Source organism: Streptomyces sp. NPDC002537 (assembly GCF_053594975.1).
Genome location: NZ_JBSFWT010000036.1, coordinates 1 through 57,671 on the forward strand (window position 1 = coordinate 1; position 57,671 = coordinate 57,671).

A 57,671-nucleotide genomic window follows, 5' to 3' on the forward strand; every position below is an offset into this window, starting at 1 on the left:
CCGACCTCCGCTGCGGCCCGCAGGCTGCGGACAACGCCTGCACATCCAGCCCGTCCGGCGTTTGAGGACGCGCCCGCAGGGCGCTCCCGCCGCAGGCGGCGAACCGGCCCGCACTCGACGTCACAGCCCAGGCACAACCCCCCGCAGCGCCGCACGGCACAACGCATCGGAGCGCCGCGTAGTCTCCGGCAGCCGGAAGTCGCGGGCCAGCCGCAAGGCGAACCCGCAGGCGTGGTCCAGGCTCACCCGGTGGCCGACCGAGACGAAGACCGGTTTCACGCCGTCCCGGGTGCGTACGGCCCGGCCCACCTCCTCGTCGCCGTCCAGGAGGGGGGCCGTGTCCCCGCGGCGCGGCCCCGGTTCGGTGAAGCGGAAGGCGAAGGGGTTCTTGGCGACGCCGATCGTCGGCAGGTCCGTGAGCACGCCGAGGTGGCTGGCCAGGCCGAAGCGGCGCGGGTGGGCGAGTCCGTAGCCGTCGCAGACGACCAGGCCGGGGGTGACCGACAGGCGGCCCAGCGCGGCCAGCACGGTGGGGATCTCCCGGAAGGCGAGCAGCCCGGGTACGTAGGGGAAGGCGACCCGGCCGACCGCCGTCGCCTCCTCGACGACGTCGAGGGTGCGCGCGTCGAGCGCCACGGCGGCGGCCGCGACGACGTCCCGCTCGTCGTCGTACGCGACGTCCACGCCGACGGCGATCAGGGGCGACCCCGGTGCCGGGCCCGGCTCGTCCAGCACCACCCGGCCCCGCAACTCGTCCTGGACGGCGGTCGCTTCCGCCTCGGTCGTGGGCCAGCCCGCGGGCAGCTCGTCAGGTGTGTCGCTCATGGTGGGCCACACGCTACCTCCGGGGCGCGTCGGGGTGATCCCGGGTCCCGCCGGCCGCCGCGCGAGCGTAGCCTGTGGATCATGTTCGTACTTGAGCTGACCTACATCGCGCCGATCGAGCGCATCGACGCCGCCCTCCCCGAGCACGTCGCCTGGCTCGACGCGCACTACGCCTCGGGCGTCTTCATCGCCTCGGGCCGCAAGGAGCCCCGCGACGGCGGGGTCATCATCGCCATCGGCGACGACCGCGCCAAGATCGAGGAGATCGCGAAGAGCGACCCGTTCAGCGTGGCGGGCGTGTGCGAGTACTCGATCACGCAGTTCTACGCGACGAAGACGGCCCCGCCGCTGGAGCCGTACCGGCAGGAACTGCCGTCCTGAGCCGTGCGATCCGGCCCTTCTCGCCCGCCGCCCAGCAGCCGCCGCCCGGCGCGCAGTCGACCGTGTCGTACGAGCCGGTGTCGACGCCGTGCCAGCTGCGGCCGCCGTCGGTCGTGACATCGGTGCCCGTCGGTCCCACGGCGAGCGCCGTGCCACGGCTGTGCGGCAGCCAGGCGACGCCCGAGCGGTAGGCGGGCGGAGGGGCGACGGCCGGGATCCAGTGCGCGCCGCCGTCACGGGTGACCGCCGCCGCGCGGCCCGAGGGCTGCCCGGCCCGGTAGTCGCCGCCGACGGCGATCCCGTGCGCGCGGTCGCGGAACGCGAGGCCGAAGACCCCGCGCGCGGGGTCTTCGGCCGGCACGGGCGTCCCGGTCGCGGTCCAGGTGCGGCCGCGGTCGGCGGAGTGGAGGACCCGGGAGACCGCCGCGCCGCCGGTGGCGATCCACGCGTCCCGGCCGCCCGAGCTCACCAGGCACTGCCCGCTCGCGGCGAACGCCGCCTCGCCGGGCAGCGCGGCGGGCATGCCGTCCGGCGGCAGCATCCGCCAGCTCCGTCCGCCGTCCCCGGTCGCCAGGACGCGGAACCGGCCGTCGACCGGATCGCCCAGGGCGATCCCGTGCCGTGCGTCGAAGAAGGTCAAGCAGTCGTAGAAGGCCCGGGGATCGGTGTTGCGGAACGTCTCCGTCCAGGTGGCGCCCGCGTCGTCCGTGCGGAAGACCCGCGAGGCCTCGCCCTCACCGATGGCGAGGACGACCGCCCGCCGCCCGTCGAACGCCGCCACGTCCCGGAACTCCAGCGCGCCCGCCCCGGGCGGCGAGACGTTCCGCCAGCCACGGCCGCCGTCCCGGGTGAGCAGCACGGTTCCCTTGGTGCCCGCGACCCACGCCGTGGACCGGCTCACCGCCGCGAGGCCGCGGAACCGCGCGTCCGTGCCGCTGTCCCCGCTCTCCCAGACCGGTGCTCCGGCTTCCCGGACGGGTGCTCCGGCCTCCCGGACCGGCGCTTCCCGGCCGCCCCGCGCGGAGGCCGGGGCCACGGGCAGCGCGGCCGCCGTCACCAGCGCCGTGCCGCGCACGGCCGCGATCAGCCCGCGCCGCGCCCACGGCCGTCCCACCCTCATCCGCTTTCCCGTCCACCCCATGGACCGGGAAGCTAGCCGACGCCGCCGTGCCCGTCCATGGCCCCGGCGTACCCGCGTCCACGACTCCGTCCAAGCCGGAACAGTCAAAGATTCATCCTTTCGGCCCATGGCGGGTGGCTGGAAGGGCGATCCCCGGGCCCCGGGCGCCCTCATAACGTGAACGCATGCCCCCCATAACCCTGCCTTCGCCCCCCGCACAGCACCCGCCCCCACGGTCGAGGCGCCGCCACGGATGGCTGATGGCCGGAATCTGCGGGCTGTGGATGGCGGAGGGGCGGCTGCTGAGCCGGGGAGCCGTGTACTCGGGGTACTCGGGGCACGTCGGCGGACACCACGCGCACCTCGTGGTGTGGATCGCCGGGCTGCTCGTCGCCGCGTGCGTACTGCCGTGGGCCCCGCTCGCCGCCCGCGCCGTGGCGGCCGTGGCCGTCTCCTGGACGGTGACCGGCTATCTGCTCACCGTCGGCGAACACCTGCCGGTCTGGGGGCTGACCGAGAGCGCGGCCCTGCTCGCCCTGCTGGCGTTCGTCGCGTGGCGGACGCCGGTCAGGGCCGCCGTGCCGCTGGGCATCGCGCTGGCCGCCGGGGTGCTCGCCGCGCCGGTACGGGACGCCGGCGCGATCGGCACCACCGTCGTCCTCTACTCCCTCGTCGTGGCCGGGGTCGTCGCGCTGGGGCTGTGCCTGCGCTACCGGGACGTCGAGCGGGCCGAGGCGGTGGCCGCCGCACGGGAGGCCGAACGCCGCGAACTGGCGGGCGAACTGCACGACTTCGTCGCCCACCACGTCGCCGCGATGACCCTGCTGGCGAAGGCCACCGGGTCGCTGGCCAAGGACGAGCGCGTCGCCGCCTCGCTGCGCGACATCGAGGAGGCGGGCGACGAGGCGCTGACGTCGGCCCGGCGGCTGCTGCGCGTGCTCCAGCAGGACCAGGCCCACCGCGAGCCGCTGCCCGGCCTGGACCGGATCGCGGAACTGGTCGACGCGTTCTCCCGCAGGAGCCCGGACGGCCCGCGCGCCAGCCTGTACGTCGACCCGTGCTTCGACGCCGGGCTGGCGCCCGAACTGGCCGCTTCCGTCCACCGGATCGTCACCGAGGCCCTGGAGAACGTGGCCAGGCACAGCCCCCGCGCGACGGCCGTGGACGTCTCGCTGCGCGGCGCGGGCCCGCGCCTGTTCGTCTCCGTGCGCGACAACGGCCGTACCCCGCAGCACCCGCACCGCTCTCCCGCGGACAGCGGCGGCCTCGGCCTGGTCGGCCTGACCGAGCGCGCCGACGCGATCGGCGGCTCCCTGACGGCCGGGCCGGTGCCGGGCGGTGGCTGGGAAGTGCTGGCGGTGCTGCCCGTCCAGCACGCGCCGCGGGCGACAGTGACGTAGGTCACGTCACATTTCTGCGGCTGCCGGATTCGATCCGCCGTCTCTCCCGGTGAAGGCAGAGAGGCACGGATCCCGCACCACCCCAAACCGACCGCAAGGGAGCACGCGTTGTCCACCGTCATCGACCAGGCTGTCCAGGCACGGCTGATCGCCTCGGCCCCGCAGGACCGCGCCGTTCCCGCGCAGCTCCGCTACGCCCCCTCCGACCCTTTCGCGGTGCACATCGCGTTCCCCCCGGTGGCCTCTCTGGACGGGGCGGACGTGGCATGGGCGTTCGCGCGCGAACTGCTCGCGTGCGGGCTGATCTCCCCGGCGGGCTCCGGTGACGTCCACGTGTGGCCGTGCGGCCCGGACCGGACGGTCCTGGAGTTCCACGCGCCCGAGGGCGTCGCCATGGTCCAGATCGACACGGCGGAGCTGCGCCGCTTCCTCGCCCGCTCCTACGCGGCCGTCCCCGCGGGCACCGAGGTGGCCCGCCTCGACCTGGACGGCGACCTGGCGACACTGCTGCGCGAGGCGTAGGCCCGGTAGCGGCGGGGGCTACCGGACATACGCGGTCCAGTCCGTGCCCGGCAGGGCGTGCGCGTGCCAGCTCCGCGCGTACGGGGGGAGATAGCCGTCACCCGGGTCGTACAGCACGGCCACCGGCATCCGGCGTGCCGCCCGCTCGATCGCGGCGGCCGTCGTCGAGCGGTTGTTGCCCATCGTCTGCGCCGACGCGCATCCCGCTTCGTACGCGATCGGCTGCGCGCGGGGCCCGGTCACCAGGCACGGCGCCCGCAGCCCGAGGCGCTGCAGCCCGTCGGCCGCGCGCCGGTAGCGCACGGTGGTGTCGCGGGCGTCCGCCGTGTTCACCCGGAGCTCCTTGAGCTGCACGGCGAGGTGCGCGGCGAACAGCGCACACAGCAGCGCGGCCACGGCGGCCCGGGTCCGCCCGGCGCCCGCCGCCCGCAGCGCGCGGGCCACGAGGCCGGCGGTCGGCAGGGCGAGCAGGGCGTAGGCGGGCAGCAGGAAGCGCGGCGCGGAGTAGTCCAGCAGGAGCAGATAGGGCACCGAGACGGACAGCGCGCACGCGACGGGCAGGAACGTCTCCGCCGCCCCGCGGCCCCGCGCGGCGAGGGCACAGGCCGCGGCCGCGAGGAGGGGGAGCAGCAGCCACCACAGCGAGTGGCCGAGCGGCGGCGCCGCGATGCGGCAAGGGCGGCACAGCAACGGCCCGTTGAGCCCCCGGTAGGCCGCGAGCAGGCCGCCGCCGAGGTGGGCGCCCATGCCGCCTTCGGTCTCGCTGGAGACGCCGAGCCGCTGGAAGATCCCCCCGAACCGCACATACGCCTCGACTGCCCACTGCACCCCGCCCAGCGCGAGCCCGCCGAGGACCGCGGCCGCCGTGCCCCGGCGCCGCCAGGCGGGCACGGCCGCGCAGGCGGCGAGCAGGGGCAGGGCGAGCCAGACGCCGTCCGGGGCGCGGAACAGCGTGGCGGCGGCGAGCGAGGCGGCCAGGCCGGCGAGGGCGCGGCGGCGCCCGCGGTCCTCGCGGCTCCGCAGGAACCAGCCGACGGCGGCCACGGCCGTCAGCGCCACCCAGAGGTTCGGCATCACCTGGGGCCCGCTGAGCACGGTGATCCACAGCCCGGCGAACAGCGCGGCCGCGAGCGCGGGCCGCCGCCGTCCGAGCAGCGGCTCCCACACCTTGAACGCCGCGTACAGCGCCGCCGACGACAGCAGGACGAGCGCGACCCGCACCGCGCCCGTCGACGACGTCACGGCGACGACCGGCGCGACGAGGAAGCTGACGCCGCGGGAGCGCGGCGCGCTGAAGAACGCCGCCGGGGCGCGGGGGTCGACCTGGGAGAGGTAGACCGTCTCGTCCCAGCCGAGGTTCATATGGACGACGGCGTAGCAGAGCTGCGCGACGGCGTAGAGCACGGCGACGGCGGCCAGGAGCGGGACGTCCCGCCCGCGCCGCGCCTCCCGCCCGGACGCCGTACGGGGCGAACGGCCGGACGGTGCCGCCCGGTTCGGGGCGGGAAACCGGACCCGCCCGGTTCGCGACGACGGCTGTGCCCCGACGCGGGGCGCCGTCGGGGTGGGGTCGGAGTGCCGTTCCGTGCGGGCCATGACCCCTTTTACCGCACTTACGCCCGCCGCTGCCCCCGCTTCGCCGCGGCCGCCCGCTCCAGCGAGGCCGTGATCTCCGCCTCGGCCGCGGCCCGGTCGGCCCAGCATGCCCCGCTGTCAACGGATTTGCCGGGTTCCAGTTCCTTGTAGACCTCGAAGAAGTGCTGGATCTCCAGCCGGTCGTACTCGGGCAAGTGCCGCAGATCTCTCAGGTGTTCATGGCGTGGATCGGTGGCGGGCACGCACAGCACCTTGTCGTCCTCGCCCTGCTCGTCCCTCATCCGGTACATCCCGATCGCGCGGCATCCGATGACGACCCCCGGGAACGTCGGCTCCCCGGCGAGCACGAGCGCGTCGAGCGGCTCGCCGTCCGCGCCGAGGGTCCCCTCCACGAAGCCGTAGTCCGCCGGGTAGCGGGTGGAGGTGAACAGCAGCCGGTCCAGGCGGATGCGGCCGCGCTCGTGGTCCATCTCGTACTTGTTGCGGCTGCCTTGCGGAATCTCCACGACGACGTCGAAGTCCACGCGTGCCTCCGTAGCTCCATAGCTGTCCGGCCGGGTAACCATGGTGACGCGGCGCCCGGGGGCGCACCATGGTCCGGACGGCATCTTCCGCACCCGGAACGGGACGCGCGTCCCCACCTGGGCGACCCCCGCGCCCGCGCTCGGCCGGAGCGCCCGCCGAACCCTCCGCGCGCCCTTGACACACACCACCCCATCCGACAGATTCGCCCGCGAACCGGACACCGCGCAGCCGAGCGGGAAGGGCCCCCATGCGTCTGCCCGTACCTCTGGCCGGGGTCGTGCCTCCCCTCTGCACGCCGCTCACCCCCTCCGGGGACGTGGACACGCACGGGCTCGGCAGGCTCGTCGAACGGGTGCTGGCTGCCGGGGCGGACGCCGTGTTCGTGCTCGGGACCAGCGGCGAGGCCGCGTATCTGAGCGACGCCCAGCGCGGTACCGCGCTGCGGGTGGTGCTCGAAGCCGTCAGCGGCAGGGTGCCCGTGCTCGCGGGGGCCATCGACATGACGACGGCCCGCGTCCTGGGGCACGCCCGCGCGGCGGAGGCACTCGGCGCGGACGCGCTCGTCGTCACCGCGCCGTTCTACGCCGGCGCGCGGCCCGCGGAGATCACCGAACACTTCCGGCGGGTACGGGCCGGGACGGGCCTGCCGCTGATCGCGTACGACATCCCCGCCGCCGTGCACACCAAGCTCACCCCGGCCACCCTGCTGCCGCTCGCGGAGGACGGCACGCTCGCCGGGCTCAAGGACAGCAGCGGCGACCTCGGCTCGCTGCGCAGGCTGCTCACCGGCCTGCGCGAGCAGCGGCTCGACCGGACGTTCACCGTGCTCACCGGCTCGGAGCTGACCGTCGACGCCGCGCTGCTGGCGGGCGCCCACGGCGTCGTGCCGGGGCTCGGCAACGTGGACCCGGCGGGCTACGTCCGGCTGTACGGGCACGCCCGCGCGGGCCGCTGGCGGGAGGCCGCCGCCGAACAGGACCGGCTGGCCGCCCTGTTCGCGCTCACGGAGACGGGCGACCCGGCCACGGCGAGCGCCGCCTCGTCCGCGATCGGCGGCTACAAGACGGCCCTGCACCTGCTGGGCGTCATCGGCTGCCCGGCGACCGCCGCGCCGCAACAGCCGCTGCCGCGGACGGCCGTACGCACCGTCCGCCGGCTCCTCGGCGAGGCGGGCCTGCTGCCGGGATAGCGTGGGGGAAAGATCCCGACACCCCCGGAGGAACCCCGATGGCCACGTCCCCTCTCAAGGCGCGCGCGAAGGTCCGCGCGTTCGCGCTCGGGCTCCCGGGAGCCGGTGAGGAGTTCCCCTGGGAGGAGGACGCCGTGATCAAGGTCAACAAGAAGATCTTCGTCTTCCTGGGTTCCGAGGGCGACACCGAGACGCCCCACATCGGCGTCAAGCTCAAGGACGAGGAGGCGCACGGCCACGCCCTCGCCGTGCCCGGCGCCGTGCCCACGGGCTACGGCCTGGGACGGTCGGGCTGGGTGACGATCCCGCTCACCGGCGGGAGCGCGCCGGTCGAGCTGCTCTGCGACTGGGTCGAGGAGAGCTACCGGACGATCGCCCCCAAGAAGCTCGTCGCCGAACTCGACGCGGGCTGACCCCCGGGCCGCTTGCCCGTCGGGGTTCTCGGCAAGGACTCGGCGGGCCGTGTCGGCGCCAGTGGCCGCCGGTGTACGAGAAGGACGAGGTGGGGCGGGATGAGTGAGCACGGCCGACGGCGGCGTCACCGTACGGTGGACCGGGTCGCGTGGATCCTGGAGGCCGCCGCGCGGGCGCCGGGCGGGGTGACCGTGGCCGAGCTGGCGCGGACGGTCGGGGCGCCGGCGAGTTCGGTGCAGGACCTGGTCAACGGCCTTGCCGCGACCGGCTTTCTGCTGGAACAGCACGGGCGCTTCAGACTGGGGCCCGCCCCGCACGTCCTCAACCTCATCGCGGGCCGGGTCGTCCCGCGGATCAGTCAGGCCGAGCTCAACGAACTGAGCCGCGTCGCGGGCACCCCGGTGCTGCTCACGGTGCGGGTCGGGCTCGACGCCGTGCACCTCGCGCGCGGCGGCGAGGACGAGATACCCCGCCTCCTGCCGCTTGCCGACGAGCACATGGCCCGGCCGCTGCTGCGCACCGCCGCGGGCCGTCTCCTGCTGGCCTTCACCGACGAGGCCGAGCGCCGTGGGCTGCTCGACGAGCTCGCCCGCCATGACCCCGAGGCGGTCGCGGAGTTCCGTCGCGCTCTGCCGGCGATCCGCGCGTCGCGGATCAGCCGCAGCGAGGGTCTGGCCGATCCCGAGGTCAGCGCGCTCGCGATCCCCGTCACCGAAGGCCCCGTCGTCACGGGCGCCCTCGTTCTGACGCACCGGCGCCGCGGCCGCTCGGAGCGGCTGGGGCTGGACCGGGCGGCGGCCCGGCTGCTCGCGCACATCCAGGAGGGGCGGACATGATGTCCGCATCAATTCACGGATATCCGTGAATGCGGGCGCTCGTGCGGTGCCGGGAACGAGCATCCCGGCATGACTTCGAACACGCTGACCACGACCAGGCCGACACCGCCGACGCCCGAGATCGTCTCCCGGCTGCTGCACATCCTCGGCGACCCCGACCCGGCCCGGGGAGCCGAGGACATCACCGTCGTCGGGGCCGATCCCCTGGTGCCCTCGGTGCACCGCCTCGCCGATGCCATGTCCGCCGCGATCGGTGTCTTCGGGCGGCAGACGGCGGCCGTCGGCGAACAGCGCGGCCACCCGCACCAGAGGGTTCAGGTACAGGCCGGGGCCGCGATCGACCAGCTCATGGCGACCTGTCACACGACACTCTCGGGGCGCCCGCTCGACGTTCTGCTCGACGATCCGGCGCTGCTCGGCAACAACGACTTCTACCGGGCACGCGACGGCCGCTGGATCTTCATCATCACCACCTATCCGCATCTGCGGGACGCCGTCGCCTCCGTGCTGAGGTGCCCGCTCGACAAGGCGGGGATCGCGCGGGCCGCCGCCGACTGGGACGCCTTCACGCTGGAAGAGGCTGTCTGCGCGCGGGGCGGCGTCGCCTGCGTGGTGCGCAGCCGGGACGAGTGGCTCGCGCATCCCGCGGGGCGGTATGTCGCGCAGCGCCCGGCCGTCGAGATCGAACGCGTCGGTGACGGGCCGGTCCGGCCTCTGGAGCCGATCGGTGAGGACGACGAGGCGCTCGCGGGCGTACGGGTGCTCGATCTCACCCATGTCATCGCAGGTCCCGTCGCGGCGCGGCTCCTCGCCCAGTTCGGCGCGGACGTGCTGCACCTGTCGCGTCCCGACCGCCCCGACCCGATCCCGATGATCGCGATGACCGGCGGCGGCAAGCGCAACGCCTACTGCGACCTGCGCGACGATCACGACCGTGCGGCCTTCCACGACGCGCTCCAGGACGCGGACGTCTTCGTGCACGCCTACCGGGGACTCGCCCGGCACGGGGCGTCGACCGAGGAACTCGTCCGGCGCCGCCCCGGACTCATCACCCTCGAATACCATGCCTGGGGCGCCGAAGGCCCCTGGGGCGAACGCGGCGGGTTCGACCAACTCGCCTGCTCGGCAACCGGATTCGCCATGGAGGAGTGGACCGACCGGCCGTCGCTGCCGCCGACGTACCTGCTCAACGACTACCTCGCCGCCTACCTCGGGGCCGCCGCCGTCGCCACGGTCCTGCGCCGACGCGCGACGGAGGGCGGCTCCTGGCGGATCCGCGTGACCTTGGCCGGGGTGTGCCACTGGGTGCAGGAACTCGGGCTGCTGGCACGGGAGAACGTCATCGACCTGCCCCACCCCGGACGCGCGCCGCTCGCCGCGCTGTCGACCACCGAAACCGACTTCGGCCCGCTCACCGAACCGGCGACACCGTTCGCGTACAGCGGGCGCACGGTCCCCCAGCCCGGCCGGCGTACCCCGCTCGGATCTGCCCCGCTCCAGTGGCGCTAGGGCCGTCTTCACCTGGTCGGTGCGCTGCCTCGGCACGGCACCAAGTGTCAGCCGCCGCCCGTACCGCACCACCGTTCGCCCGCCCCACCCGAATCCCAAGGAGGCACCGGAAGATGTCCGAGAAGCCGACCGGCCCGTCCGGCCGTGGACTCCTCGCCGGAGTCCGCGTCATCGAACTGGCCAGCGTGATCATGGCCCCGTACGCCGCTCAGCAACTCGGCGACCTGGGCGCGGACGTGATCAAAGTCGAGCCGCCCACGGGCGACATGACGCGCCATTACCCGCCGCGACGCCACCCCGGCATGGGCGGCCCGGCACTCAACCTGAACCGCAACAAGCGCAGCGCCGCCATCGACCTCAAGGCTCCGCACGGCCGCGACGCCCTGCTCGCCCTGCTGCGCACCGCCGACGTCTTCATCACCAATTTGCGCCCACAGGCTCTGGAGAAGCTCCGGCTCGGCTACGACGACGTCGCGGCCTGCAACCCCGGCCTGATCTATGCCAACGCCCAGGGTTTCCGCAGCGACAGCCGCCTCGGCACCCACGCCGCCTACGACGACATCATCCAGGCGGCCAGCGGCCTGGTCTGGCTCAACCACAAGGTCTCCGGTCAGCCGCACTACGTTCCCACCGTCCTGGCCGACAAGATCTGCGGAATGCAGATCGCCCAGTCGGTCCTGGCCGCGCTGCACTACCGGGAGCACGGCGGCACCGGACAGCACATCGAGGTCCCGATGGCCGACACCATGCTCGCCTTCAACCTGGTCGAGCACCTGGGCGCGGCAACTCTGGAGGCGGACGGCGAGTTCGGCTCGGCGCGCTCGCTCAGCCCGCAGCGCCGCGCCCTGCGCACCGCCGACGGCTGGATGTGCATCCTGCCGCACAGCGACCGCAACTGGCGGGACTTCACCGCCTTCGTCGGCCGCCCCGAACTGGCCGCCGACCCGCGCTTCTCCACCGGCCCCGACCGGGCCCGCAACGCCGACGCGCTCTATCCGCTGCTCGCGGAGCTGACGCTGCGGCACACCAGCGCCGAGTGGCAGGAGTTCTGCGACCGGGCGGGCATCGCCGCCGCCCCGGTGCTCGACCTGGCCTCCGCCGCCACCACCGCCTACGCCCAGGAGGGCGGCCTGCTGTACGAGGCCGAGCACCCCACCGAGGGCCGCTACCGGGTCATCCGCAGCCCGGTGCGCTACTCGGCCGACCCCGAGCCGCGCCTGCGGCCCTGCCCGGCCATAGGCCAGCACACCGACGAGGTGCTCCGCGAAGCTGGCTTCGACCCTTCCCTGCTGCACGCCGCGGCCTGAAACGCATCAGTCAATTCACCGACCCGGGAGCGAACAACCCATGTCTCCTTCGACGCTTTCCCCGATCGCCTTCCCCGATGTCTCCCTACCCGAATCGGCCCGCCGGCTCCGCACCGAGGTCCGCGCGTTTCTCGACGAGGAGCGCGCCCGCGGCACCGTGCTCGGCCGCCCCGACTCCTGGCTGGCCGGCTGGGATCCCGGCTTCAGCCGCCGCCTCGCCGAGCGCGGCTGGGTCGGCATGGCCCTGCCCACCGAGTACGGCGGCGCGGGCCGCGGCTTCCTGGAGCGCTACGTGGTGATCGAGGAACTGCTCGCCGCCGGCGCCCCGGTCAGCGCCCACTGGGTCTCCGACCGGCAAGCCGGCCCGTCCATCCTCCAGCACGGCACCGAAGAGCAGCGCCGCTTCTTCCTGCCGAGGATCGCCGCCGGGCAGTGCTTCTTCTCCATCGGCATGAGCGAGAAGAACAGCGGCTCCGACCTGGCCTCGGTCGCCACCCGCGCCGAACGCACCACCGACGGCTGGCGGCTGACCGGCACCAAGATGTGGACCGGCGGCGCCCACGTCAACGACTACGCCATCGTCCTGGCCCGCACCGACGATGCCGAGGACAAGCACGCCGGTCTCAGCCAGTTCGTCGTCGACCTGCGCGCCCCGGGCGTACGGGTCGAGCCGATCCGGCTGATGAGCGGCGAGCACCGCTTCAACGCCGTCCACCTCGAAGGCGTCGACGTACCCGACGGCATGCTGCTCGGGCGGCCGGGCGACGGCTGGAAGCAGGTCACCGGCGAACTCGCCTTCGAGCGCAGCGGCCCGGAACGCTACCTGTCCACCTTCCCCCTGCTGGCCTCCCTGCTCCGCGAACTCGAGCAGCGCCCGGCCACGACCGAACAGCTCACCCAGGTCGGCATCCTGACGGCCCGTCTGCACGGCATCCGCCGCCTGTCCCTCGGCGTGGCCGCCGCGCTGGACGCCGGGGCGTCGCCCGATATCCAGGCCGCCCTGGTCAAGGACCTCGGCACCCGCCTCGAGGGCACGCTGACCGACACCGTCCGCAGCATCCTGCCGACCCCGGCCGACCCGCACGCCACCCCCGGCACCCACCCCGAACTGCTTGCCTTCGCCCAGCTGCACAGCCCCGGCTACACGCTGCGCGGCGGCACCAACGAAATCCTTCGCGGCATCATCACTCGCGGTCTGGAGCAGCACCGATGAACACCCACACGATCGACACCAGCACCCCCGTCATCCCCGCCGACGACTACGACACCACCACCTTCTTCGCCGACCCGGACGCCATCGCCGTCGTCACCAACACCACCGCCCCCGACGCCGTGCCCCTCCCGTCCCCGGACGCCGCCACCGCCGAACTCCTCGCCGCCGCGCAGGAGTCGGGGCGCCGAGCCGTCCCCGGGCCGTTCGCCGAAACCGCCCTGGTCGCCCGCCCGCTGCTGCGCCGCGCCCGTCTCCCCGTCCCCGACGGCCCGCTCAGCTACGCCATCGCCCCCGAGCTCACCGTCCGTTACGCCCACCCGGCCGCCTCCGCCGTCGGCTCGGCGGGATGCTCCGGCGAGGACAACACCCTGCTGGTCACCGGCGTCCTCCGGCGCGTCCCCTGGGCCCGCGCCGCCACCGCCGTGGTCGTCCTGGCCACCGCCCCCTCCGGCCCCGTCCTGTTCACCCTCACCCCCGACCAGGCCGCCCTCACCCCCGGCGGCAACCTCGCGGAGGAACCCCGCGACGACCTGAACCTCGCCGCCCTTGAGATCCCCGCCTCCCGCGTCCGCCGGATCTCCCCCGGACTGCTCGACGAGGCCCGGCTCCGCGCGGCCCTGGCCCGCTCCGCCCTGATCGCCGGAGCCGCCGAACGCTGCGTCGACCTGACGGTCGCCCACACCACCGCCCGCACCCAGTTCGGCCGCCCCCTCGGCCGCTTCCAGGCCGTCAAGCAGGAAGAGGCACGGCTGATCGAGGAGGCCGCCCTGGTCCGCGCCGCCGTCCAGGCCGCCGCCGTGCCGCTGGACACCGGCGGGACGGCCGCACACTTCGCCGTCGCCGCCGCCAAGACCCAGGCATCCGCCTCGGTCGCCGAGATCACCCGCATCGCCCACCAGCTCCATGGCGCCATCGGCATCACCCGGCTCAACCCCCTCCACCTCGCCACCACCCGCCTGTGGTCCTGGCGCGACGAAGACGGCGACGAAACCTACTGGGCACCCCGCCTGGCCCGCCCCCTCACCGCCACCACCCTCTGGCCCACCCTCACCGCCACACCCTGACCCCTCGCCCCCGCCCTGCCTCGCCGCCGACCGGCCCAGCCCGGTCGGCGGCGACCGAGCAACAAGAACCGGGATCAGCGCTACCACGAGTCAACGATCAGGCGGGAGTTCATCCCATCCCGCGAGCCTGCAGCGAGGCGGCGGCCGGGGCTTGTGGAAACTGGAACCCGTTCTTAACATCACGAGTGTTACAGCACTTGTGTCATGGGACTGGGGTCTGGATGGCAGGGACGGCGAACGGTCCGCTCACCGGTGTGCGCGTGGTGGAGCTCGCGGGAATCGGGCCCGCCCCGTTCGCCGCCATGCTCCTGGCCGACCTCGGCGCCGACGTCGTCCGCGTCGACCGGCCCGCGGGCCAGGGCCTGCACATCGACCCCCGCCACGACCTCACCAACCGCAACAAGCGCTCGGTGCTCGTCGACCTCAAGTCCGAGGACGGGCCCGCCACCGTCCTCGACCTCGCCGGGCGCGCGGATGTGCTGCTGGAGGGCTTCCGGCCCGGTGTCACCGAACGTCTCGGCATCGGCCCCGAGGCCTGTCTCGCCCGCAACCCCCGCCTCGTCTACGGCCGGATGACCGGCTGGGGACAGGACGGACCGCTCGCCGACACCGCCGGGCACGACATCGCCTACATCGCCGTCACCGGCGCCCTCGGTCTCGCCGGGCCCGCCGACGGCCCGCCGTACGCCCCCGCCAACCTGCTCGGCGACTTCGCGGGCGGCTCCCTCTACCTGGTCATCGGCGTCCTCGCCGCCCTCCAGCACGCCCGTGCCACCGGCACCGGCCAGGTCGTCGACGCCGCCATCGTCGACGGCACGGCCCATCTGACCGCCCTGATCCACGGCATGCTCGCCGCGGGCGCCTGGCAGGACCGGCGCGGCGCCAACCTCCTCGACGGCGGCGCGCCCTTCTACGGCACCTACGAGACCGCCGACGGCGGCCACATGGCGGTCGGCGCCCTGGAGAAGCGGTTCTACACCGAGTTCCTGGACCTGCTCGGGCTCGCGGACGAGGCACCCGACCGCGACGACCCCGCCCGGTGGGACGCGCTGCGCACCGCCGTAGCCGTACGCTTCAAGCAGCGCACCCGCGCCGAGTGGACGGAGACCTTCGCGCACTCCGACGCGTGTGTCGCACCCGTACTGTCCCTGCGGGAGGCCCCCGGCCACCCGCACCTCGCCGCCCGCGGCACCTTCGTCGAGCACGGCGGCCTCGTCCAGCCCGCCCCCGCCCCCCGCTTCTCCGCCACCCCCGGCTCCGTGCGCCGCCCGCCCGCACGGCCCGGCGCGGACACCGCCGAGGTGGCGCGCGACTGGGACGTCGGCCGCCTCGACCCCTCCCGGAAGGGCCCGCACCGATGAAGCGACAGATCTGACCCCTCGACGCCACCCGTGAAAGGCATACGACCGTGACCACCGAAGCGTACGTGTACGACGCGATCCGCACCCCGCGCGGCCGCGGCAAGGCCAATGGCGCGCTGCACGGCACCAAACCCGTCGACCTGGTGGTCGGCCTCGTCCACGAGCTGCGCCGCCGCTTCCCCGGCCTGGACCCGGCCGCGATCGACGACATCGTCCTCGGGGTCGTCAGCCCCCTCGGCGACCAGGGCTCCGACATCGCCAAGATCTCCGCGATCGCCGCCGGGCTCCCCGACACCGTCGCGGGCGTCCAGGAGAACCGCTTCTGTGCCTCGGGCCTGGAGGCCGTCAACCTCGCGGCCGCCAAGGTCCGTTCCGGCTGGGAGGACCTGGTCCTCGCGGGCGGCGTCGAGTCGATGTCGCGGGTGCCGATGGGCTCCGACGGCGGCGCCTGGTTCGCCGACCCCATGACCAACTTCGAGGTGGACTTCGTGCCGCAGGGCATCGGCGCCGACCTCATCGCCACCCTGGGCGGCTTCACCCGCCACGACGTCGACGTCTTCGCCTCCCGCTCGCAGGAGCGCGCCGCACGGGCGTGGAAGGAGGGCCGCTTCGACCGCTCCGTCGTGCCCGTCCGCGACCGCAACGGCCTCGTCGTCCTCGACCGCGACGAGCACATCCGCCCCGGCACCACGCCCGAGACGCTCGCCGGGCTCAAGCCGTCCTTCGCCACGATCGGCGAGCAGGGCGGCTTCGACGCGGTGGCCCTCCAGAAGTACCACTGGGTGGAGAGGATCGACCACGTCCACCACGCGGGCAACTCCTCCGGCATCGTCGACGGCGCCTCGCTCGTCGCCATCGGCAACCGCGAGGTCGGCGAGCGGTACGGCATGACGCCCCGCGCCCGCATCGTCTCCGCCGCGGTCTCCGGCGACGACCCCACCCTCATGCTCACCGGCCCCGCGCCCGCCTGCCGCAAGGCCCTCGCCAAGGCCGGGCTGACCGTGGACGACATCGACCTGGTCGAGATGAACGAGGCGTTCGCGGCGGTGGTGCTGCGCTTCGCCCGCGACCTGGACCTGAGCCTGGACAAGATCAACGTCAACGGCGGGGCGATCGCTCTGGGGCATCCGCTGGGGGCGACCGGGGCGATGCTCCTCGGGACGGTCATCGACGAACTGGAGCGTCAGGACAAGCGGTACGGGCTGGTCACCCTGTGCGTCGGCGGCGGGATGGGGATCGCCACCGTCGTCGAGCGGCTGTAGCCCCGTAGCCCTGTGGCCCTGTGGCCCTGTGGCCCGCCAGGTTTCCCCTCCCGTCCCCTTCCCCAGGTTTCCCCGGTCTTCGATGGAGAGCACCCCATGAGCCTGCCCAACACCATTCGCTGGGAGCGGAGCGACGACGGTGTCGTCACGCTCGTCCTGGACGACCCCGGCCAGTCCGCCAACACCATGAACGCCGCCTTCCGGGCCTCCCTCGCCGCGGTCGCCGACCGCCTGGAGGCGGAGAAGGAGTCCGTACGGGGCGTCATCGTCACCTCCGCCAAGGAGACGTTCTTCGCGGGCGGCGACCTCAACGACCTGATCAGGATCGGGCCCGAGCACGCACAGCAGGCGTTCGACACCGGCCTCGCCATCAAGCGCGACCTGCGCCGGATCGAGACCCTCGGCGTGCCGGTCGTCGCCGCCGTCAACGGCGCGGCCCTCGGCGGCGGTTACGAGATCGCCCTCGCCTGCCACCACCGCGTCGCCCTCGACGCCCCGCACGTCAGGATCGGCCTGCCCGAGGTCACCCTCGGACTCCTCCCCGCCGCCGGTGGCGTCGCCCGCACCGTACGCCTCCTCGGCATCACCGACGCGCTTCTCAAGGTGCTGCTCCAGGGCACCCGGTACAGCGCCCGGCGCGCCCTCGACGCGGGCCTGGTCCACGAGACCGCCGCCACCGGCGAGGAACTGCTGGCCAAGGCCCGTGCCTTCATCGACGCCCACCCCGAGTCCCGGCAGCCCTGGGACGAGAAGGGCTACCGGATCCCCGGCGGCACCCCGGCCAGCCCGCGCTTCGCCGCGAACCTCCCGGCCTTCCCCGCCACCCTCAAGAAGCAACTGGGCGGCGCCCCCTACCCGGCGCCGCGCAACATCCTCGCGGCGGCCGTCGAGGGCGCGCAGGTCGACTTCGGGACCGCGCAGGTCATCGAGGCCCGCTACTTCACCGAACTGGTCACCGGCCAGACCGCCAAGAACATGATCCAGGCGTTCTTCTTCGACCTCCAGGCCGTCAACGCCGGTGCCAGCCGCCCGGCCGGCGCCGCACCCCGCAAGGTCGCCAGGGCCGCCGTCCTGGGCGCGGGCATGATGGGCGCGGGCATCGCCTACGCCTGCGCCAAGGCGGGCATCGAGGTCGTCCTCAAGGACGTCTCCCTCGAAGCGGCCGAGAAGGGCAAGTCGTACTCCGCGGGCCTGCTGGCGAAGGCGGTGGCCAAGGGCCGTACGACCGAGGCGGAGCGGGACGCGCTGCTCGCCCGGATCACACCCACCGCCGACCCGCGGGACCTCGCGGGCTGCGACGCCGTCATCGAGGCCGTGTTCGAGGACCCGTCCCTCAAGCACAAGGTCTTCCAGGAGATCCAGCACGTCGTCGCCCCCGACGCGCTGCTGTGCTCCAACACGTCCACCCTGCCGATCACCCTCCTCGCGGAGGGCGTCGAGCGGCCCGTGGACTTCGTCGGCCTGCACTTCTTCTCGCCCGTCGACAAGATGCCGCTGGTGGAGATCATCAAGGGCGGGCGGACCGGCGACGAGGCGCTCGCCCGCGCCTTCGACCTGGTCCGGCAGATCCGCAAGACGCCGATCCTGGTCAACGACTCGCGCGGCTTCTTCACCTCCCGCGTCATCGGACGGTTCATCAACGAGGGCGTGGCCATGGTCGGCGAGGGCATCGACCCGGCCTCCGTCGAACAGGCCGCCGCGCAGGCGGGCTACCCCGCCAAGGTGCTCTCCCTGATGGACGAGCTGACCCTCACCCTCCCGCGCCGCATCCGGGACGAGACCCGGCGCGCGGCCGAGGAGGCGGGCGAGGCCTGGACCCCGCACCCCGCGGACGCGGTCCTCGACCGGATGCTCGACGAGTTCGGCCGCCCCGGCCGCAGCGGCGGCGCCGGCTTCTACGACTACGCGGACGACGGCAGGCGGGCCGGCCTGTGGCCGGGCCTGCGTGAGCACTTCACCAGGGCGGACGCGGCGATCCCGTTCGAGGACATGAAGGAGCGGATGCTCTTCGCGGAGGCGCTGGACACGGTGCGGTGCCTCGAGGAGGGCGTCCTCACGTCGGTCGCCGACGCGAACATCGGCTCGATCCTGGGGATCGGCTTCCCGGGATGGACGGGGGGTGCGCTCCAGTACATCAACGGGTACGAGGGCGGGCTCGCCGGGTTCGTGGCGCGGGCGCGGGAGTTGGCGGCGGCCTACGGTGACCGGTTCGCGCCGCCGCGCCTGCTCCTGGAGAAGGCGGAGAAGGGCGAACGCTTCGAGTAGGACCGTGCTTTGCACGGTGTCCTCAATCGCCGGACGGGCTGAAATCAGCCCGTCCGGCGATTGAGGACGCTCCCGCAGGGAGCTCCCGCCGCAGGCGGCGACGGCGGGACAGCCGGGGGGCCGGGGCGCGAGCCCCGGTTTCGGGAAGGGGCGGGGTAGGGGAAGGCCCGCCTGGGCGCGGCTGTGCTGCCTTCGGCAACCGGCCCATGGGACCGCCTAGCGGGGCGCGTTCGCTTCTTCCTGCGCGTACAGCGCGTGCAACTCGCCTCGGAGCGACCGCTGGAAGGCCGTCACCAATGCCTGTACCACCAGCGGCTGCATATGCGCCGAGAGCGACTTCATCGCCGCCAGATCCGGCGCGTCGACCTCCTCGTGGAAGAGCCGCGTCAGCTCGCGCGCCGTCGACCGCGCATGCTCCAGCAGGACCGTGCGGGCCGCGAGCAGTGTCTCCGGGGCGAGGGGGAGGTCGAGCAGCCGCAGGCCGAGGGGGAGCAGGCCCGGGTCGACGCGGAGGGTGCCGCCGGGGGAGAGGCGTTCCACCGCGCCCATCGCGACGAGCCGGTCGACGTCCTCCTCCGTGAGCGTCCGCCCCGCCCGTCGCTCCAGTCGCGCGTGCGTCGTCTCCTCGGGCTCGTCCGGCGTCCAGGAGGCCACCAGGGCACGGTGGATGGCGAGGTCGTGCGGGCCGATCCCCTCCGGGAGGCGGCGCAGATAGCGCTCGATGGCGGCCAGGGTGAGCCCCTGACGCTGGAGTTCCTCGATCAGGGCCAGGCGCGAGAGGTGCTGGGGGCCGTAGCGCCCGACCCGGCGGGGGCCGATCTCGGGCGGCGGCAGCAGGCCGCGGGTGCCGTAGAAGCGCACGGTGCGCACGGTCACGCCGGCGCGGGCGGCCAACTCGTCGACGGTGAGGTCCGGTTCCTCGGTGCCCGTGGCCATCGGCGGCGCCTCGCTCTCTGTTCCGCACCCGTGGGGTTCAACAGTATTGCTGTTCCACCGTTCCTGACACAGGGGCAGGGCCCGGCGCACCACCGTGGGTGCGCCGGGCCCTGCCGGGGAAACGCCGGGGAAATGCCGGGGTCAGTGCCGGTGGGCGGCCTGGGCCTCCTGGATCTTCTTCCAGGACTTCGGCTGGGCGGCGGCCTTGAGGGACGCGGCCGGCCTGTCCGCCTTGGTGAGGCCCGACGGCGGCGTGACCGGCTTCGACGTCGAGTACAGCCAGGTGTCGAAGAACTTGGCCAGCGGCTTGCCGGAGATCCTCTCGGCGAACTTCACGAAGTCCTGCACCGAGGCGTTGCCGTACTTGTTCTCGGCCGGCCACTGCTTGAGGAGGGTGAAGAAGGTCTTGTCACCGACCTGGTTGCGCAGGGCCTGGAGCGCGACGGCGCCCCGGTTGTAGACGGCGCGGTCGAACTGCTTGTCCGCGCCCGGGTCGCCCGGCTTCACCTTCCAGAAGGCGTCGTCGGCGGGGATGCCGTTGTAGACGTAGTCGGCGAGCTCCTGGGTGGTGCCCTCGCCCTCCTTCTCCGACCACAGCCACTGGGCGTAGGTGGCGAAGCCCTCGTTGAGCCAGATGTGCTTCCAGTCCTTCACCGAGACGCTGTCGCCGAACCACTGGTGGGCCAGCTCGTGGACGACCACGGAGGTGTTCGCCCCGTTGGCGAAGCTGGAGGGGCTGTAGTACGGCCGGGTCTGGGTCTCCAGCGCGTAGCCCGTCTTGACGTTGGGCACATAGCCGCCGACGGCGGTGAAGGGGTACTCCCCGAAGACCGTGCTCTCCCAGTCGATGATCTCGGCGCTGCGCTCGACACTCGCCCGCGCGGACGCGGCGTTGTCGCCGAGGTCCTTGCTGTAGGCGTTGAGCACCGGCAGGCCGTTGGCGGTCGTGTCGGTCGTGATGTCGAACTTGCCGACCGCCAGCGTCGTCAGATAGGTGGCCTGCGGCTTGGTGGAGCGCCAGTTGTAGCGCGTCCAGCCGAGCTTGGAGGTCTGCGAGGCGAGGACGCCGTTGCTGACCGTCTGGTAGCCGTCCGGGACGGAGACCGAGATGTCGTACGTGGCCTTGTCCGTCGGGTGGTCGTTGCTGGGGAACCACCAGGCGGACCCCTCCGGCTCCTGCGCCACGACCGCGCCGTCCGGGGTGCGGTTCCAGGAGGAGAAGCCGTCGACCTTCACCTGGGACGGGGTGCCGCTGTAGCGGACCACCACGCTGATGTCCTTGCCCTTGGGCAGGGCGGCGGACGGGGTGATCTCCAGCTCGTGGACGCCCGACCTGGCGAAGGTGGCCTTCTTGCCGTTGACCAGGACCTCGTTCACGTCGAGCAGGAAGTCCAGGTTGAAGCGGGACAGGTCCTGGGTGGTGGTGGCGAGCAGGGTCGCCGTGCCGTCCAGCCGGTCCGTCTTCGGCTGGTACTTCAGCCGGAGGTCGTAGTGGGAGACGTGGTACCCGCCGTTCCCGGCGTCCGGGTAGTAGGAGTCCCCGACGCCCGGGGCGCCCGGCGTGGGCGCGGCGGCCGACGCGGGGAGCGCCAGCAGCAGGGAGGCGGCGGCCGCGCTCGGAACGATGAGTCTGAGACGCACGAGTCTCTCCAACTCGTAGAGGGGAACGATCACTCGGAAGCCTATGTACTCACCACCCGGGAGGCTATGTCCATGGGGTTGCCGACATGTGATCGTCATGCGCCTGTCATCCACCGGGTTTCCGGCCACCTCGTGAGACTGCTCGCATCCCCTTCTGCGGGGGAGTTGGGGCGCGCTACGGTCCGGCAGTGCGTACACGCCCGCGGGACACCCGCATACCCTGGACCTCACTCGTACTGGCGGCCGTGGCCGCCCTGTTGGCCGTGCTCGTCGCACCGGCCGGGGCGGCGACGGCCGCCGGCGGTGCGGCGAACCGGGAGAGCAGACCCGTCTACTCGTACGACCGCGCGGTGCGCGAGTCCGTATGGGTGGACACCAAGGTGGACGGCGACGGGAAGGGCAGGACCGACCGCGTCGCCGTCGACATCATCCGGCCCCGCGAAGCCGCCGAACAGGGCCGCCGGGTACCGGTGATCATGGATGCCAGCCCGTACTACTCCTGCTGCGGACGCGGCAACGAGAGCCAGAAGAAGACCTACGACGCACAGGGCCGGCCCGTGCAGTTCCCGCTCTTCTACGACAACTACTTCGTGCCGCGCGGCTATGCGGTGGTGCTGGTCGACCTGGCCGGAACCAATCGCTCCGACGGCTGTGCCGACATCGGCGGCCGCTCCGACGTCCAGTCCGCGAAGGCCGTCGTCGACTGGCTGAACGGCCGCGCCCGCGGCTGGAGCAGCCGCACCGGCAGCACCGCGGTCACGGCGGGCTGGACCACCGGCGCCGTCGGCATGATCGGCAAGAGCTACGACGGCACCATCGCCAACGCCGTCGCCGCCACCGGCGTCAAGGGCCTGCGGACGATCGTCCCGATCGGGGGGATCAGCTCCTGGTACGACTACTACTTCGCCAAGGGCGCCGCCCTCTACGACGGCGGCCCCGACGGGCTCGCGGACGCCGTCGAGAGCCCCGAGGCGCACGGCCGCTGCCAGGCCGTCCAGCGCGCGCTCGTCGAAGGGGCCCCGCGCAACGGCGACCGGACCCCGCAGTGGGCCGAGCGGGACTACGTCAAGGATGCCGCCAAGGTGCGCGCCAGCGTCTTCGTCGTGCACGGCGCGCAGGACCTCAACGTCCGCACCAAGCACTTCGGCCAGTGGTGGGACGCGCTCGCGAAGCAGGGCGTGGAGCGCAAGATCTGGCTGTCGACCGGCGGGCACGTCGACCCCTTCGACTTCCGCCGCGCGGCCTGGGTGCCCACCCTGCACCGCTGGTTCGACCACTACCTCCTCGGCTACGCCAACGGCATCGACCGCGAGCCGATGGCCGACATCGAGCGCGCCCCCGACCAGTGGTCCACCGACCGCGTCTGGCCGCCGGCCGGCACCCGGACCACCACGCTCCGTCCGGCCGCCGGGGCCGTGCCGGGCGTCGGCACCCTGGGCACGCAGCCCGCGCCGCGCGGCACCACCGCCTCGTTCACCGACGACCCGAAGCTCGACGAGAGCGACTGGTCCGCCCACATCGACGAATCCACCCCGGGCAAGGCCGGGTTCACCACCGGGCCGCTCGGCCGGGACCTGAGGCTGTCCGGCTCCGCCACGGTGCGCCTCACCGTCACCCCGTCCACCGACTCCGCCCACCTCTCCGCCGTCCTCGTGGACCTCGGCCCGGCGGTCATCCGCAACTACGCGGCTGACGGCGAGGGCATCCGCACCCTCACCGACAGCAGCTGCTGGGGCAGCGGCACCCCCGGTGACACCGGCTGCTTCAAGAACACCGCGGCCGACACCGAGCAGGTCGGCCACACGGTCTTCAGCCGCGGCTGGGCCGACCTCGGGCACTACGCCGGGGGCAAGGCCCGCCCGCTGACCCCGGGCAGGCCGTACACGATCCCCCTCGACCTCGCCGCCACCGACCACGTCGTCCCGGCCGGCCACCGGCTGGCCCTGATCGTCGCCGGTACGGACGCCGGGCTCATCGTGCCCGCCGCCACCAGCCCGCGGCTCACCGTGGACCTGCACCGCACCTCCGCCGAGCTGCCGCTCGTCGGCGGACGGCAGGCGTTCGCCCGCGCCACGGCGGGCGGCCACCGCCCCGTACCGCACACGGACGCCCCGCCGCACGGCCTGCGCCCGCAGGCTCCCTCCCGTATACCGTCCTGAACCGCCTGAACCCCATCGAACCGTGCGATCCCGCCCACGGTGGCGGGATCGTGCGGGTCGCATAGGTCACGCACAGGAAAAACTGTTAGTGGCCCGTACGTCCCAGCGGTTAAAGTCGGTTCATCATGAGCGCCACCCTCGTCGCCAAGGACCTCGCCGCCGGACATGGCGACCGCACCCTCTTCTCCGGGCTCGACCTCGTCGTCGCGCCCGGCGACGTCATCGGCCTGGTCGGCGCCAACGGCGCGGGCAAGTCGACCCTGCTGAAGCTCCTCGCGGGCCTGGCCACCCCCGAAGAGGGCGCCGTCCGGCTCAGCCCGCCCACCGCGACCGTCGGCCACCTGCCGCAGGAGCCCGACCGCCGCCCCGGCGAGACCGTGCGGGCCTTCCTCGCCCGCCGCACCGGCGTGGCCGCCGCCCAGACCGCGCTCGACACCGCCACCCAGGCGCTCGTCGACGGCGCCCCGGGCGCCGACGACGACTACGCCGTCGGCCTCGACCGCTGGCTCGACCTCGGCGGCGCCGACCTGGAGGAGCGCGCCGAGGAGGTCACCGCCTCCCTCGGCCTCACCGTCGGCCTCGACCGGCCCATGACCGCGCTCTCCGGCGGCCAGGCCGCCCGCGCGGGCCTCGCCTCGCTGCTGCTCAGCCGCTACGACGTCTTCCTCCTCGACGAGCCCACCAACGACCTCGACCTGGACGGCCTGGCCCGCCTGGAGTCCTTCGTCACCGGGCTGCGCGCGGGTACCGTCCTCGTCAGCCACGACCGCGAGTTCCTCGCCCGCACCGTCGACAAGGTCCTCGAACTCGACCTCGCCCAGCAGCAGATCTCCCTCTACGGCGGCGGCTACACGGCCTACCTGGAGGAGCGCGAGACCGCCCGCAGGCACGCCCGCGAGGCCTACGAGGAGTACGCCGACACCCGCGCCGGCCTGGAGGCCCGCGCCCGCACCCAGCGGAACTGGATGGAGAAGGGCGTCAAGAACGCCCGCCGCAAGGCCACCGACAACGACAAGATCGGCCGCAAGTTCCGCACCGAGTCCACCGAGAAGCAGGCCGCCAAGGCCCGCCAGACCGAGCGGCTCATCGAGCGCCTCGACGTGGTCGAGGAGCCCCGCAAGGAGTGGGAGCTGCGCATGGAGATCGCCGCCGCGCCCCGCTCCGGCGCGGTCGTGGCCACCCTGCGCGGCGCCGAGGTCCGCCGCGGCTCCTTCACCTTCGGCCCCGCCGACCTCCAGATCGACTGGGCCGACCGGGTCGCGATCACCGGCGCCAACGGCTCCGGCAAGTCCACCCTCCTCGCCGCCCTCCTCGGCAGGCTGCCGCTCGACGCGGGCGCCGCCGCGCTCGGCCCCGGCGTCGTCGTCGGCGAGGTCGACCAGGCGCGCGCCCTCTTCTTCGGGGCCGAGGCGCTGCTGGCCGCCTTCGAGGCGGCCGTGCCCGAGCTGGAGCCCGCCGACGTCCGGACGCTGCTCGCCAAGTTCGGGCTGAAGGCCGACCACGTGCTGCGCCCCGCCGCGACCCTCTCCCCGGGCGAGCGGACCCGCGCCGCGCTCGCGCTCCTCCAGGCCCGCGGGGTGAACCTGCTCGTCCTGGACGAGCCCACCAACCACCTCGACCTGCCCGCCATCGAACAGCTGGAATCCGCCCTCGCGTCCTACGACGGGACGCTGCTGCTGGTCACCCACGACCGCCGGATGCTCGACGCCGTGCACACCACCCGCCGGATCGAGGTCGAAGGGGGACGGCTCACCGAGCGTTGACGCCGTCGGCGGGCGCCTTGCTCGTACGGGTGAAGACCTGACCGAAAACAAACCCACACAGTGGTCAATATTTGACCAAGCAACCACCATGGCGTGCCGGGCGGCGCGCCGCGTTCCGTGGTGCCTTCGCCCCGCCCGGTGGCGGATTTGAACTGCTGATGGGGATGCTCCAGCAGGTGTTCGATTTGCGGAATGTTGGCTTCGGGATGCGAACCCGCACCGGGAGGTCGGCGTCTGTGGTGGCGGACGTCCACCCGAGGACGTCCGTTCCACCGTCGTCGATTCAAGGCGAATAGAGGCGTACCGATGTCCCCGTCCCTTTCCGGCCCACAGTCCGGCACACAGGACCCACCTGTGGGGCAGGCGCGCTACCGCAGTGCCCCGGCACCGCGGCCGCGCACCCTGCTCGACGTACTCGACACCACGATCGCCGCACATCCCGAGGCCCTCGCCCTCGACACCGGCACCGAGGCCCTCACCTACCGCGCCCTGAGAGACGAGATCGCCGTCCGCGCCGACCGGCTGCGCCGGACCGGCATCGGCCCCGGCGACCGCGTCGGCATCCGCATCCCCTCGGGCACGGCGGAGCTCTACCTGGCCGTCCTCGCCACGCTGGCCTGCGGCGCGGCATATGTGCCGGTCGACGCCGACGACCCCGAGGAACGCGCCACCACCGTCTTCGGCGAGGCGGGCGTCTGCGCCGTCCTCGGCGCCGACGGCCTGCTCACCGCCGGGCCCGTCGAACCCCTGCGGGCGCGGCGGCGGGAGCCGCTCCCGGAGGACGACGCCTGGATCATCTTCACCTCCGGCTCCACCGGCGCCCCCAAGGGCGTCGCCGTCACCCACCGCAGCGCCGCCGCCTTCGTCGACGCCGAGTCGGAGCTCTTCCTCCAGGACCGCCCGCTCGGCCCCGGCGACCGTGTGCTGGCCGGACTGTCCGTGGCCTTCGACGCCTCCTGCGAGGAGATGTGGCTGGCCTGGCGCTACGGCGCCTGCCTCGTGCCCGCCCCCCGCGCCCTGGTCCGCGCGGGCCATGAACTCGGCCCCTGGCTGCTCGAGCGCGGCATCACCGTGGTGTCCACCGTGCCCACCCTCGCGGCGCTGTGGCCCCCGGAGTGCCTGGACCGCGTACGGCTGCTGATCGTCGGCGGCGAGGCGTGCCCCGCCTCCCTCGTCGACCGCTTCGCCGTGCCCGGCCGCGAGATGTGGAACACCTACGGGCCCACCGAGGCCACCGTCGTCGCCTGCGCCGCCCGGATGCTGCCCGGCCGCCCCGTCCGCATCGGACTGCCCCTCAACGGCTGGGAACTGGCCGTCGTCGACGAGGCCGGGGAGCTCGTCCCGTACGGCGCCGAGGGCGAGCTCGTCATCGCCGGCGCGGGCATCGCCCGCTACCTCGACCCGGTCAAGGACGCCGACCGCTACCGGCCCTCCGCGGCCCTGGACACCGACCGCGCCTACCGCACCGGCGACCTCGTCCGCGCCGACCCCGAGGGCCTGGTCTTCGCGGGCCGCGCCGACGACCAGATCAAGATCGGCGGACGCCGCCTCGAACTCGGCGAGATCGACGCCGCGTTGAGCGCCCTGCCCGGCGTGCACGGCGCCGCCGCGGCCGTGCGCACCACCCCGGCCGGCGGCAAGCTCCTCGTCGGCTACGTACTGCCGGACGGCGGCTACGACCGGCACAAGGCGAGAGCGCTGCTGGCCGAACGGCTGCCCGCCGCCCTCGTCCCCGTCCTCGCCGAGGTCGACGAGCTGCCCACCCGCACCTCCGGCAAGGTCGACCGCGACGCCCTGCCCTGGCCGCTGCCGCAGCGCGACGACGAGGGCGAGGAACTCCACGGCACGGCCGCCCAGTTGGCCCTCCTGTGGGAGCAGCTCCTCGGCACCCGGCCCACCGCCGACTCCGACTTCGTCTCCCTCGGCGGCACCAGCCTCACCGCCGCCCGCATGGCCTCCGCCCTGCGCGAGCACCACCCCGGCGTCTCCGTCGCCGGCCTCTACCGGCACCCCGTCCTGCGCGACATGGCCGTGCACATCGACTCCCTCGCCCCCGCGGCGGCCGCGTCCGCCCCGCACGAGGTGCGCACCGTACGCCCGGTGCGACGGCGCACCGGCGCGGCCCAGATCCTCGTGCAGTGCGCCCTGTTCGGCGTCGCCGGGCTGCGCGGCCTCGTCGGCCTCGCCGCCGCCGACAACGTGCTCGGACTGCTGGCCCCCGAGGCCTGGGCACCGCACACCTCCTGGTGGCTGGTGCTCGTCGGCTGGGTGGTGCTCTTCAGCGCGCCGGCCCGGTTCGCCGTCGGCGCCGTGGCCGCCCGCACGCTGACCCGCGGCATCACCCCGGGCGCCTACCCCCGCGGCGGCCGCGTCCACCTGCGCCTGTGGGCCGCCGAACGCACCGTCGCCGCCTTCGGCGTGCCCGCCCTCCTCGGCACCCCCTGGGCGGCCTGGTACGCCCGCGCCCTGGGCTGCACGGCGGGCCGGGGCGTGGCCCTGCACGCCATGCCGCCGGTGACCGGCCTCGCCGAGTTCGGCGACGGCAGCGCCGTCGAGCCCGAGGCCGACATCTCCGGCTGGTGGCTGGACGGCGGACTCCTGCGCGTCGGCGCCGTGAAGATCGGCGCGGGCGCCCGGGTCGCCCACCGCAGCATGCTGATGCCCGGCGCCTCCCTGGGCGCCAACGCCGAACTCACCTCCGGCGCCTGCCTGGACGGCCACATCCCCGCGGGCGAGACCTGGGAGGGCTCCCCGGCGCGGCCGCGCCGCGCGGCCGCCCGCGGGACGGGCACCCCGGCCCACCGCGCCACCGCGCCCGGCCGCACGGAAGAGGCGGCGGTGCCGCGCCCCGCGGACACCGTGTCCGTCGGGCGGGTCGCCCGCGACGCCGTGCCGGCGACCGCGCTCGTCACGGACGGGGCCGCCGTCGGCCGCGCGACGGACTGCGTGACGGACGCGCCCACCCACCACGGGGCCGACCGTCCGGGCCGTGCCGCCTCCCGGGCGTCCCTCAAGAACCGCCGCGCCGCGCGCGTCCGCCCGCAGCAGGCCGGACGGCCCGAGCCGTACGCCGGCCGCGCCAAGGGCCCGTTCAGGCCCGGCGCCGGCCGCGGCACCCGCCGCAACCGGCCCAACCCGCCCGTGCCGCGGATGTCCCGCCGCACCCGGCTCGCCTACGCGCTGAGCCTCGCGGCCCTGCCGCTGCTGCCCACCGTCGCCGCGCTGCCCGCGCTCGTCGGCACCTACTACCTGGTCAAGGGCTGCTCCACACTGCTCTCCGTGTCGCTGCTGCTGCTCGCCGCGGCACCCGTCCTCACCATCGCCACCACCCTGTGCTGGGCCCTGCTCGTCGCCGCCGTGGTCCGGCTCCTCGGGCGCGGCATCAAGCCCGGCGACCACCCCGCCACCGGCGGCGTCGCCTGGCGCGCCTGGATGGTGACCCGGCTGCTCGACTCGACCCGGTCCAGCCTCTTCCCGCTCTACGCGGGCCTGGCCACCCCCGTCTGGATGCGCCTCCTCGGCGCCCGGGTCGGCAAGCGCGCCGAGATCTCCACGGTGCTGCCGCTGCCTTCGCTGCTCACCGTCGAGGACGGCGCGTTCCTCGCCGACGACACCCTGGTCGCCCCCTACGAACTGCGCGGCGGCCGGATGCGCCTGGGCACCGCGCACATCGGCCGGCGCGCCTTCGTCGGCAACTCCGGCATCGTGGGCCCCGGCCGCGCCGTCCCCGACCACGGTCTGGTCGGCGTCCTCTCCGACACCCCCGAGCACGGCGAGCCGGGCGGATCCTGGCTGGGCCGGCCCGCGATGCCGCTGCCCCGCGTCGCGACCGTCGCCGAAGCGGGCCGGACGTTCGAGCCGCCGCGCCGCCTCGTCCTCGCCCGGATGGCCGTCGAGGCGTGCCGCGTCCTGCCGCTGATCATCGGCTTCGCGTTCGCCGAACTGGTCATGCTGGGCGAGCAGGACGCGCTCGACACCGGCGGGCCGGGGCTCGCCGCCGCCGTCGGCGCCCCGCTGCTGCTGGCCGCGGCCGCCGCCGCCGGGCTCACCGCCACAGCGGCCAAGTGGCTGCTGATGGGCCGCTTCAAGGCGGGGGAGGCCCCGCTGTGGAGCTCCTTCGTCTGGCGCAACGAGCTGTACGACACCTTCGTCGAGTCCCTCGCCGTGCCCTGGATGGCGGGCCCCTTCACCGGCACCCCGGTCCTCAACTGGTGGCTGCGCAGCCTCGGCGCCCGGATCGGCCGCGGCGTGTGGTGCGACACCCACTGGCTCCCCGAGACCGACCTGATCACCCTCGGCGACGGCGTCAGCGTCAACCGCGGCTGCGTCCTCCAGACGCACCTCTTCCACGACCGGATCATGCGGATGGACACCGTCCACCTCGCCGAGGGCGCCTCGCTGGGCCCGCACGGCATCGTCCTGCCCGGCACCACCATCGGCGCCCACGCCGCCATCGCGCCCTCGTCCCTGGTGATGCGCGGCGAGTCCGTGCCCGCCGGGACCCGCTGGGCGGGCAACCCGATCGCCGGGGAGCGTGTGGCGTGAGGAGCGGGTCCGCATGACCTTCCGGGAGCGTTTCCCGTGCAGCCGCCGCGCCCTGCTCACGGCCGCGGCGGCCCTCCCGCTGACCGCGGCCGCGGCCAGCAGCGGCGGCGACCGGGCGGACCGTACGGACGACGGCGCGGTCCGCTACTTCCCGCGCCACGGCTCGTACGGCCACCGCACCCTCGCCTACGACCTGCGGCTCGCCTACGAGCCCGACACGGCCTGGCTCGACGGGCACGCCCGCATCCGGGCGGTCGCCAACCGGAGCACGCGCCGGGTCGAACTCGACCTGGCGCGGCTCACCGTGCACTCCGCGGAGATCGACGGCACGCCGGTCGCCGTGCGGCAGCGCGACGGCAAGACCGTGCTCACCACCGAACGGCCGCTCGCCGAGGGCCAGTCCTTCACCGCCGACATCCGCTACGGCGGCAACCCCGCGCCCGTGCGGACGCCGTTCGGCGCGATCGGCTGGGACCGCACCGGCGACGGCCACGACGGCACCCTCGTCGCCTCCCAGCCACTCGGGGCACCCTCGTGGTTCCCGTGCAACGACCGGCCCGACGACAAGGCCGCCTACACCGTCACGGTCCGGGTCCCCGAAGGACACCACGCGCTCGCCAACGGCACGTTGCGCGAACGCCGGGACCTCGACGACGGATCGGTGAGCTGGACCTACCATCACCCCGGGCCCATGGCCTCCTACCTCGCGGCCGTCTACACCGGCAGGTTCGCCCACGAGACGCACGACACGGAGAGCAGCGGCTCGCCCGTCCCCCTGCACAACGCCTACCCCGCCCACCTCGCCGAGCAGGCCCGGCACGACCTGGCCCGCCAGCCGGAGATGCTGCGCGCCTTCACGGAGCTCTTCGGCCCGTACCCCTTCGAGTCGTACGGCGCGGTCGTCGTCGATGCCGAGCTCGCGGCGCCCGTCGAGAACCAGACGCTGTCCGTCTTCGGCAGCAACCACATGGACGGGCGGCGCGGCTCGGAGACGCTCGTGGCCCACGAGATCGCCCACCAGTGGTACGGGAACAGCGTCAGCCTCGCCGACTGGCAGCACATCTGGCTCAACGAGGGGTTCGCCACCTACGCGGAGTGGCTGTGGTCCGAGCACATCGACGAGGACGACGCCCACACCCTCGCCGTCCAGGCGCACCGCGAGCTGTCCCGCCGCCGGCAGAACCTGCGCATCGGCGACCCCGGGCGCAGCCGCATCTTCGACGACCGGATCTACGTGCGCGGCGCGTGCACCCTGCACGCCCTGCGGCTCGCGCTGGGCGACGAGCGCTTCTTCACGGTGCTGCGCACCTGGCACGACGCGCACCGCGGCGGCAGCGCGGACACCGACGCGTTCGTCGCCCACGCGGAACGGACGGCCGGGCGGCCGCTGGCCGGCCTGATCCACCCCTGGCTGTTCGAGCGGACGCTGCCGGACTTCCCGGAGCGGAACGCCTCCGTGTGACGGAGGCCCGGCACCCGCCCGGCGGCTACCAGTGCGCCGGGCGGGTCAGCGACGGCGGCACCACGGTGCCGCCGTCGCCCTTCGCGGCGTCGAGCTGGGACTGGACGAGGAAGAGGGCGTCGGTGAGATCCGCGCCCCGCAGATCCGCTCCGCGCAGATCGGCGCCGATGAGGTCGGCCGTGCGCAGGTCGGCGCCCCGCAGGTCGGCGCCTATCAGCAGCGCCCCGCGCAGATTGGCGCCCCGCAGGTCGGCGCCCCTGAGCCGGGCCCCGATGAGATCGGCGCCCCTGCGCTCCTTCTTCCCGCCGCGCAGCCCGGCGCGCGCGAGCTCACTGGCGCGCAGCAGCAGGGGGTTGACGGCCTGCCGGACCGCGCCCACGTCCACCGCCGCCAGGGCCTCGGGGTCCTGCCGGGTGAGGGCCTCGGTCTCCTCCAGCGCCCGGGTCAGCTCGGCGTGCACCGGGCGCGCCGCCCGCAGGGCCCGCGCCTCGGTCAGGTACCGCAGCAGCTCGTGCAGGTCCCGCATGACCGGGAACACGTCGAACATGAGCCCCGCCCCGTCCGGCTCCCGCCGCCAGTCCCGCCCCCCGAAGGTCACCTGCGAGACCTTCTGCCCGGCCCCGAAGCAGTCGTAGACCGTACAGCCGCGAAAGCCGCGCTGCCGCAATTCGGTGTGTATGCCGCAGCGGAAGTCGGCCCGCAGATTGCCGCAGGGCGTCCTGGCCGGCTTGTCGACGGCGAAGTCCGACGAGGCGGCGAACGCGGGCACGGTGCAGCACAGCCCGAAACAGTCGGCGCAGTCGGCGGTGAGCTCGGTGGGTATGTGGGGCAAGGGTGGTTCTCCTGCCGGGGCAGAGCCCCGGACCCTGTTTCGGGTGCGGGTCGGTGGGCACAACCGGATGAGGTATGAATTCAGCGGCGCTTGGGGTCCAACAGGCCCGCGCGCCGCAGCGCGTCGGCCATCGCCCCGCCCCCGCCGTTCCCACCGTCACTGTCCCGTCGAGGCCGCGGCGCCACCGCCCCCCGACCGGGACGGTCACCGCGCGGCGCGCGCTCGGCCTTCGGGGCGGCCCGCCCCGAAGAAGCCGACGCCTCGTCATCAAGCCGCAGCGTCAGCGAGATCCGCTTCCGCGGGATGTCCACATCCATGACCTTCACCCGCACGATGTCACCGGGCTTCACGACGTCCCGCGGGTCCTTGACGAAGTTCTTCGACATCGCCGACACATGCACCAGACCGTCCTGGTGCACACCGATGTCGACGAAGGCGCCGAAGGCGGCCACATTGGTGACGACGCCCTCCAGGAGCATCCCCGGCGTCAGGTCGGCGATCTTCTCGACGCCGTCCTTGAAGGTCGCCGTCCGGAACTCGGGCCGCGGGTCGCGCCCCGGGTTCTCCAGCTCGCGCAGGACGTCGGTGACGGTCGGCAGGCCGAAGGAGTCGGTGACGAAGTCCTCGGGGCGCAGCGAGCGCAGCACCTCCCGCTCGCCCATGACAGCCGCGACCTTGCCGGTCCTGCCGGCCGTCGCCTTGGCGATCGCCTGGGCCAGGGGGTACGCCTCGGGGTGGACGCCGGACTGGTCCAACGGCTCGTCCCCGCCGCGGATCCGGAGGAAGCCCGCGCACTGCTCGAACGCCTTGGGCCCGAGCCGGGCCACGTCCTTGAGCTTCTTCCGGGACGGGAAGGGGCCGTTGGTGTCGCGGTGGGCGACGATGTTCTCCGCGAGGCCCGCGCTGATCCCGGAGACCCGGGCGAGCAGGGGCACGGACGCGGTGTTCACGTCGACGCCGACGCCGTTCACACAGTCCTCCACGACCGCGTCGAGGGAGCGGGACAGCTTCACCTCGGACAGGTCGTGCTGGTACTGGCCGACGCCGATGGACTTGGGGTCGATCTTGACCAGCTCGGCGAGCGGGTCCTGGAGGCGCCGGGCGATGGAGACCGCGCCCCGGAGGGACACATCGAGCTCCGGCAGCTCCTGCGAGGCGAACGCGGACGCCGAGTACACCGAGGCGCCCGCCTCCGACACCATCACCTTGGTCAGGCCCAGCTCGGGGTGGCGGGAGATCAGGTCCGTGGCGAGCTTGTCGGTCTCGCGGGAGGCGGTGCCGTTGCCGATCGCGACCAGCTCGACGCCGTGCTCGCGGGCGAGCCGCGCCAGGGTGGCGAGCGACGCGTCCCACTTCTGCTGCGGCACGTGGGGGTAGACGGTGTCCGTCGCGGCGACCTTGCCGGTCGCGTCCACGACGGCGACCTTCACGCCCGTGCGGAAGCCGGGGTCGAGGCCCATCGTGGCGCGCGTGCCCGCCGGGGCGGCGAGCAGCAGGTCGCGGAGGTTGGCGGCGAAGACCCGGACGGCCTCGTCCTCGGCGGCCTGCCGCAGCCGCAGCCGCAGGTCGATGCCGAGGTGGACGAGGACGCGGGTGCGCCAGGCCCAGCGCACGGTGTCGGCCAGCCACTTGTCCGCGGGGCGGCCCCGCTGGGCGATCCCGAACCGCCGGGCGATGGCCTGCTCGTACGCGGTCGGGCCCTCGGCGGCGGACGGCTCCTCCGGCTCCAGCGTGAGGTCGAGGACCTCCTCCTTCTCACCGCGCAGCATGGCCAGCACCCGGTGCGAAGGCAGCTGGGTGAAGGGCTCGGCGAAGTCGAAGTAGTCGGCGAACTTCGCGCCGGCCTCCTCCTTGCCCTCCCGCACCTTCGCCGCGACCCGCCCGCGCGTCCACATGCGCTCGCGCAGCTCGCCGATCAGGTCCGCGTCCTCGCCGAAGCGCTCGGTCAGGATGGCGCGGGCGCCCTCCAGCGCGGCGGCCGCGTCCGCGACGCCGCGGTCGGCGGAGACGAAGGCCGCGGCCGCGGCGAGCGGCTCGGCCCCGGGGCCGGCGAGCAGCCCGTCCGCCAGCGGCTCCAGGCCCGCCTCCCGGGCGATCTGCGCCTTGGTGCGCCGCTTGGGCTTGAAGGGCAGATAGATGTCCTCCAGCCGGGCCTTGGAATCGGCCGCGAGGATCCGCGCCTCCAGCGCCCCGTCCAGCTTGCCCTGGGCGCGCACGGATTCCAGGACCGCCGTGCGGCGGTCCTCCAGCTCCCGCAGATAGCGCAGCCGCTCCTCGAGGGCGCGCAGCTGCGCGTCGTCGAGCATCTCGGTCGCTTCCTTGCGGTAGCGGGCGATGAACGGCACGGTCGAACCGCCGTCGAGCAAGCCGACGGCGGCCTTGACCTGCCGTTCCCGCACGCCGAGCTCCTCGGCGATCCTGCCTGCGATCCTGTCCTCGGTCGACGCACCCGCTGCCGTCACGATCACGCTCCGCTTTCTCTTCGAGCTGTGACCTGCATTGTGGCAGGTGCCACCGACAACGCCGTGCGCGCGCCCCGCGGCCCGTCGGCTCAGGCCGCGCCGATGAGGTCCGCCGGGAAGGCGCCCGCCGCCGTCACCGCCGAGGCGAAGCCCCCCGCCAGCTCGGTGAGGCGCGCGACGCCCGCCGCCCCCAGGTGCTCGTACGGGGCCGCGTCCAGGCGGTCCGTCTCCTCCTCCAGCTCCGCGCGCAGGGCGGTGCCCGCCTCCGTCAAGTGGCCGTCGGCGTCGAGCAGTCCGCGCTTCCGCAGCCGCTCCAGGCCCGCGTCCAGCTCCTCCTCGGTCCAGCCGCGTGTGGCGCGGATCCACTTCCGGCTCATGCCGCGGCCGCTCGCGCTGTGGCTGACGAGCGCCTCCACCGGGTCGAGCCCGGCCCGGACGAGGGCCATCACATGGCCGTCGCCCCGGTGTTCGCGCAGCAGCGTCGCGGCGTGCCAGAGCGCGACGTGCGGAGCCTCCGGCACCGGCAGGTCGGCGTGGGCCGCGTACAGCGGGCGGCCGCCACGGGAGCACGCCTCGGTGGCGCGCAGCGCGAGCCGGGCGGCCTCCGCCATCCCGGGCGAGGCGACGGTGTCGTCGCCGAGGAGGCGGCGCAGCGCGGTGTCGCAGGCGCGCCGCCGGGCCGCGAGCACCTCCTCGGGCGAGGTGACGTCCCAGATGCCGGGGACGTGCTCCGCGACGGTCTCGTGCCTGTAGTTGTAGAACGTCGCCGTCACCAGCCCGGCGCCCGTCCGCCCGAACGCGGCGGTCCGCGCCGCGAAGTTGACGGCCCGTGGGTTGTCGACGCCCAGCGCCGCCAGCTCCTCGCGGATCTCCGGGGTGAAATACAGGGCGGCGTGGAGCGTGTTGAGGGCGATGTAACAACGGCGCGCGGCGCGCTCGGGAAGACGCTCGGCAGTGGTCATGTCCCGCAGATTACCGACTGGTCGGTACGGCCGGAAGGGCGGAGCCGGTGGCAGGAAAGGTGGGAAGCTCGTCATTGCGGACGCAAGTGGAGTCGATCAACATGGTTGTCATGACGCCCCGCCGGAATGTGTTGATCGTCCTCTTCGAGGAGGTGCTGAGTCTCGATGTGACCGGCCCCCTCGAAGTGTTCACCGGCGGCGGCTCCAGCATCGGTGACACGGGGGCGTACCGGGTGCGCACCGCCACCCTCGACGGCGGGCCCGTCCGCACCAGCAGCGGCCTGCGGCTCACGCCCGACAGCTCGCTCGACGAGGCGGGTGTCCCGCACACCCTGATCGTCCCCGGCGGCGACGGCACCCGTGCCCCCGACCCGGGGCTGGTCGACTGGCTGCGCGAGAACGCCCCGCGTGCCGAGCGCGTGGTGTCCGTGTGCACCGGCGCGTTCCTGCTCGCCGCGGCCGGGCTGCTCGACGGCCGCCGCGCGACGACCCACTGGGCACTCTGCTCCGCCCTCGCCCAGCGGTTCCCCGCCGTCACGGTGGAGCCCGACCCCATCTACGTACGCGACGGGAACATCGCCACCTCGGCGGGCGTCACCGCGGGCATCGACCTCGCGCTCGCCCTCATCGAGGAGGACCTGGGGCGGGAGCAGGCGCTCGCCGCCGCCCGCAACCTCGTCGTCTTCCTGCGCCGCCCCGGCAACCAGACCCAGTTCAGCGCCCAGTTGGCGGCCCAGACCGCCCGGCGGGCGCCGCTGCGCGACATCCAGCACTGGGTCGTCGAGCATCCCGACGCCGACCTCTCCGTCGACGCGCTCGCCGCCCGCTCGGGCCTGTCGCCCCGGCACTTCGCCCGCGCCTTCCACAGCGAGGTCGGCATGACCCCCGGCCGCTACGTCGACCGGGTCCGCCTGGAGGCCGCGCGCCGCCTGCTGGAGGACACCGACGACAGCGTCGACAAGATCGCACGCGCCTGCGGCTACGGCACGCCGGAGGCCATGCGCCGCGCCTTCGTGCGGTCCCTGGGCGCCTCGCCCGCCGAATACCGGCGCCGCTTCCAGCCCCTGACCCCGGCCTGAGGGCCCGTCACCGCCCGAAAGGACGTCCATGCAGATCGCCCTGCTCCTCTACCCCGGCTTCACCGCCCTCGACGCCATCGGACCGTTCGAGACGCTCGGCAACCTGCCCGGCGCGGACGCCGTGTTCGTCGCCGAGCGGCCGGGTCCGGTGCGCAACGACAACGGCAGGCTCGCGCTGCTCGCCGACGCCTCGCTCGACGAGGTCACCGCCCCCGACATCGTCGTGGTGCCCGGCGGCCCCGCCGCCCTCACCGCGGTGGAGTCCGGCGCCGTGCCCGAGTGGCTGCGGGCCGTCGACCGGACCACGACGTGGACGACATCCGTGTGCACCGGCTCCCTGATCCTCGCCGAATCGGGGCTCCTGACGGGCCGCCGCGCCACCTCGCACTGGCTGCACCTGGAGCAACTGGCCTCGTACGGCGTCGAGTCCACGGGGGAGCGCGTCGTCACCGACGGCAAGTACGTGACCGCCGCCGGGGTCTCCTCCGGTATCGACATGGGCCTCACGCTCGTGGGGCGGATCGCGGGGGACCGGGTGGCGCAGTCGGTCCAGTTGCTCATCGAGTACGACCCGCAGCCGCCGTACGACGCGGGTTCCCCGGAGAAGGCCCCGGCGGACCTCGTCGCCGAGTGGCGCGCGCGGGGAGTGGAGACCGCGTCCGGCGAGCTCTTCGGCTGAGAGCCGCCGGACGGGCGCCGACCAGGCGGGGGAGGACCGGGACGGGGGTCCGGCCCTCCCCCGCCCGTCGGAGTCGCCCACCGGAGTCGCCCACCGGAGTCGCCTGTCGGAGCGACTGCCGGAGTCGCCGTCAGTCGCCGTCAGGGAGCGCTGCCGACCGACCACTCGAAGCTCGGGGCCCGCCGCTCCAGGAAGGCGGCCACGCCCTCCGCCGTGTCACCGCTGCCCCGTGCCTGCTCGCCCCAGTGCGCCACCCGGTCCGTGCGCCCGGCCGCGAACTCCTTCGCCGCCGCCTGGGTGAGCTGCGAGCGGGAGGCCAGCACCCGGGCGAACTCCGCGACCCGCTTGTCCAGCGCGTCCGCGGGCCACACCTCGTCCACCAGGCCCGTGCGCAGCGCCCGTTCGGTGTCGATCAACTCGGCGGAGAACAACAGGTACTTGGCGGTGGCCGGTCCGACCAGGTCGACCAGCCGCCGGGTGGACGACGCCGCGTAGACGATGCCCAGCCGCGCCGGGGTCACTCCGAACGAGGCGCTCTCCGCGGCGAAGCGCAGGTCGCAGGCGGCCGCGAGCTGGCAGCCGCCGCCCACGCAGTAGCCGCGGACGGCCGCGACCGTCGGCTTGGGGAAGGCGGCGAGCGCCTCCTCGGCGGCGACGGCCAGATCGCGCGAGCCCTCGCCGCCGTCGGTCAGCGAGGAGATGTCGGCGCCCGCGCAGAAGGTGTCGCCCTCCCCGGTGAGCACCAGGACGCGCACGGCCGGATCGGCGGCACAGCGCTCCAGCAGTCCGGGCAGGGCCCGCCACATGCCGTTCGTCATGGCGTTCCGCTTGGCGGGGTTGGCGATGCGGACGGTCGCGGTGCCGTCGGCGATGTCGAGATGCAGTGCGGGCTCCATGGCCGGATGCTATCCGGGGCGCGATTCCATGATCCGGCCTAGCATCGGAAGCAGGGGGCGCTACGAGGAGGCGCTCATGTCCAGGGGCACGAGACGGGCGCGGACGGCGGGCGACGTGCTCAGCCGCCGCTTCGGGGTGCTGGCGCTGCTGGGCGGCATCCTGGTCCTCGCCGGACTGGTCGGGCTGGCCTACGCGGGCTTCGCGACCCTCACCACGATGCTGCTCTTCGGCTGGCTGCTGCTGATCGGCGGTGTCGTCGGCCTGGCGCACGCCGTGCAGTCGCGGGACAGCAACTTCTTCTGGCTCGGCGTGGTGGTCGCCGCGCTGAACATCGCCGCCGGCGTGGTGGTGATCCGGCGGCCTGAAGTGGCCGCGGTGGGGCTGACCATGTTCGCGGCGCTGCTCTTCCTCACCGGCGGTGTCTTCCGGCTGGTGGGCAGCCTGGTGGTGCGGGGGCCGCAGTTCGGCTGGACGCTCCTCCAGGGCGCCTTCGGGCTGCTGCTGGGCATCCTGGTGCTGGGCGACTGGCCGCACAGCAGCCGCTACGTCATCGGCACCTTCTTTTCCCTCGCCCTGCTCTTCGACGGGCTCGGCCTGATCGCCCTCGGCGTCGGCGGACGGCGCGTCGTCACCCTGGTCTCGGAAGAAGTTGCTCCGGATCGTTCAGCGGACAGCGGGAAGGGCGGCCAGGAACAGTCGCGTGAGTGACCGTGGCATACGCGCGCGATCAAATCCCGTCGATAGACGTCGACTTCTGCTCAGAACGCCGGTGCGGACCCTTAAGTTCCCAACACTCGATGGTGCGGTCGACCAGGGTGAGGGGTTGGTATCGGACATGGAAATCCTCGGGAGCGTCCCGCCGGAACCGGGACAGGCTCCGCCCCGCAGGCCGATCGAGTTCGACGGCGCCTGGCGGTTCACGGCTCCCGCGCTGGACTCCTCCGTACCCCGGGCCAGACACGCCGTCCGCGACCTCCTCGGCCACCAGCGGGTGCCGCTGCGGGACGACCTCCTGCACGGCCTGCTGCTGATCGTCTCGGAGCTGGTCACCAACGCCGTGCAGCACGCGGCGCTGCTCTCGCCCGAGGTGGCCGTGGAGGTCTCCATCGGACCGCACTGGGTACGGGTGGCCGTCGAGGACGACCACCCCTACCGGCCCAAGCCCCTGGAGGCGGACGACGACCGCATCGGCGGCCGGGGGCTGCTGCTGGTCAAGACCATCTCGGACGAGGCGGGCGGCCTCTGCGACGTCGAGCACACCGCGGGCGGCGGCAAGGTGGTCTGGGCCGCCCTCCCGATCGGCGCGCCCGTCACCAGCCCCCTGCGCCCCCGGTGACCTCGCGCACCGCGGGGCGCGCGGTGTCCAGGACGTCCATGAACCACGCCGAGAACGTGAACTTCTCCCGCATCGCGTCGAGCTCCGCCGGGGTCACGAAGGCCGTCTCCTCGACCTCCTCCGGGTCCGGGTGCAGCCCGGCCGTCACGGTCCCGACGAACAGGTGGTTGTACTCCTGCTCGACCAGGCCGGACGCGGGATCGGGGTGGTTGTAGCGCACCGTCCCGGCCTCGCGCAGCAGCGCGGGCGCCACGCCCAGCTCCTCGCCCGTACGGCGGGCCGCGGCGACGAACGGCGGCTCGTCCGGGTACGGGTGCCCGCAGCAGGTGTTCGACCAGACGCCGGGGGAGTGGTACTTCCCCAGCGCGCGGCGCTGGAGCAGCAGCCGCCCCTCGTCGTCGAAGAGGAAGACCGAGAACGCGCGGTGCAGCCGGCCCGGGGCGACATGGGCGGAGAGCTTCTCCGCGGTGCCGATGGTTCTGCCGGACTCGTCGACCAGTTCCAGCATGATCGGTTCAGCTGCGCCGTCGGAGGTGGGGACCGCCGAGTCGTCGGCGGACGGGCCCTTGGCAGATGTGATCGGCATTGACCATCCTCGTTGTCGGTCTTCGAACCCTCAAGTCTGCCGTACCCCGCCGTGGCGTCAACGATGGAGTCCTGCCACGTGCTCCGCATGGCCGCCCGGCGCCAGCCGCAAGGCCCAGCGCCCGCCACCGAACCGCCCGCCGGATCGGCTCCGCAGGTCGGAGGGCATTTCCGGGCCCGGCCGGCAGCGGCGCGGCGCGTCCCGCCGGGCCCGTGCGCGGACGGCACCGGCGACCCCGATGTGATCGTCCACACACGGCGGCCGCGCCGGTCCGCCCGCGCTCCACCGGCATCAGGCCGAAAAGCGCCGGAAGCGGCCGCCGAAAAGCACCGCCGCGGCGATGCTTTCCGGTGAGGTTCACACCGGTCAGTGGCGACGTGCCCCCGGGTGGTGGTGGCACCAGCCCTCCCACGCCGAGGTGACCATGCTCCGCACGTCGTGCACCGGGCTCCAGCCCAGCTCCTTCGCGATCAGCTCGTTCGACGCCACGACGCGCGCCGGGTCGCCCGGACGGCGCGGCTCGACGAGGGCGGCCGGCTCGTGGTGCCCGGTGATCTCGGCGATCAGGTCCGCCATCTCCCGCACCGACACGCCCCGGCCGGTGCCGACGTTCAGCGTGAGGTCGCCCGTGTCCGGCCGCCCGTCGAGCCGCTGGGCCGCCGCCAGGTGCGCGGTCGCCAGATCCTCGATGTGGATGTAGTCACGGACACAGGTGCCGTCGGGGGTGTCGTAGTCGTCACCGAAGATGCGCGGGCTCTCGCCCCGCGTGAGCCGGTCGAACATCATCGGAATGATGTTGTAGACCCCGGTGTCGGCCAGCTCCGGCACGGCCGCGCCCGCCACGTTGAAATAGCGCAGGCACGCGGTGGAGATCCCGTGCGCGGCCCCGGTGGCGCGCACCAGCCACTCGCCCGCCAGCTTGGTCTCCCCGTACGGATTCATCGGCAGGCACGGCGTCGCCTCCGTGACGAGATCCACGTCCGGCATGCCGTAGACGGCCGCGGAGGAGGAGAACACGAAGCTCCGGACGCCCGCCGCGACCACGGCCTCCAGCAGGACCGTCAGGCCGTGCACATTCTCCCGGTAGTAGAGCAGCGGCTTCTCCACCGACTCCCCGACCTGCTTCTTCGCCGCCAGGTGCACCACACCCGTGACCCCGAGCCCGGAGAGCGTCCGGTCGAGCAGCTCACGGTCCAGGACCGACCCGCGCACCAGCACGCACTCCGCGGGCAGCCGCTCGGCGGCGCCGGTGGACAGGTCGTCCAGCACGGCCACCCGCTCCCCGGCGTCCACCATCGCCCGCGCCACGTGCGCCCCGATGTATCCGGCCCCACCTGTGATCAGCCAAGTCATGACGGCACCCTAATCCAGCCACGCATAAGGGTCCCGTTCGTTCACTTCGGTCCGCCCCCGCTCCGCGCCCCCTGGGAACCCCGCGCGCGGTCCGCGCGTCCTGTCAGTGGTGGGAAGCACCGGTGCACGTGCGGTGAACGACACCTTCCGGTGATCCGATAGCCTCTGCCGACGTGCCCGCACGCCGCCCGCCGCACCCGGCCGGCGCGTGCCACGCCCGCTGCCCGGACGCCCCGCGGACCCGAGGCGGCCGCATCCGCTTCCAAGGAGTGAGTTCGTCTGTCGACCGCCATCGTCACCGGTTCGCCGCCCGCAGGCTCCTCCCTCGAGGCCGACCTGCGGTCCCTCGGCTTCGGCGTACGCGTGGCCACTGACGCCACCGCCGCCGCCACCGAGCTCGCCGCCGTCCCCGCGGACGAGCGCGTCGCGCTCGTCGACGCGCGTTTCGTGGGCCACGTCCACGCCCTGCGCCTGGCCCTGACCGACCCCCGCTTCCCCGCGGCCGCCGTGGAGGGCGCGCTGACCGCGCGGCCCGAGGCACGCGGTGCCCTGACGCGCGCGGTCGGGCAGGCCCTGCCGGAAGGCGGCCCCGAGGCCGGCCTGCCCGACGCCCTCGCCCACCGGCTGGAAGCCGACGGCGTCCCGCTCCACCGCCCCGACCTCGGCGTCCTCGTCGCCACCGTGCCCGCCGACGCCGACATCAGGGCCAAGGCCGAGGCCGACGTCCGGGCCGTCGACGACGAGGCCGTACGGCTGCGCTCCGCCGTGAAGTCCCGCGACGGCTTCTTCACCACCTTCTGCATCAGCCCGTACTCCCGCTACCTCGCGCGCTGGTGCGCCCGCCGCGGCCTCACCCCCAACCAGGTCACCACCGCCTCGCTGCTCACCGCCCTGATCGCGGCGGGCTGCGCGGCCACCGGCACCCGCCCCGGCTTCGTCGCCGCGGGCGTGCTGCTCCTCTTCTCCTTCGTCCTGGACTGCACGGACGGCCAGCTGGCCCGCTACTCCCTGCAGTACTCCACGCTCGGCGCCTGGCTCGACGCGACCTTCGACCGCGCCAAGGAGTACGCCTACTACGCGGGGCTCGCCGTCGGCGCGGCCCGCGGCGGCGGCACCGACGACGTCTGGGCGCTCGCCCTCGGCGCGATGGTCCTCCAGACCTGCCGCCACGTCGTCGACTTCTCCTTCAACGAGGCCAACCACGACGCCGCGGCCAACACCAGCCCCACCGCCGCCCTCTCCGACCGGCTCGACAGCGTCGGCTGGACGGTCTGGGTCCGCCGCATGATCGTGCTGCCCATCGGCGAGCGCTGGGCGATGATCGCGGTCCTCACCGCCCTCACCACGCCCCGCGTCGTCTTCTACGCGCTGCTCGTCGGCTGCGGCTTCGCCGCCTGCTACACGACCGCGGGCCGCGTACTGCGCTCGCTCACCCGCAAGGCGAAGCGGACCGACCGGGCCGCCCGCGCGCTCGCCGACCTGGCAGACTCCGGGCCGCTCGCGGAACTCGCGAGCCGCACCCTCGGGCGCACCATGGCCGCGGGCCGCTACAGCGCCCCCTACTGGGCGGTCCTCGGGGCCGCCGCGCTGTTCGTCTGGCCGCTCACCGCGGGCACCGTCGGCACCTGGCGGGCCCTGCCCCAGGCCGTCGTCTACGGCATCCTGGCCGGGGTGGCCGTCGCGCACCCGCTCAAGGGCCCCCTCGACTGGCTCGTGCCGCCCGTGTTCCGGGCCGCCGAATACGGGCTCGTCCTCAGCCTCGCCGCGACCTCCGGAGCGCCCGGCGCCCTGCCCGCGGCTTTCGGCCTGGTGGCCGCGGTCGCCTACCATCACTACGACACGGTGTACCGCATCCGCGGCGGCACCGGTGCGCCCCCCCACTGGCTGGTGCGGGCGATCGGCGGGCACGAGGGACGGATCCTGGCGGTCTCCATCGCCGCCGCCCTGTGGCACGGCCGAGGTTTCACGATCGCGCTGACGGTCCTCGCGACCGCCATCGCACTCACGGTGCTCGTCGAGAGCATCCGCTTCTGGGTGTCCTCCGGGGCGCCCGCAGTACACGACGAATCAGGAGAACCCGCATGATCGGCCTCGTGCTGGCCGCCGGCGCCGGACGGCGTCTGCGTCCCTACACCGACACTCTGCCCAAGGCTCTGGTGCCGGTCGACGGTGACACCACCATCCTCGACCTCACCCTGGGCAACTTCGCCGAGATCGGCCTGACCGAGGTCGCGATCATCGTCGGTTACCGCAAGGAGGCCGTGTACGCGCGCAAGGAGGCGCTGGAGGCCAAGTACGGCCTCAAGCTCACCCTGATCGACAACGACAAGGCCGAGGAGTGGAACAACGCCTACTCCCTGTGGTGCGGCCGTGACGCCCTCAAGCACGACGTGATCCTCGCCAACGGCGACACCGTGCACCCGGTCTCCGTCGAGAAGACCCTGCTCGCCGCCCGCGGCAACGGCCAGAAGATCATCCTCGCCCTCGACACGGTGAAGCAGCTCGCCGACGAGGAGATGAAGGTCGTCGTGGACCCCGACAAGGGCGTCCAGCGCATCACCAAGCTGATGGACCCGGCCGAGGCCACCGGTGAGTACATCGGTGTCACCCTGATCGAGGGCGAGGCCGCCGAGGAGCTGGCGGACGCCCTCAAGGTCACCTTCGAGCGCGACCCCGACCTCTACTACGAGGACGGCTACCAGGAGCTCGTCAACCGCGGCTTCAAGGTCGACGTGGCGCCCATCGGCGACGTCAAGTGGGTCGAGATCGACAACCACGACGACCTCGCCAAGGGCCGGGGGATCGCGTGCCAGTACTGACGAGGCTCATCCCCTCGCCGGTCGTCGTCGACATCCGCGCCGGAGCGCTGGACGACCTGGCCGGCGTCCTCGCCGACCAGCGGATCTCCAGCTCCGGCAAGCTGGCCATCGCCATCAGCGGCGGCTCCGGGGCGGTGCTGCGCGAGCGGCTCGCCCCGGCGCTGCCCGGCGCCACCTGGTACGAGGTCGGCGGCGGCACGCTGGACGACGCGATCAAGCTCGGCGACGCCATGAAGAAGGGGCACTACGACGCGGTCGTGGGCCTCGGCGGCGGCAAGATCATCGACTGTGCGAAGTACGCCGCCGCACGGGTCGGGCTGCCGCTGGTGGCCGTCGCGACCAACCTGTCGCACGACGGCCTGTGCTCGCCCGTCGCCACCCTGGACAACGACGCGGGCCGCGGTTCCTACGGCGTGCCCAACCCGATCGCCGTGGTCATCGACCTCGACGTGATCCGGGAGGCACCGGCCCGCTTCGTCCGCTCCGGCATCGGCGACGCGATCTCCAACATCTCCTCCGTCGCGGACTGGGAGCTCTCCCACCGCGAGACGGGCGAGGCCATCGACGGCCTGGCCGCCGCCATGGCCCGGCAGGCCGGCGAGGCCGTGCTGCGGCACCCCGGCGGCGTCGGCGACGACGGCTTCCTCCAGGTGCTCGCCGAGGGCCTGGTCCTCACCGGCATCTCCATGTCGGTGGCCGGCGACAGCCGCCCCGCCTCCGGCGCCTGCCACGAGATCAACCACGCCTTCGACCTGCTCTACCCCAAGCGGGCCGCCAGCCACGGCGAGCAGTGCGGCCTCGGCGCCGCCTTCGCCATGTACCTGCGCGGCGCCCGTACGGAGTCCGCGCTGATGGTCGAGGTGCTGCGCCGCCACGGGCTGCCCGTGCTGCCGCAGGAGATCGGCTTCAGCGCCGAGGAGTTCGTCAAGGCGGTCGAGTACGCCCCGCAGACCCGCCCCGGGCGCTACACGATCCTGGAGCACCTCGCCCTCTCCACCGACCAGATCAGGGACGCTTACGCCGACTATGCCAAAACCGTCACTAGCTGAACTCCGTCCGGTCGTCCACCCCGGCGGCCTCAAGGACCGGCGCAGCGGTGAGCACTGGGCCGGGCGCCTGTACATGCGCGAGGTCTCGCTGCGCTGCACCCGGGTGCTGCTGAACAGCAGGCTCACGCCCAACCAGTACACCGGCCTGATGATCCTCGCCGGGGTCGCGGCGGGCGCCTCCCTGCTGGTGCCGGGCCTCACCGGCGCGATCCTGGGGATGCTGCTCATCCAGCTGTACCTGCTGCTGGACTGCGTGGACGGCGAACTCGCGCGCTGGCGCAAGGTCACCTCGACGACCGGCGTCTACCTCGACCGGGTGGGTCACTACCTCTCCGAGGCCGCTCTTCTGGTGGGTTTCGGCATCCGCGCCGCGGACGTCTTCCACAAGGACGGCGCCGCCACCCAGTGGCAGTGGGCCTTCCTCGGTACCGTGGCCGCGCTCGGCGCGATCCTGATCAAGGCCGAGACGGACCTCGTCGACGTCGCCCGCGCCCGCAGCGGCATGACGGCCGTGGAGGACTCCGCGGCGACGCCCCGCTCGTCGGGCATGGCGCTGGCCCGCAGGGCGGCGGCCGCGCTGAAGTTCCACCGGCTGGTCGGCGGCGTCGAGGCGTCGCTGGTGATCCTGGTGGCCGGCATCGCCGACTTCCTCCACCACGATCTGCTGTTCACCCGGATCGCGGTTGTCCTGCTCGCCGCCATCGCGGTACTGCAGACTGTGCTGCACCTCGTGTCCATCCTCGCTTCGAGCAGGCTGAAATGAGTGCCCCCTCACTGAAGGTCGGCGCGGTCGTCCTCACCATGGGCAACCGTCCCGCCGAACTGCGCGCGCTGCTGGAGTCCGTCGCCAAGCAGGACGGCGACCCCGTCGAGGTCGTCGTCGTCGGCAACGGCTCCCCGCTGCCCCCGCTGTCCGTACCCGGGCTGACCGTACGGACGGTCGAGCTGTCCGAGAACGTCGGCATCCCCGCCGGCCGTAACGTCGGCATCGAGGCGTTCGGCCCCGCCGGGCGCGACGTCGACGTGCTGCTGTTCCTGGACGACGACGGGCTGCTGCCCGGCCAGGACACCGCCGAGCTGTGCCGGCAGGCGTTCACGGCCGACCCGCGGCTCGGTATCATCAGCTTCCGCATCGCCGACCCTGACACCGGTGTCACCCAGCGCCGTCACGTGCCGCGGCTGCGCGCCTCGGACCCCCTGCGGTCCTCGCGGGTGACGACCTTCCTCGGGGGCGCCAACGCCGCCCGCACCCGGGTCTTCGCCGAGGTCGGCGGGCTGCCCGACGACTTCTTCTACGCGCACGAGGAGACCGACCTCGCGTGGCGGGCCCTCGACGCGGGCTGGATGATCGACTACCGCGCCGACATGGTGCTGCACCACCCGACGACGGCCCCCAGCCGGCACGCGGTCTACCACCGCATGGTCGCCCGCAACCGGGTATGGCTGGCCCGTCGCAACCTCCCCGCGCCCCTCGTCCCCGTCTATGCCGGGGTGTGGCTGCTGCTGACGCTGGCCCGGCGGCCCTCGCTGCCCGCGCTGCGCGCGTGGTTCGGCGGCTTCCGGGAGGGGTGGACGACGCCGTGCGGTCCGCGGCGTCCCATGAAGTGGCGTACCGTGTGGCGCCTGACCCGACTGGGTCGCCCTCCCGTGATCTGACAAGCTCTTGTCTGAGAGCATCGGGCGCGACCGGGGCCCCGCCCCCGGGAGCGCACCCAGAGGACGAAAGTGTCAACTGTGAGCGAGACAACGCACGACAGTGCGGTCGCCATGAGTGCCCCGCCATCACCCGACGACGGGCTCACCGCCGCGAAGCTGGCCGAGAAGTACGGCCTCGCGGTGAGCGGTGCCCGGCCGGGGCTGGCGGCGTACGCGCGGCAGCTGTGGGACAGACGGCACTTCATCATCGCCTTCTCCCGGGCCAAGCTGACGGCCCAGTACAGCCAGGCCAAGCTGGGTCAGGTGTGGCAGGTGGCGACGCCGCTGCTCAACGCCACGGTGTACTTCCTGATCTTCGGCGTGCTGATGGGCCAGAGCAAGGGCATGGGCATCAAGACGTACATCCCGTTCCTGGTGACGGGTGTCTTCGTCTTCACCTTCACCCAGAGCTCGGCGATGTCGGGCGTCCGGTCGATCTCCGGCAATCTGGGGCTGGTGCGGGCCCTGCACTTCCCGCGGGCGGCGCTGCCCATCTCCTTCGCGCTGCAGCAGCTCCAGCAGCTGCTGTTCTCGATGGTGGTGCTCTTCGCCTTCCTCCTCGGCTTCGGGCACATGCCGCGGTTCTCGTGGCTGCTGATCGTCCCGATCCTGGTGCTGCAGTTCGTCTTCAACACCGGCCTGGCGATGATCCTGGCCCGCGCGGGCAGCAAGACCCCCGACCTGGCGCAGCTGCTGCCGTTCATCCTGCGCACCTGGATGTACGCGTCCGGTGTGATGTACAACCTGGTCGAGGCGCTCAAGAAGCAGCACTCCCCGGGGTGGCTCATCGACGTGCTGAGCGCCAACCCGGCCGCCGTCTTCATCAACCTGATGCGTTCCTCCCTGATCAGCGGCCACGCCGCGCACAAGCACATCGACCTGCCGCCGCACGTGTGGGCGCTGGCGGTCGGCTGGGCGCTGCTGATCGGCCTCGGGGGCTTCGTGTTCTTCTGGAAGGCTGAGGAGCAGTACGGCCGTGGCTGAGCAGAACGGCGCCGCGAAGGCGCCCATGTCGACCACCCCGGTGCCGACGGTGATCGCGGACGACGTGCACATCGTCTACCGCGTCTACGGCGGCAACACGGGCCGGGGCAGCGCCACCGCCGCCCTCAACCGGCTCGTCCGGCGCAAGCCCAACGCGGGCGTGCGTGAGGTGCACGCGGTCAAGGGTGTGAGCTTCACCGCCTACCGCGGCGAGGCGATCGGCCTGATCGGTTCCAACGGTTCCGGCAAGTCGACCCTCCTGAAGGCGATCGCCGGGCTGCTGCCCACCGAGCGCGGCAAGGTCTACACCGACGGCCAGCCCTCGCTGCTGGGCGTGAACGCGGCCATGATGAACGACCTCACGGGCGAGAAGAACGTGATGCTCGGCGGCCTGGCCATGGGCATGAGCCGGGAGCAGATCCGCGAGCGCTACCAGGAGATCGTCGACTTCTCGGGCATCAACGAGAAGGGCGACTTCATCACGCTGCCCATGCGGACGTACTCGTCCGGCATGGCGGCCCGGCTGCGGTTCTCCATCGCCGCGGCCAAGGACCACGACGTGCTGATGATCGACGAGGCGCTGGCCACCGGCGACCGGTCGTTCCAGAAGCGCTCCGAGGCCCGTGTGCGCGAACTGCGCAAGGGCGCGGGCACGGTCTTCCTCGTCAGCCACAACAACCGGTCCATCCGGGACACCTGTGACCGGGTGCTCTGGCTGGAGCACGGGCAGCTGCTGATGGACGGGCCGACGGAAGAAGTCGTCCGGGCCTACGAGAAGGAGACCGCCCGCTAGGGCGCGAGGAGTCACCGGGGCCCCCGCCGTGACGCGTCCCGCGGGGGCCTTGACCTATCCGTAACGATCAACTCACCTATTGACAGGGTTGATTCGGTTCCCGCGTGGCATTGTATGGATCAAGCACGTACCCGGGCGCGCGTCGGACACCTGTACGGCGTACGCTGTACCGTGCTGATTTGCGGAGGAGCGGGGCGATACCGGTGTATCTCCGTCGCGGAGAGTGGCTCCGTCGGTCGGAAGCCGGAGGTGTCCAGGGGGGAGCAGGGGGAGGTCTGTCCTGCGGCGTGTCCGAAATGGGATGTTCTGGGTCGGCAGTGTAGAACGGGAGATGTGACGGCAATGGCTACGGGAACTCTCCAGCTCCGAGGCGCTCACGCCGTCCCCGGTCCGGGCAGCCCGCGGTGACGGCGGGGACGGACGCGCACGAGCGCGCCGTGCTCGACAAGGCCGCGCACGAGAACTTCCCCGTGGCGCCCTTCTTCGTGCCGCGTGCCTGGCGGGACGATCTCATGGCCGTCTACGGCTACGCCAGACTCGTGGACGACATCGGTGACGGAGATCTCGCACCCGGCGGCCGCGACGCCGAACTGCTCGGCCTCGACCGGGAGCAGAGTGACGACCGTCTCGCCATGCTCGACGCCTTCGAGGCCGACCTGCGCCGGGTCTTCGACACCTCCGGCACCGGCCCGCGCCACCCGCTGCTGCTCCGCCTCCGGCCCACCGTCCGCCGGTGCGGGCTCACGCCCGAGCCCTTCCTCGGACTGATCGAGGCGAACCGGCAGGACCAGCGCGTCCGCCGCTACGCCACCTACCAGGACCTGCTCGCGTACTGCGAGCTGTCCGCCAATCCCGTCGGCCGCCTCGTCCTGGGCATCACCGGCACCGCGAGCCCCGAGCGGATCCGCCGCTCGGACGCGGTCTGCACAGCGCTGCAGATCGTCGAACACCTGCAGGACGTCGCCGAGGACCTCGGGCGCGACCGCGTCTACCTCCCGGCCGAGGACATGAAGCGCTTCCACGTGAGCGAGTCCGACCTCACCCGCCCGACCAGCGGCGCGTCGTTGCGCGCCTTGGTCGCGTACGAGGCGGAACGCGCCGGGGAACTGCTGAATGAAGGCACCCCCCTGGTGGGTAGCGTCCACGGCAGGTTGAAGCTGTTGCTCGCGGGATTCGTGGGCGGGGGGAGGGCCGCGCTCGGAGCGGTTGCCGCCGCGGGATACGACGTACTGCCGGGACCGCCCAAGCCCACCAAGCTCAGCATGCTGCGCGAGGTGGGAGCGACACTGCGAAGAGAGGGGTGAGCGGGACCGTGAACGGATCGCCAGACGCGTCCGCGCCGGTACTCGCCGCGTACAGCTACTGCGAGGCAGTCACCGGACAACAGGCCGGTAACTTCAGCTACGGCATCAGGCTTCTGCCGACCGCCAAGCGGCGCGCCATGTCGGCGCTGTACGCCTTCTCGCGGCGGGTCGACGACATCGGCGACGGCCCACTGGACGCGGAATCCAAGCGACAGCGGCTCGAGGACACCCGCGAGCTGCTCGCCCGCATCAGGGAGGGCAGGGTCGAGGAGGACGACACCGATCCGGTGGCCGTCGCGCTCAGCCATGCCGCGCGCCGTTTTCCCATTCCGCTCGGCGGGCTGGACGAACTGATCGACGGCGTTCAGATGGATGTGCGTGGGGAGACCTACGAGACCTGGGACGACCTCGCGGCGTACTGCCGCTGTGTCGCGGGCGCCATCGGCCGGCTCTCGCTGGGCGTGTTCGGCACGGTGCCCGGCGCGCGCGACGCCGCACGCGCCTCGGAGTACGCCGATACGCTCGGGCTCGCGCTGCAACTGACCAATATCCTGCGCGACGTCCGGGAGGACGCGGCCAACGGCCGCACCTATCTGCCCTCCGACGACCTCGCCAAGTTCGGCTGCTCCGCGGGCTTCCACTCCGTGCGGCCGCCCGCGGGCTCCGACTTCACCGGCCTGGTCCACTTCGAAGTGCGGCGCGCCCGCGCGCTGTTCGCCGAGGGCACCAAGCTGCTGCCCATGCTCGACCGGCGCAGCGGCGCCTGTGTCGCCGCCATGGCCGGCATCTACCGCAGGCTGCTGGACCGTATCGCCCAGGACCCCGAGGCCGTGCTGCGCGGCCGGGTCTCCCTGCCCGGACGCGAGAAGGCGTACGTCGCCGTGCGCGGCCTGTCCGGCTTCGACGCCCGGAGCGTCCAGCGGCAGACCGCCGGGGGGCGCACTTGATGCGCCCTATTCGTACCGGTGGGCGGTATGCAACCCTCCGGCGGTCGCACACGTCACTGACAGCAGCCGAGGGGGTGGGCGCATGACGACACCAGGGACGACGACCCGGTCCGAGCGGCAGCGTGCGGACGGGGCGGGCTGCCCCGTCGGGGCGGCCGCGGTGGTCGTCGGCGGCGGCCTGGCCGGAATCACGGCCGCGCTCGAACTCGCCGACGCCGGGCTGCGGGTGACCCTCGTCGAGGGGCGCCCGCGGCTGGGCGGGCTCGCCTTCTCCTTCCGCCGGGGCGACCTCACCGTCGACAACGGCCAGCACGTCTACCTCCGTTGCTGCACCGCCTACCGGTGGTTCCTCGACCGTGTCGACGCCGCCGAACTCGCCCCGCTGCAACGGCGGCTGGACGTGCCCGTGCTGGACATCGGCCATCCTTCGGGGCGCCCGCGCCTCGGCAGGCTGCGCCGCACCGGCCTGCCCGTACCCCTGCACCTGGCGGCGAGCCTCGCCACCTACCCGCACCTCTCGCTCGCCGAGCGGGCCAAGGTCGGCCGCGCCGCGCTCGCGCTCGGCGGCCTCGACCTCGACGACCCCGCGCTCGACGGCGAGGACTTCGCGAGCTGGCTGCACCGCCACGGCCAGTCGCCCCGCGCCGTCGAGGCGCTGTGGGACCTCGTCGGAGTCGCCACGCTCAACGCCACCGCCGACCGGTCCTCGCTGGGCCTGGCCGCCATGGTCTTCAAGACCGGGCTGCTGTCCGAGCCCGGCGCCGCCGACATCGGCTGGGCCCGCGTCCCCCTCGGCGAGCTGCACGACACCCGGGCCCGCGCCGCCCTCGACAAGGCGGGCGTGCGCACCGAGCTGCGCACCCGCGCCACCGCGATCGCCCGCGGCGCGGACGGCAACGGCTGGCACGTCGACATCGAGGCCGGGGCGGGCGGCACCGAGCGGCTCGACGTCGACGTCGTCGTGCTCGCCGTGCCCCAGCGCGAGACCCATGGCCTGCTGCCCGAGGGCGTCCTCGACGCCCCCGACCGGCTGCTGGAGATCGACACCGCGCCGATCCTCAACCTCCATGTCGTATACGACCGCAAAGTTCTCCGGAAGCCGTTCTTCGCGGCGCTCGGCTCGCCCGTGCAGTGGGTCTTCGACCGGACGGACTCCTCCGGACTCGGCGACCGTGCCGACGGCGGCCAGTACCTGGCCGTCTCCCAGTCGGCCGCGCACGACGACATCGACCGGCCCGTCGCCGAGCTCCGCGAGCGCTACCTCCCCGAGCTGGAGCGGCTGCTGCCCGCGGCCCGCGGCGCCGGCGTACGGGACTTCTTCGTGACCCGGGAGCGGACAGCGACGTTCGCCCCCGCTCCGGGCGTCGGCCGGCTCCGGCCGCCCGCCCCCACACGCGCGCCCGGCCTCTTCCTGGCCGGTGCGTGGACCGCCACCGGCTGGCCCGCGACCATGGAGGGCGCGGTGCGCAGCGGTGTCAACGCCGCGGGCGCGGCACTCTCCGAGCTCGGTCGCCCCCACCGGGACCCCTTGCGGGGGGCGGAATGAACGAGGCGAGCCACCAAGGCGTGCCGCCCCGCCACGGGGCGCGCACGAGCACGACCACCAGAGGAGAGACCGTGACTTCGGCGATCCCAGCTGTCGACACCGCGGGCGTCAACGCCCTGCTGGAGCGTGGGCGGACGCTTGCCACGCCGGTGCTGCGTGCTGCCGTGAACCGGCTCGCATCACCCATGGACACCGTCGCCGCCTACCACTTCGGCTGGATCGACGCCGAGGGCAGGCCGACGCACGGCGACAGCGGCAAGGCCGTACGGCCCGCCCTCGCCCTGCTCTCGGCGGAGGCGGCCGGCGCGGCCCCCGAGGTGGGTGTCCCCGGGGCCGTCGCGGTGGAGCTCGTGCACAACTTCTCGCTGCTGCACGACGACCTGATGGACGGCGACGAGCAGCGCAGGCACCGCGACACCGTATGGAAGGTCTACGGGCCCGAGCAGGCGATCCTCGTCGGCGATGCGTTGTTCGCGCTCGCGAACGAGGTGCTGCTGGAGCTCGGTACGGTCGAGGCCGGCCGGGCCACCCGGCGGCTGACCACCGCGACCCGCAAGCTGATCGACGGCCAGGCCCAGGACATCTCCTACGAGCACCGCGAGCGGGTCACCGTCGAGGAGTGCCTGGAGATGGAGGGCAACAAGACGGGCGCCCTGCTCGCCTGCGCCGTCTCCATCGGCGCGGTCCTCGGCGGCGCCGACGACCGCACGGCCGACACCTTGGAGGCGTACGGCTACCACCTCGGCCTCGCCTTCCAGGCCGTGGACGACCTGCTCGGCATCTGGGGCGACCCGGAGGCCACCGGCAAGCAGACCTGGAGCGACCTGCGCCAGCGCAAGAAGTCCCTCCCGGTGGTCGCCGCCCTCGCGGCGGGCGGCCCCGCGTCGGCGCGGCTCGCCGACATCCTCGCCGCTGACGCCAAGCTCAGCGACGCCCAGTCCGCCGACTTCGACGAGGAAGAATTCGCCAGCCGCGCGGCGTTGATCGAGGAGGCGGGCGGCCGGGAGTGGACCTCCCAGGAAGCCCGCCGCCAGCACGCCACCGCGATCGAGGCGCTCAACGGAGTCGACATGCCCACCGAGGTCCGCGCGCAGCTCACCGCGCTCGCCGACTTCGTCGTCGTACGAAAGAGATGATCACCATTCACCCGATCTGAGCAGATCGCAGTCGCCGGCCGACGCCCTGACGGAGCGTCGGCCGACGGAGCCCCCAGCACGGCAGAGAAGAAAGATCACTGCAAAAAGGGGAAACCATGACAGCGACGACCGACGGAAGCACCGGGGCCCTGCCGCCCCACGCAACCGCGGCCAACGACAGCACCACCGCAACACCCCCGCTCCCGGCCGCCGATGGCACGGCACTCGCGGCCGCCGAGCGGGCCACGGCCCGAGCGGTCGAACACCTCCTGGCCCGGCAGGACCCAACGGGCTGGTGGAAGGGCGACCTGCAGACCAACGTCACCATGGACGCCGAAGACCTGCTGCTCCGTCAGTTCCTGGGCATCCAGGACGAGAGGACGACGCGGGCGGCCGCCCTCTTCATCCGGTCCGAGCAGCGGTCCGACGGCACCTGGGCCACCTTCCTCGGCGGGCCGGGCGAACTCTCCGCCACCATCGAGGCCTATGTCGCCCTGCGGCTGGCCGGGGATTCCCCCGACGCCCCGCACATGGCCACCGCCGCCGAGTGGATCCGCGGCCGGGGCGGCATCGCGGCCGCCCGTGTCTTCACCCGGATCTGGCTCGCCCTCTTCGGCTGGTGGAAATGGGAGGACCTGCCCGAGCTGCCGCCCGAGCTGATGTTCCTGCCGAAGTGGCTCCCGCTGAACATCTACGACTTCGGCTGCTGGGCCCGGCAGACCATCGTCCCGCTGACCGTCGTCTCGGCGCTGCGGCCCGTACGGCCCGCGCCGTTCGCCCTCGACGAGCTGCACACGGACCCGCGGCGGCCCAACCCGCCGCGCCCCCTGGCGCCGGCCGCCAGCTGGGACGGTGTCTTCCAGCGCCTCGACAGGGCACTCCACCGGTACCGGAAGCTCCCGATCCGGCGACTGCGGCGCTCCGCGCTCGACGCGGCGGCCCGGTGGATCATCGAGCGCCAGGAGAACGACGGCTGCTGGGGCGGCATCCAGCCGCCGGCCGTCTACTCGATCATCGCCCTCCACCTCCTCGGCTACGACCTCGACCACCCCGTGCTGCGCGTCGGGCTGGAGTCGCTGGACCGTTTCGCCGTCTGGCGCGAGGACGGCTCACGGATGATCGAGGCTTGTCAGTCGCCCGTCTGGGACACCTGCCTCGCGGCCATCGCCCTCGCCGACGCCGGGCTGCGGCCCGACCACCCGGCGCTCGTCAAGGCCGTCGACTGGATGCTGGACGAGCAGATCCACCGGCCCGGGGACTGGACCGTACGGCGGCCCGAACTCACCCCGGGCGGCTGGGCGTTCGAGTTCCACAACGACAACTACCCGGACATCGACGACACCGCCGAAGTGGTCCTCGCCCTCAAACGCGTCGACCACCCCGACCCCGTACGGGTCGAGGCGGCCGTCCAGCGCGCCGCCCGGTGGAACCTGGGGATGCAGTCGAAGAACGGCGCCTGGGGCGCCTTCGACGCCGACAACACCAGCCCCTTCCCCAACCGGCTGCCGTTCTGCGACTTCGGCGAGGTCGTCGACCCGCCGTCCGCCGACGTCACGGCGCACGTGGTGGAGATGCTGGCGGTCCTCGGCAAGCAGCACGACCCGCGCACCCGGCGCGGCATCGAGTGGCTGCTCGCCGAACAGGAGGAGAACGGCGGCTGGTTCGGCCGCTGGGGCGTCAACTACGTCTACGGCACCGGCTCGGTGCTCCCGGCCCTGGCCGCCGCGGGCATCCCGGCCTCGCACCCGGCCGTCCGCCGGGCGGTGCACTGGCTGGAGAGCGTGCAGAACCCCGACGGCGGCTGGGGCGAGGACCTGCGCTCCTACCGCGACAGCGAGTGGATCGGACGCGGCGCCTCCACCGCCTCCCAGACCGCCTGGGCGCTGATGGCCCTGCTGGCGGCGGGCGAGCGGGACGGCAAGGCCGTCGAGCGCGGCGTGGCCTACCTGGTGGAGACCCAGACCGAGGACGGCACCTGGGACGAGCCGTACTTCACCGGCACCGGGTTCCCCTGGGACTTCTCCATCAACTACCACCTCTACCGGGAGGTCTTCCCCGTCACGGCCCTGGGCCGCTATGTGCACGGAGAGCCCTTCGCCCCCGGCCGGCTGGAGGCGTGATGACCACCGGCACGGGCACCCCCTCCGCACCGCTGCTGGTCGCCTGCGCGCTCGGCATCGAGCGTCTCGCCCTGCGCGGCGGCGGCTTCGGCGGTGCGGCGGGCCCCGTGACCGTACTGCGTACCGGCATGGGCCCGCAGGCCGCGGACCAGGCCGTGACGCGCGCGCTCCGGGACGGTACGGCCATGCTCGACGCGGCCGTGATCGCCACCGGGTTCTGCGCCGGCCTGGCCCCCGGGATGCACCCCGGGGACCTGGTCGTCGCCGACGAGACCCGCGACCATGCGGGGCGCACGGAGTGCTCCGGCGTCGAGCTGCTCGCCAAGGAGCTCGCGCGGGCCGTGCCGAAGCGTGTCATCCACACCGGCCCGCTCGTCGGCTCCGACCACGTCGTGCGCGGCGCGGAGCGCGCGGACCTGCACGCCGCGGGCGCGATCGCGGTGGACATGGAGTCCGCCGCCACGCTCCGAAGCGCCGTACGGATGGGGCCGCGCCCCGTTGCGGCCGTCCGGGTGGTCGTGGACGCTCCAGAGCATGAACTCGTACGAATCGGGACGTTGCGGGGTGGAATATCAGCCTTCCGGGTGCTCCGCACCGTCCTTCCCGCTTTTATCGAATGGCACCGTTCTTTACTGCTCCCCAGGAGGTGAGCCAGATGGCCATGCCGCTCCGCCAGTCCATCCGGGTGGGAACCTATCTTTTTGAACAGAAGCTCCGTAAGCGCGACAAGTTCCCCCTGATCGTGGAACTCGAACCGCTCTTCGCGTGCAACCTCAAGTGCGAAGGATGCGGCAAGATCCAGCACCCGGCGGGGGTGCTCAAGCAGCGGATGCCCGTCGCCCAGGCCGTGGGTGCCGTGCTGGAGTCCGGTGCGCCGATGGTGTCCATCGCCGGCGGTGAGCCGCTGATGCACCCTCAGATCGACGAGATCGTCCGGCAGTTGGTGGCCAAACGAAAGTATGTCTTCCTGTGCACCAACGCTTTGTTGATGCGCAAGAAGATGGAGAAATTCACCCCCTCGCCCTATTTCGCCTTCGCGGTGCACATCGACGGGCTGCGTGAGCGGCACGACGAATCCGTTGCGAAGGAAGGCGTCTTCGACGAGGCGGTGGAGGCGATCAAGGAGGCCAAGCGGCGCGGCTTCCGGGTCACCACCAATTCCACCTTCTTCAACACCGACACCCCGCAGACCATCATCGACGTGCTCGACTTCCTCAACGACGAGCTCCAGGTGGACGAGATGATGCTCTCGCCCGCCTACGCCTACGAGAAGGCTCCCGACCAGGACCACTTCCTGGGCGTGGAGCAGACCCGCGACCTCTTCAAGAAGGCCTTCTCGGGCGGGAACCGGGCCCGCTGGCGGCTCAACCACAGCCCGCTCTTCCTGGACTTCCTGGAGGGCAAGGTGGACTTCCCCTGCACGGCGTGGGCGATCCCCAACTACTCCCTGTTCGGCTGGCAGCGCCCCTGCTACCTGATGAGCGACGGGTACGTGCCCACGTACCGCGAGCTGATCGAGAAGACCGACTGGGACAAGTACGGGCGCGGGAAGGACCCCCGCTGCGACAACTGCATGGCGCACTGCGGCTACGAGCCCACGGCGGTCCTCGCCACCATGGGGTCGCTGAAGGAGTCGCTGCGCGCGGTCCGCGAGAGCGTCGCGGGAAACCGGAGCTGAGCGCCATGGGAGCCACGGAGCCGGTCCCGCTCGGGCTCCCCGGCGTGCCGGCCCGGCCGCTGGCGACGCGCCGCCCCTCGCGGCGCATCCAGGTCGGGCCGGTCGCGGTCGGCGGGGGA

General features: G+C 73.2%; 48 protein-coding genes (1 of these 48 running past the window's edge). 36 read left to right on the top strand and 12 right to left on the bottom strand.

All coding sequences use genetic code 11. The features are described from left to right. Window positions 1-120: 120 nt before the first annotated feature. On the bottom strand, window positions 121-825 hold the full coding sequence (locus ACWD4A_RS18005) for an endonuclease V (protein ID WP_451194888.1): 705 nt from the start codon (window positions 823-825) through the stop codon (window positions 121-123). Between the two features lie 81 nt (window positions 826-906). Here ACWD4A_RS18005 and ACWD4A_RS18010 point away from each other — a divergent pair, with 81 nt between their 5' ends. Then, window positions 907-1,206, top strand: coding sequence for a YciI family protein (locus tag ACWD4A_RS18010; protein WP_451194890.1), 300 nt, complete (start codon window positions 907-909; stop codon window positions 1,204-1,206). Here the strand turns inward: ACWD4A_RS18010 and ACWD4A_RS18015 are convergent. Beyond that, window positions 1,139-2,326, bottom strand: coding sequence for an oxidoreductase (locus ACWD4A_RS18015; RefSeq protein ID WP_451194995.1), 1,188 nt, complete (start codon window positions 2,324-2,326; stop codon window positions 1,139-1,141). The two genes, ACWD4A_RS18010 and ACWD4A_RS18015, sit on opposite strands and share 68 nt — an antisense overlap. 260 nt (window positions 2,327-2,586) lie before the next feature. Between ACWD4A_RS18015 and ACWD4A_RS18020 the strand changes: the two genes are divergently transcribed. Further along, entirely contained in the window at window positions 2,587-3,726 is a 1,140-nt protein-coding gene (locus tag ACWD4A_RS18020) for a sensor histidine kinase (RefSeq protein WP_451194892.1), read from the top strand. A gap of 108 nt (window positions 3,727-3,834) precedes the next feature. Beyond that, a complete protein-coding gene (locus ACWD4A_RS18025) occupies window positions 3,835-4,248 on the top strand; it encodes an SsgA family sporulation/cell division regulator (RefSeq protein WP_451194893.1) in 414 nt (137 codons plus the stop codon). An 18-nt stretch (window positions 4,249-4,266) separates the two neighbouring features. Here the strand turns inward: ACWD4A_RS18025 and ACWD4A_RS18030 are convergent, their stop codons facing one another. Together ACWD4A_RS18030 and ACWD4A_RS18035 are read right to left on the bottom strand one after the other, a co-directional pair. Next, complete coding sequence (locus tag ACWD4A_RS18030) at window positions 4,267-5,844, bottom strand: hypothetical protein (protein ID WP_451194895.1); 1,578 nt, start codon at window positions 5,842-5,844, stop codon at window positions 4,267-4,269. Between the two features lie 17 nt (window positions 5,845-5,861). Continuing rightward, entirely contained in the window at window positions 5,862-6,368 is a 507-nt protein-coding gene (locus ACWD4A_RS18035) for an inorganic diphosphatase (protein WP_451194896.1), read from the bottom strand. A 248-nt stretch (window positions 6,369-6,616) separates the two neighbouring features. Between ACWD4A_RS18035 and ACWD4A_RS18040 the strand changes: the two genes are divergently transcribed. From ACWD4A_RS18040 to ACWD4A_RS18085, 10 genes are all read left to right on the top strand, one after another. Continuing rightward, on the top strand, window positions 6,617-7,558 hold the full coding sequence (locus tag ACWD4A_RS18040) for a dihydrodipicolinate synthase family protein (protein ID WP_451194898.1): 942 nt from the start codon (window positions 6,617-6,619) through the stop codon (window positions 7,556-7,558). Between the two features lie 38 nt (window positions 7,559-7,596). Beyond that, on the top strand, window positions 7,597-7,971 hold the full coding sequence (locus ACWD4A_RS18045; RefSeq protein WP_451194900.1) for an MmcQ/YjbR family DNA-binding protein: 375 nt from the start codon (window positions 7,597-7,599) through the stop codon (window positions 7,969-7,971). A gap of 99 nt (window positions 7,972-8,070) precedes the next feature. Beyond that, the gene (locus tag ACWD4A_RS18050; RefSeq protein ID WP_451194902.1) at window positions 8,071-8,808 is read left to right on the top strand and encodes a helix-turn-helix domain-containing protein; all 738 of its coding nucleotides are present in this window, start codon (window positions 8,071-8,073) and stop codon (window positions 8,806-8,808) included. Window positions 8,809-8,877: 69 nt separating this feature from the next. Beyond that, window positions 8,878-10,317 carry a CoA transferase gene (locus ACWD4A_RS18055; RefSeq protein ID WP_451194904.1) on the top strand — a complete coding sequence of 480 codons (1,440 nt, stop codon included), beginning with the start codon at window positions 8,878-8,880 and terminating at the stop codon, window positions 10,315-10,317. Between the two features lie 113 nt (window positions 10,318-10,430). After that, window positions 10,431-11,624: a CaiB/BaiF CoA transferase family protein gene (locus ACWD4A_RS18060; protein WP_451194906.1), complete on the top strand. Its 1,194-nt coding sequence runs from the start codon at window positions 10,431-10,433 to the stop codon at window positions 11,622-11,624. Window positions 11,625-11,664: 40 nt separating this feature from the next. Then, window positions 11,665-12,837 (top strand): acyl-CoA dehydrogenase family protein, encoded by a 1,173-nt coding sequence (locus ACWD4A_RS18065; protein WP_451194908.1) that lies wholly within the window; start codon window positions 11,665-11,667, stop codon window positions 12,835-12,837. Further along, window positions 12,834-13,901: an acyl-CoA dehydrogenase family protein gene (locus ACWD4A_RS18070; RefSeq protein WP_451194910.1), complete on the top strand. Its 1,068-nt coding sequence runs from the start codon at window positions 12,834-12,836 to the stop codon at window positions 13,899-13,901. Before ACWD4A_RS18065 ends, ACWD4A_RS18070 begins: the two co-directional genes overlap by 4 nt. Window positions 13,902-14,122: 221 nt before the next feature. Then, complete coding sequence (locus ACWD4A_RS18075; protein WP_451194912.1) at window positions 14,123-15,262, top strand: CaiB/BaiF CoA transferase family protein; 1,140 nt, start codon at window positions 14,123-14,125, stop codon at window positions 15,260-15,262. 47 nt (window positions 15,263-15,309) lie between these two features. After that, on the top strand, window positions 15,310-16,524 hold the full coding sequence (locus ACWD4A_RS18080) for an acetyl-CoA C-acetyltransferase (protein ID WP_451194914.1): 1,215 nt from the start codon (window positions 15,310-15,312) through the stop codon (window positions 16,522-16,524). Between the two features lie 96 nt (window positions 16,525-16,620). Further along, window positions 16,621-18,789 carry a 3-hydroxyacyl-CoA dehydrogenase NAD-binding domain-containing protein gene (locus ACWD4A_RS18085; RefSeq protein WP_451194916.1) on the top strand — a complete coding sequence of 723 codons (2,169 nt, stop codon included), beginning with the start codon at window positions 16,621-16,623 and terminating at the stop codon, window positions 18,787-18,789. Window positions 18,790-19,005: 216 nt separating this feature from the next. Here ACWD4A_RS18085 and ACWD4A_RS18090 read toward each other — a convergent pair whose 3' ends face one another. Together ACWD4A_RS18090 and ACWD4A_RS18095 are read right to left on the bottom strand one after the other, a co-directional pair. Continuing rightward, window positions 19,006-19,725 carry a MerR family transcriptional regulator gene (locus ACWD4A_RS18090; protein ID WP_451194918.1) on the bottom strand — a complete coding sequence of 240 codons (720 nt, stop codon included), beginning with the start codon at window positions 19,723-19,725 and terminating at the stop codon, window positions 19,006-19,008. A gap of 141 nt (window positions 19,726-19,866) precedes the next feature. Beyond that, complete coding sequence (locus ACWD4A_RS18095; RefSeq protein WP_451194920.1) at window positions 19,867-21,366, bottom strand: M1 family metallopeptidase; 1,500 nt, start codon at window positions 21,364-21,366, stop codon at window positions 19,867-19,869. 188 nt (window positions 21,367-21,554) lie between these two features. Between ACWD4A_RS18095 and ACWD4A_RS18100 the strand changes: the two genes are divergently transcribed. From ACWD4A_RS18100 to ACWD4A_RS18115, 4 genes are all read left to right on the top strand, one after another. Further along, window positions 21,555-23,525: a Xaa-Pro dipeptidyl-peptidase gene (locus ACWD4A_RS18100; RefSeq protein WP_451194922.1), complete on the top strand. Its 1,971-nt coding sequence runs from the start codon at window positions 21,555-21,557 to the stop codon at window positions 23,523-23,525. Between the two features lie 125 nt (window positions 23,526-23,650). Continuing rightward, complete coding sequence (locus ACWD4A_RS18105; protein WP_451194924.1) at window positions 23,651-25,288, top strand: ABC-F family ATP-binding cassette domain-containing protein; 1,638 nt, start codon at window positions 23,651-23,653, stop codon at window positions 25,286-25,288. Window positions 25,289-25,642: 354 nt separating this feature from the next. Continuing rightward, window positions 25,643-29,833 carry a Pls/PosA family non-ribosomal peptide synthetase gene (locus tag ACWD4A_RS18110; RefSeq protein ID WP_451194926.1) on the top strand — a complete coding sequence of 1,397 codons (4,191 nt, stop codon included), beginning with the start codon at window positions 25,643-25,645 and terminating at the stop codon, window positions 29,831-29,833. 13 nt (window positions 29,834-29,846) lie between these two features. Continuing rightward, on the top strand, window positions 29,847-31,295 hold the full coding sequence (locus ACWD4A_RS18115) for a M1 family metallopeptidase (RefSeq protein ID WP_451194928.1): 1,449 nt from the start codon (window positions 29,847-29,849) through the stop codon (window positions 31,293-31,295). A 25-nt stretch (window positions 31,296-31,320) separates the two neighbouring features. Here ACWD4A_RS18115 and ACWD4A_RS18120 read toward each other — a convergent pair whose 3' ends face one another. From ACWD4A_RS18120 to ACWD4A_RS18130, 3 genes are all read right to left on the bottom strand, one after another. Continuing rightward, window positions 31,321-32,127 carry a pentapeptide repeat-containing protein gene (locus tag ACWD4A_RS18120; protein ID WP_451194930.1) on the bottom strand — a complete coding sequence of 269 codons (807 nt, stop codon included), beginning with the start codon at window positions 32,125-32,127 and terminating at the stop codon, window positions 31,321-31,323. A gap of 80 nt (window positions 32,128-32,207) precedes the next feature. Beyond that, on the bottom strand, window positions 32,208-34,589 hold the full coding sequence (locus ACWD4A_RS18125; protein WP_451194997.1) for a Tex family protein: 2,382 nt from the start codon (window positions 34,587-34,589) through the stop codon (window positions 32,208-32,210). Window positions 34,590-34,678: 89 nt separating this feature from the next. Next, a complete protein-coding gene (locus ACWD4A_RS18130; RefSeq protein WP_451194932.1) occupies window positions 34,679-35,551 on the bottom strand; it encodes an SCO6745 family protein in 873 nt (290 codons plus the stop codon). A gap of 110 nt (window positions 35,552-35,661) precedes the next feature. Between ACWD4A_RS18130 and ACWD4A_RS18135 the strand changes: the two genes are divergently transcribed. Together ACWD4A_RS18135 and ACWD4A_RS18140 are read left to right on the top strand one after the other, a co-directional pair. Further along, complete coding sequence (locus ACWD4A_RS18135; protein WP_451194934.1) at window positions 35,662-36,630, top strand: GlxA family transcriptional regulator; 969 nt, start codon at window positions 35,662-35,664, stop codon at window positions 36,628-36,630. Window positions 36,631-36,658: 28 nt separating this feature from the next. Next, window positions 36,659-37,309, top strand: a complete 651-nt coding sequence (locus ACWD4A_RS18140) for a DJ-1/PfpI family protein (RefSeq protein ID WP_451194936.1) — start codon at window positions 36,659-36,661, stop codon at window positions 37,307-37,309. 140 nt (window positions 37,310-37,449) lie between these two features. Here ACWD4A_RS18140 and ACWD4A_RS18145 read toward each other — a convergent pair whose 3' ends face one another. Continuing rightward, window positions 37,450-38,205, bottom strand: coding sequence for an enoyl-CoA hydratase/isomerase family protein (locus tag ACWD4A_RS18145; protein WP_451194938.1), 756 nt, complete (start codon window positions 38,203-38,205; stop codon window positions 37,450-37,452). A gap of 76 nt (window positions 38,206-38,281) precedes the next feature. On the opposite strand from ACWD4A_RS18145, the gene ACWD4A_RS18150 reads away from it, so the two are divergent. Then, window positions 38,282-38,914, top strand: a complete 633-nt coding sequence (locus ACWD4A_RS18150) for an HdeD family acid-resistance protein (protein ID WP_451194940.1) — start codon at window positions 38,282-38,284, stop codon at window positions 38,912-38,914. 127 nt (window positions 38,915-39,041) lie between these two features. Beyond that, entirely contained in the window at window positions 39,042-39,542 is a 501-nt protein-coding gene (locus ACWD4A_RS18155) for an ATP-binding protein (RefSeq protein ID WP_451194942.1), read from the top strand. Here ACWD4A_RS18155 and idi read toward each other — a convergent pair. Both idi and galE read right to left on the bottom strand, forming a co-directional pair. After that, a complete protein-coding gene (gene idi / locus ACWD4A_RS18160) occupies window positions 39,517-40,128 on the bottom strand; it encodes an isopentenyl-diphosphate Delta-isomerase (RefSeq protein WP_451194944.1) in 612 nt (203 codons plus the stop codon). The two genes, ACWD4A_RS18155 and idi, sit on opposite strands and share 26 nt — an antisense overlap. A gap of 366 nt (window positions 40,129-40,494) precedes the next feature. Beyond that, window positions 40,495-41,481 (bottom strand): UDP-glucose 4-epimerase GalE, encoded by a 987-nt coding sequence (gene galE / locus ACWD4A_RS18165; protein ID WP_451194946.1) that lies wholly within the window; start codon window positions 41,479-41,481, stop codon window positions 40,495-40,497. A gap of 279 nt (window positions 41,482-41,760) precedes the next feature. On the opposite strand from galE, the gene ACWD4A_RS18170 reads away from it, so the two are divergent. The 15 genes from ACWD4A_RS18170 to ispG all read left to right on the top strand — a co-directional run. Continuing rightward, a complete protein-coding gene (locus ACWD4A_RS18170) occupies window positions 41,761-43,566 on the top strand; it encodes a DUF5941 domain-containing protein (protein ID WP_451194999.1) in 1,806 nt (601 codons plus the stop codon). Then, a complete protein-coding gene (locus tag ACWD4A_RS18175; protein WP_451194948.1) occupies window positions 43,563-44,300 on the top strand; it encodes a phosphocholine cytidylyltransferase family protein in 738 nt (245 codons plus the stop codon). The genes ACWD4A_RS18170 and ACWD4A_RS18175 overlap by 4 nt, the downstream gene beginning before the upstream one ends. After that, window positions 44,288-45,349, top strand: a complete 1,062-nt coding sequence (locus ACWD4A_RS18180) for an iron-containing alcohol dehydrogenase family protein (RefSeq protein WP_451194950.1) — start codon at window positions 44,288-44,290, stop codon at window positions 45,347-45,349. The genes ACWD4A_RS18175 and ACWD4A_RS18180 overlap by 13 nt, the downstream gene beginning before the upstream one ends. After that, complete coding sequence (locus ACWD4A_RS18185; protein WP_451194952.1) at window positions 45,327-46,112, top strand: CDP-alcohol phosphatidyltransferase family protein; 786 nt, start codon at window positions 45,327-45,329, stop codon at window positions 46,110-46,112. Before ACWD4A_RS18180 ends, ACWD4A_RS18185 begins: the two co-directional genes overlap by 23 nt. After that, window positions 46,109-47,005, top strand: a complete 897-nt coding sequence (locus ACWD4A_RS18190) for a glycosyltransferase family 2 protein (protein ID WP_451194954.1) — start codon at window positions 46,109-46,111, stop codon at window positions 47,003-47,005. Before ACWD4A_RS18185 ends, ACWD4A_RS18190 begins: the two co-directional genes overlap by 4 nt. A 78-nt stretch (window positions 47,006-47,083) precedes the next feature. Beyond that, entirely contained in the window at window positions 47,084-48,028 is a 945-nt protein-coding gene (locus ACWD4A_RS18195) for an ABC transporter permease (protein WP_451194956.1), read from the top strand. A 25-nt stretch (window positions 48,029-48,053) separates the two neighbouring features. After that, a complete protein-coding gene (locus ACWD4A_RS18200; RefSeq protein ID WP_451195001.1) occupies window positions 48,054-48,821 on the top strand; it encodes an ABC transporter ATP-binding protein in 768 nt (255 codons plus the stop codon). A gap of 437 nt (window positions 48,822-49,258) precedes the next feature. Next, complete coding sequence (hpnC, locus tag ACWD4A_RS18205; protein ID WP_451195002.1) at window positions 49,259-50,125, top strand: squalene synthase HpnC; 867 nt, start codon at window positions 49,259-49,261, stop codon at window positions 50,123-50,125. Continuing rightward, window positions 50,122-51,072, top strand: coding sequence for a presqualene diphosphate synthase HpnD (gene hpnD / locus ACWD4A_RS18210; protein WP_451194958.1), 951 nt, complete (start codon window positions 50,122-50,124; stop codon window positions 51,070-51,072). Before hpnC ends, hpnD begins: the two co-directional genes overlap by 4 nt. Before the next feature lie 82 nt (window positions 51,073-51,154). Next, window positions 51,155-52,618 carry a hydroxysqualene dehydroxylase HpnE gene (gene hpnE, locus ACWD4A_RS18215; RefSeq protein WP_451194960.1) on the top strand — a complete coding sequence of 488 codons (1,464 nt, stop codon included), beginning with the start codon at window positions 51,155-51,157 and terminating at the stop codon, window positions 52,616-52,618. 71 nt (window positions 52,619-52,689) lie between these two features. Continuing rightward, window positions 52,690-53,754 (top strand): polyprenyl synthetase family protein, encoded by a 1,065-nt coding sequence (locus ACWD4A_RS18220; protein ID WP_451194962.1) that lies wholly within the window; start codon window positions 52,690-52,692, stop codon window positions 53,752-53,754. A 116-nt stretch (window positions 53,755-53,870) separates the two neighbouring features. Beyond that, window positions 53,871-55,874 (top strand): squalene--hopene cyclase, encoded by a 2,004-nt coding sequence (gene shc / locus ACWD4A_RS18225; RefSeq protein ID WP_451194964.1) that lies wholly within the window; start codon window positions 53,871-53,873, stop codon window positions 55,872-55,874. Further along, window positions 55,874-56,524 carry a phosphorylase family protein gene (locus ACWD4A_RS18230; RefSeq protein ID WP_451194965.1) on the top strand — a complete coding sequence of 217 codons (651 nt, stop codon included), beginning with the start codon at window positions 55,874-55,876 and terminating at the stop codon, window positions 56,522-56,524. Before shc ends, ACWD4A_RS18230 begins: the two co-directional genes overlap by 1 nt. A gap of 5 nt (window positions 56,525-56,529) precedes the next feature. Continuing rightward, window positions 56,530-57,552: an adenosyl-hopene transferase HpnH gene (hpnH, locus tag ACWD4A_RS18235; RefSeq protein WP_451194967.1), complete on the top strand. Its 1,023-nt coding sequence runs from the start codon at window positions 56,530-56,532 to the stop codon at window positions 57,550-57,552. Window positions 57,553-57,557: 5 nt separating this feature from the next. Beyond that, window positions 57,558-57,671, top strand: partial view of a flavodoxin-dependent (E)-4-hydroxy-3-methylbut-2-enyl-diphosphate synthase gene (ispG, locus tag ACWD4A_RS18240; RefSeq protein ID WP_451194969.1) — the start only. It continues 1,053 nt past the right edge of the window; only the first 114 of its 1,167 coding nucleotides appear in the window; the start codon lies at window positions 57,558-57,560; its stop codon lies beyond the right edge, outside the window.

Bases quoted from the DNA above. Each gene is read 5' to 3' on its own strand.
- ACWD4A_RS18005 (WP_451194888.1), bottom strand. From the start codon at position 825: ATGAGCGACACACCTGACGAGCTGCCCGCGGGCTGGCCCACGACCGAG.
- ACWD4A_RS18020 (WP_451194892.1), top strand. From the start codon at position 2,587: ATGGCCGGAATCTGCGGGCTGTGGATGGCGGAGGGGCGGCTGCTGAGC.
- ACWD4A_RS18045 (WP_451194900.1), top strand. From the start codon at position 7,597: ATGGCCACGTCCCCTCTCAAGGCGCGCGCGAAGGTCCGCGCGTTCGCG.
- ACWD4A_RS18200 (WP_451195001.1), top strand. From the start codon at position 48,054: ATGTCGACCACCCCGGTGCCGACGGTGATCGCGGACGACGTGCACATC.
- ACWD4A_RS18230 (WP_451194965.1), top strand. From the start codon at position 55,874: ATGACCACCGGCACGGGCACCCCCTCCGCACCGCTGCTGGTCGCCTGC.
- ACWD4A_RS18070 (WP_451194910.1), top strand. From the start codon at position 12,834: ATGAACACCCACACGATCGACACCAGCACCCCCGTCATCCCCGCCGAC.
- ACWD4A_RS18145 (WP_451194938.1), bottom strand. From the start codon at position 38,205: ATGGAGCCCGCACTGCATCTCGACATCGCCGACGGCACCGCGACCGTC.
- ACWD4A_RS18055 (WP_451194904.1), top strand. From the start codon at position 8,878: ATGACTTCGAACACGCTGACCACGACCAGGCCGACACCGCCGACGCCC.
- ACWD4A_RS18050 (WP_451194902.1), top strand. From the start codon at position 8,071: ATGAGTGAGCACGGCCGACGGCGGCGTCACCGTACGGTGGACCGGGTC.
- ACWD4A_RS18085 (WP_451194916.1), top strand. From the start codon at position 16,621: ATGAGCCTGCCCAACACCATTCGCTGGGAGCGGAGCGACGACGGTGTC.
- ACWD4A_RS18175 (WP_451194948.1), top strand. From the start codon at position 43,563: ATGATCGGCCTCGTGCTGGCCGCCGGCGCCGGACGGCGTCTGCGTCCC.
- shc (WP_451194964.1), top strand. From the start codon at position 53,871: ATGACAGCGACGACCGACGGAAGCACCGGGGCCCTGCCGCCCCACGCA.
- ACWD4A_RS18130 (WP_451194932.1), bottom strand. From the start codon at position 35,551: ATGACCACTGCCGAGCGTCTTCCCGAGCGCGCCGCGCGCCGTTGTTAC.
- ACWD4A_RS18150 (WP_451194940.1), top strand. From the start codon at position 38,282: ATGTCCAGGGGCACGAGACGGGCGCGGACGGCGGGCGACGTGCTCAGC.
- ACWD4A_RS18075 (WP_451194912.1), top strand. From the start codon at position 14,123: ATGGCAGGGACGGCGAACGGTCCGCTCACCGGTGTGCGCGTGGTGGAG.
- idi (WP_451194944.1), bottom strand. From the start codon at position 40,128: ATGCCGATCACATCTGCCAAGGGCCCGTCCGCCGACGACTCGGCGGTC.
- ACWD4A_RS18015 (WP_451194995.1), bottom strand. From the start codon at position 2,326: ATGAGGGTGGGACGGCCGTGGGCGCGGCGCGGGCTGATCGCGGCCGTG.
- ACWD4A_RS18135 (WP_451194934.1), top strand. From the start codon at position 35,662: ATGACGCCCCGCCGGAATGTGTTGATCGTCCTCTTCGAGGAGGTGCTG.
- ACWD4A_RS18060 (WP_451194906.1), top strand. From the start codon at position 10,431: ATGTCCGAGAAGCCGACCGGCCCGTCCGGCCGTGGACTCCTCGCCGGA.
- ACWD4A_RS18140 (WP_451194936.1), top strand. From the start codon at position 36,659: ATGCAGATCGCCCTGCTCCTCTACCCCGGCTTCACCGCCCTCGACGCC.
- ACWD4A_RS18030 (WP_451194895.1), bottom strand. From the start codon at position 5,844: ATGGCCCGCACGGAACGGCACTCCGACCCCACCCCGACGGCGCCCCGC.
- ACWD4A_RS18105 (WP_451194924.1), top strand. From the start codon at position 23,651: ATGAGCGCCACCCTCGTCGCCAAGGACCTCGCCGCCGGACATGGCGAC.
- ACWD4A_RS18190 (WP_451194954.1), top strand. From the start codon at position 46,109: ATGAGTGCCCCCTCACTGAAGGTCGGCGCGGTCGTCCTCACCATGGGC.
- galE (WP_451194946.1), bottom strand. From the start codon at position 41,481: ATGACTTGGCTGATCACAGGTGGGGCCGGATACATCGGGGCGCACGTG.
- ACWD4A_RS18065 (WP_451194908.1), top strand. From the start codon at position 11,665: ATGTCTCCTTCGACGCTTTCCCCGATCGCCTTCCCCGATGTCTCCCTA.
- hpnH (WP_451194967.1), top strand. From the start codon at position 56,530: ATGGCCATGCCGCTCCGCCAGTCCATCCGGGTGGGAACCTATCTTTTT.
- ACWD4A_RS18090 (WP_451194918.1), bottom strand. From the start codon at position 19,725: ATGGCCACGGGCACCGAGGAACCGGACCTCACCGTCGACGAGTTGGCC.
- ACWD4A_RS18115 (WP_451194928.1), top strand. From the start codon at position 29,847: ATGACCTTCCGGGAGCGTTTCCCGTGCAGCCGCCGCGCCCTGCTCACG.
- ACWD4A_RS18040 (WP_451194898.1), top strand. From the start codon at position 6,617: ATGCGTCTGCCCGTACCTCTGGCCGGGGTCGTGCCTCCCCTCTGCACG.
- ACWD4A_RS18155 (WP_451194942.1), top strand. From the start codon at position 39,042: ATGGAAATCCTCGGGAGCGTCCCGCCGGAACCGGGACAGGCTCCGCCC.
- ACWD4A_RS18185 (WP_451194952.1), top strand. From the start codon at position 45,327: ATGCCAAAACCGTCACTAGCTGAACTCCGTCCGGTCGTCCACCCCGGC.
- hpnE (WP_451194960.1), top strand. From the start codon at position 51,155: ATGACGACACCAGGGACGACGACCCGGTCCGAGCGGCAGCGTGCGGAC.
- ACWD4A_RS18010 (WP_451194890.1), top strand. From the start codon at position 907: ATGTTCGTACTTGAGCTGACCTACATCGCGCCGATCGAGCGCATCGAC.